Below are 57671 nucleotides of genomic sequence, written 5' to 3'. Positions count from 1 at the left end.
CTGCAGCAGCAATCACTTGTTCAGTACTCAAAACACCTTGTTCAATTAAACGGTTAGTGCTGGCAATAATCGCCTCGATAGATGCGGTCACGATGTTGTCATGCACACCTGCGCCGAATGCAGACTTACCTGTACCTTTCACTTGAAGCTCAATTAAAGCCAAGGCTTTAGCATGTGCGCCTGAACTGATGCTACGTTCTTCATAGTTCAAGACATCAATCGGTAACTGCAAGGCATTTAAGATAGCAGAGATTGGGCCGTTGCCTTCACCACGTAATTGCTGGATCTCACCGTTCACTTCGACATCAAGCTCAATGACTTGTTTGCCATTTTCATCATGTAAGCGGTAGTTTTTCGCCGCATAATGCGTGTCTTTGGCAGCCACATACGTGTCTTTAAATAAAGACCAGATTGCTTGCGCAGAAATCTCGGTACCGTCTTCATCTGTTTTTTGCTGTACGATTTGCGAGAACTCAATTTGAATACGACGAGGCAACACCACGTTGTAATTTGATTCTAACAAGTACGCAATACCGCCTTTACCAGACTGTGAGTTGACACGAATCACGGCATCATAGTCGCGGCCCAAGTCTTTCGGGTCGATTGGCAAATAAGGCATATCCCACATTTCTTCGTTCTTTTGGAACTCGAAACCTTTTTTAATGGCATCTTGGTGTGAGCCAGAGAACGCGGTGAAGACCAAATCACCAGCATACGGATGACGAGGGTGTACCGGCAAGCCTGTGCATTCTTCAATGATTGAAATGATTTCGTTAATGTTTGAGAAATCTAAGTTTGGCGCAACACCTTGGGTATACATGTTCAATGCAATCGCTGCAACGTCCACGTTACCTGTACGTTCACCGTTACCAAACACACAGCCTTCGACGCGGTCAGCACCAGCCATAATGGCCAACTCAGAAGCGGCAATACCACAGCCACGGTCGTTATGACAGTGCACAGAAATAATCACACCGTCACGGCGTTGAATGTTACGGTGCATCCATTCCACTTGGTCTGCATAGACGTTCGGACCTGAAACTTCAACCGTTGCAGGCAAGTTTAAAATCACTTTGTTCTCTGGAGATGCTTCCCAAATTTCAGTGACCGCATCACAGACATCTTTAGCAACTTCTAATTCTGTTGCAGTAAAACACTCTGGACTGTATTGGAATACAAATTCAGTTTCAGGCTGTTTTGCAGCGTATTCTTTGACTTTCGTTGCGGCATTAATCGCTAATTGTTTTGCACCAGCAACATCAACATTCAACACTTTATTGCGGAAAGTTGGAGAATTTGAGTTGTAGATATGCACGATTGCGCGTTTTGCGCCCTGCAATGATTCAAATGTGCGTTGAATCAGATGATCACGCGCTTGAACCAAAACTTCGATGTACACATCATCAGGAATATGGCCGCCTTCGATCAACAAACGAGTGAAATCGAAGTCGATTTGTGATGCAGAAGGGAAGCCGATTTCAATGTGTTTGAAACCAATTTTCACAAGCATTTGGAACATTTTGAACTTTTGTTCAATGTTCATTGGCTCGAAGATCGCTTGGTTACCGTCACGAAGGTCGGTACTCATCCAGATCGGCGCTTTATTGATTTCGTTATTTGGCCATTGACGGTCTGGTAAGTCTACACGTTGGTACATGCGACGGTATTTTTTGCTTGGATCTGCCAACATCATGTGAAAACTCCTTATAGCACCGTGGATAAATGTCGTGGATAAACGGCAAGGTACTACTTATATAGATTGTGTCTATTCTAGCAATTTACAAGTTTAATTTCGGAGTCTTTAGTCGAAAGTCGAAATAAATCTGTAAAGATTCACATGACTTAGCTTTACCGTAAGCTCGTAAATGTATAACTAAATATTAGTCCATATATTCCGGAAATAATTTCCTATTTTTGCGTCAAGATGCCATTACTGGAAAATATTTTTCTATAAAATTAGCTTTTTTGAAAAATATAATCTTTATTAATCTCATCGACGGTGGCTGTTCCCATCAATGCCATCGTAATCTCAAATTCTTCTTTCAGTATTTTGAGTACATGTGCAACGCCTAAAGCCCCCGCTGTAGCTAAACCATAAATGCAGGGACGGCCGACTAATACGGCAGATGCACCCAAGGCTATCGCTTTAAACACATCTGAACCACGACGAATACCACCATCATATAAAACTGGGAAATCCAGAGGCACAACTTTTTTAATCAGTTCTAAGGCGGTGAGAGGGGAAATGCAACCGTCCAGTACGCGCCCACCATGATTCGACACAATAATGCCTTGTACACCGTGTTGCAGGGCAAGTTCAGCATCATGTGGACTGACAATGCCCTTTAAAATAATCGGTAATGAGGTGTTTTGACTGAGCCAAAGGATATCCGCCCATGTCGGCGCGATTTTCATCAGACCTTGAAATAATGGGTGTTCATTTTGCTTGCTTTGAGGTTGTTGAATAAAATGATGAGGCTGCGGTTCATACTTAGGAAGTTCAAAAAACGCATGTCTCTCTCGGTCACGAATTCCTGAATGTGGAGAATCAACGGTCACCACAATCGCTTTAAAACCATGTGCTTCTGCCATTTTGACCAGTGATAATGACTTTTCGCGCTCACCTTGCCAATACAATTGGAACCATTTGAATGGATTGCCCTGCTTTAACTCACGCATATCTGTATTGGTAAACGTACTGAGGATCATATTGCTGCCAAGGACTTCGGCGGCGAGGGCTGTTGCAGCTTCAGCATCAGGATGAAATTGTTGTTGATGTCCGATCGGGGCAACAAAAATAGGGTGCGGGAAACGTTGCCCTAAGATTTCGATTTGGGTATGACCTTGGGTCAGATCTCTGAGCATACGTGGTAGAAGTTGTATCTGTTCAAACTGAGACAAATTGCCACGTACACTGTGTTCATCCATAGAACCACCTTGTAGGTATTGCCACACCATGTGTGACAGGTGCAGTTCAGCCTGTTTTTCGTAATCGGCAATGGTTTGTAAATGAGCAGGAATCTGAGTCAGTGGTTGCAATGGAGAATGTTGACTCATAGAACTGCCCATTGACGTAAAAGATTATGGTAGTGATTCGTCAGTTGTAATATTTCTTTGCTATCGCCTAAATTTTGTCGTAATTGCATAATGGTCTGATCTAAATTAAAAAGCATGCTTCTTTGCCAATCATCTTTGACCATGCTTTGTACCCAAGTACAAGCTGCTATACGGGAGCCTGAAGTCACAGGTTCAACACGATGTAGACTGGTCGCTGGATAAATAATTGCATCGCCAGCATCTAACTTAACTTCATGTTCACCATAAGTATCCTCAATGATCAGTTCACCACCTTCATATTCATCGGGTTCTGATAAAAAAATGGTCATTGAGACATCTGTACGCACAGTTATATTTTTTTCATGATAGTAATGGATTGCATTATCGACATGATTACCGTAGTGACCGGTATCTTGGTAGCAATTGAAAAGCGGAGGCAAGATTTCTTTAGGTAATGCAAAAGATTGAATGAGCAGACTTTCTTTAATTTGCGGTAATACTTGCTGACTTAACTGCTGATAGAGCTGACTGTTTGAATTGATTTGTAAATTTTTTTTGATGTTTTGAGCTTGTGCTCCGGCCGAACTTTTTCCTGAAACCCACTGATTATCTTGGTTCATCGCTTGTCTGATGCTTTGAACGTGTTGCTTTGAAAGGACATGAGGGACATGAAGAAGCATAATTTAACCTTAATCTAATTTTAATCAAATCTACATAAGATAAGCATAAATAAAAAAGCCTTAATACAAGATTAAGGCTTTTTTTAGAATATTTAATTTAGAACTTAAAATTAAATGTTAAGCGATAGTTACGTTCAGCACCTGCGATGTAACGTAATCCACCACGGTTGATGCTGTTAATGTAGTCTTCATCAAATAAATTGTTGATGTTGAATTGAATCCCTACATTTGGTGTTGCTTGGTAACTAACCATTGAGTCAAATACCCAGTAGTCAGGGATGACAGCAGGACCGACCTGATTGCCATCTTTGTTTTTAGTCATTTCACCATTGTAACGCGCGCCGCTACCAATGCTCCATTTATCCATATTGTAGGTCGTCCACAATGTGAATGCATCAGAAGGCGTAAATGGCATATTACTTGAACCATCTGCTGAAACTTGCTGGTTACTCGCAGCTTGGGTTACATTTTTAATGTCTGTTTTTTGATGTGTATAACCAGCAATAACTTGCCAATTGTCATTTAAGTTACCAATCACGCCAAGTTCAACACCTTTAACTGATTTTTCACCAGTTTGGTAGTATTCTTCACCATCTTTTTCCAACTCATTTGTGAGTTCAGTTTGGAAAAGTGCACCTGTTAAGAGTAAACGGTTGTCAAAAAATTCCCATTTAGCACCAACTTCAATGGTTTCAATTTCTTGAGGATCAAGATCTAAGTTATTGTTACTGCTTGCTGAACCAGATGGGGCAAATGCATTGGCATTACCAATACCGTCACCACCTGTAATAGTACCCGGTGCTTGTTGTTGGATGGCGTAGTTAGCATACAAGCTACCGTTTTCAGTTGGTTTATATAGTGCCCCAACTTTCCAGTTGAATAGGTTGCCGTCATCTTTAAAGCTTTGTGCAACATAATTTGCCGGTTGACCTGAAGCAGCCGTATTCACAAATGTATCGGCATCAAGTTTATAACGATCTAGACGAACGCCACCATTCACAGAAAATTGTGGTGAAATTTCAATAGTATCGAAGGCAAAAATAGAGTAGGTATCCATTTGAGCTTCAGAATCACCATTACCATTGGTATTTCTGACTAAAGCGGTATGTACAGTGCCTTGTGGGTTATACAATGAACTTGTACCGGTAACCGTAGCAGTCCAACCACGTGTTTTCATTTCTTCACGTGTAAATTCAACCCCTGTACTGACATCATGTTTTAAGCGACCTGTATTGAAACTTGTAACCAAGCTAGTTTGGTTAGTTATAATTTCATTTTCAGTATCACTATTATTTGCACTGCCTGAAACGCGCATCGCAGTAGGATCATTCAGGTCAGTTGACGTTGTAGTGAAGGCATTACCTGAGAATGTCGTTAAATATTGATGTTCTGTTTTGCCCCAACGAGAAGTATTTTTGATTTTCGTATTTTCTGATAAATCATACTCTAAACGAGCAGTTGCCATGTCCGCAGTGACATCATCAAAATCTTCAGGTGCACCATAATAATTTGAAGTATCAACTTTATGGCTATTTAGATATGGCGCAAGACTTTTAATACTTGCATTCGTACTTTTATTTGCATCAAACCCTGGTAAACCTACAGTTGGGATACCACCATCCAAGACATTGTCTTGTTCAATATGTAGATAGTCTAAGAAAAAGCGAAGATCTGTGCCTAAACCAAAGCCTGCTGAAAGTGCAGCAGCCCATTTTTCATTTTCAACACCGTCACGACCAATACCGTCTGAGTTTTCACCCATGGCATTAAAACGGATGGCAGTTGTATCGTTTATTGCTTTATTGATATCAGCAGTCGCTCGGTAATATTCATCTGAGCCGAAACCAAGAGTTGCATTGTTAGCGTCTTGAAGTTTTGCTTCTTTTGTTGATAAATTAATTGAACCTGAAGCGGCAGTACGGCCATTATCAGTACCAGCAGGGCCTTTAAACACTTCAATTTGTTCGTAATTGAACATGTCTCGAGTAACGTTACCTAAGTCACGTACTCCATCGATGAAGATACTATTTGCTGTATCAAATCCACGCATGGTAACAGCATCACCAGTATTCATTCGTCCGTTCTCACCTAGGGAGAATGTGCCTACACCAGGTACGTTTCGTAGTGCTTCTGTTAGGGTCGTAGCATTTTGTTCTTTTAATACTTTCTCAGGGATAATGGCCATGGTCTGAGTCGTATTTAGTTGAGATTGCGTAAACTTATCTGATGACGCTTTTTCTACTTTATAGTTCTCTTTGTTTACAGTTTGATTAATCGTCTCAAGTTGGACTGCTTTTTCTTCAGCCATTACATTGCCTGCAATGATTGAAAGTGATGAAGCTATCGCTGTAGAAACAATTTTCTTACGTGTTTTAATGAAGGCCATTTCGAACCCGATTCGGAATAGTGAGTTTGTATGCGAATAATAATGATTCTTATTTGTTCTTACATCTTTATGTAATTGTAAATGACGATAAATAATCGTATCGTGATAGCCCTATTTAATGTAATGATATAACAAGTATTAATTAAGACCATGTTTTTATTGGTTATTGATAAAATGTATTGTTTTTTTATGTTTAATTGAGATTATAAATATAGACATGATTGTGAATTAAATAAGAATAAATCGTAAAGTGTTGATGCAAAAAAACCTGCCGAAGCAGGTTTTTTAGTTTTGTCTTTTATAAGTACTAAAAGTTAGAAATCATAAGAAATGGATAACCAGTAGTTGCGACCAGCTAAGTAAGTTCCAGCCATTGAAGAACCTATAGTCATGTAGTCATAGTACGATGCCTCTACATTTTGGCTATTGATATAAGTTCCATTGCTTGTGAAGTCTTTATCTAATAAGTTATTTACAGAACCATTAATACGAATATTGTCGTTAAGATTATAACTTGTACCAAGGTTAAATAAATTATACCCCTTCAACTTATTGCCAGTTGCAGCATAAATGATGCCAGCATCACCAGCAGTTTGGACTGTACTATAACGTTTACGATCAGATTTATACTCATGCTGTAACCAAACATCGAGTGAAGGATTAATATGCCAAGTAGATGTCATATTAAAAGCATTTTTGGGTACGTTATTTAGGTACGAGCCTTTATTTTCACCTTTTGTGATCTCACTTTCCATATAGGTATATGCAGCTTTAATATCCCATTCAGGGATAATGCTGTATTTCAAGCTAACTTCAACGCCCTTAGTTTCTGCTTCATTGGCATTAATACTTTGTGAAAAACTATCTTGAGTGATATGTGAACCGTAGCTGACACAACCTGCTTGGTTTGGATTTGTTTCAGAGTAACAGTTCCAAAGGTCAGCTCCATCAGTTATCAGATCTTCAATTTTATTAAAGAATGCCGTTGTGGTTAAGTCAAAGCTACCTTTGTTATAATTAAAGCCTAATTCATAGTTGGTGGATTCTTCAGGTTTAAGATTAGGAGAGCCGACACCAAAAGTTGCACCTTGACCACTAACACTAATCACGCCATTGTGTAATGCTTTTGCAGAAGGTGCTTTGTAACCCGTACTTACACCACCTTTCAGTGTTAGATTTTCATTAGTATTCCAAACTAAATATGCTCGTGGGCTGAAGTGACCACCAAAACCTGAATGATCTTCATAACGTCCACCTAAAGTTAAAGCAACTGAATCTAAAAGGCGCCATTCATCTTCAGCGTAGAAAGATAATGAGTCTTTTTTGAATTTTGAACCCACGCCCGCAATATCGTCAGCAATTTCTGCTTCTTTATATTCGGCACCTACTGTGATTTTATGATCTGCAATAGGCATGACGATATGTGTATCAGCAACAAAGTCAGTGTTTTCTAATGTACGATCTGTACCTGCAAATGCATTTAATGGGAATGTGTTTCGTGGAATAGTACGGCCTACGGTTTCAGTAGTTGTATGGCTTACGTAAGATGACCATTTACCAAAATTATAGTTACCCTCATGTCCAGCAGAAATTTGATCACGGTTAAATTCTAGTTCGTCTTTATAACCATTAGCACGGCTCGGTGTGTCTTGAGTGCCCAGTCGATTATCATCATTTTTATAGTTTTGACTTGAATGGAAGCCATCTAACCAGAAACTATTTTTATCATCTAAGTTAAAGGATAATTTACCACCAAAATCAAAATTATCTGCTTCACTTGGGCGTGGGTCACGGCCAGATGTACCTGGAATACGTTCAGATTTTTGACGGTCTAAATAAGAACCGCGTAGCTGCATCCCTAATCGTTCGCTTATAAGAGGGCCATTTAAAACAAAACTGGTTTTTGCTGAGTCGGCTTCCCCATTATGTTCCATGAGGTTACCACTCACAGTAACATTACCAGTCCATGTATCAGACACTTTTTTAGTAATAATGTTGATTACACCACCCATTGCTTCTGAGCCATAGCGAGTAGCCATAGGACCACGAATGACCTCAATACGCTCAATTGCAGCAAGGGGTGGTAAGTAACCATTTGATGATTCACCGAAACCATTTGGAGTTACGTCAGAAGATGTTGTTTGGCGACGTCCATCAATTAAAACCAAACTATAGTCATTACCTAGACCACGCATTTTTACGTTTAAGCCGGATGTTTTACCAATACCGTCACGAATATCAATGCCCGGAATGTCAGCTAGTAAATCTGCAATGCTAGAAGCATTTTTCTTTTCTATGTCTGCTTTTGTAACAACACTGATTGAAGCAGGAGCATTCTTGATCTTTTGTTCAAAGCCCGCTGCAGAAACAACAATGGTTTCCATCTGTTGAGCTTGAGATTCAGTCGTTTCAGCATGTGCGAAACTCGTAGTAGTTACAATTGCCCCAAATAAAGCAGCGGAAAGAGGGTTGAGATTAAATTTACTCATAAAAGAATTCCAAATATGGACAAGATAAATATATGAAAATAAATTAAAAAAATATCATTAAGAATAATAGTGAGAAAGTTTCTCATTTTCAATGGTGAATTAAAAAATAATCAATATTTCTTCGAAAAAAGCTGAAAAATTCTAAAAATAAGAAGGGCATCCATGCCTGAATTTATAGTGTTATAATCCATTTTTGTATATCTTTAATTGTTGTCATATAATGTGGCACTTTTTTTTAAAACTGTTTTAACTAACAAATTATCGAGGAAGCCATGCAAGTAACTTCTGAAGCGGTTTCGGGCGTTGCCCGTCGTTTAAATGTATCTGTACCGACGAGCCGTATTAACGAGCAGTTTGAAGCTCGCTTGAAACGCACTGCCAAAACTGTGAAGATCAACGGCTTCCGTCCAGGTAAAGTACCTGTAAACGTTGTTCGTCGTGAATACGGTGCTGGTATCTATCAAGAAGTTGTAAACGACATCATTCGTGACACAGTATTCGAAGCGATCCAACAAGAAAAAATCAATGCTGTTGGTATGCCAAACATTGAAAAAACTGAAATGAAAGATGATGCTTTAGTTTATGAAGCAACTGTAGAAGTTTATCCAGAAGTTGAAGTTAAGTTCGAAGGCCTAGAAGTTGAACGTAAAGCAACTTCAGTTGACGACAAAGACGTTGAGAAGATGATTGAAAATCTTCAAAAACAACGTGCTTCATGGGCTGAAACTAAAGGCATGGCTAAAAAAGACATGCAAGTAACTTTCGACTTTGAAGGTACTGTTGATGGCGAGAAGTTTGAAGGCGGCGCTGCTGAAGACTTTAAACTCGTACTTGGTTCTGGTCGTATGATCCCTGGCTTCGAAGACGGCATCGTTGGGATGAAGAAAGGCGAAGAGAAAGTTATCGATGTAACTTTCCCTGAAGACTACCAAGCTGAAAACCTTGCTGGTAAAGCTGCTCAGTTCAAAATCACTGTTAAGCTTGTTGAAAAACAAAAACTTCCAGAAGTTGATGCTGAATTCTTAAAAATCTTCGGTCTAACTGAAGAAGAAGGCGTTGAAAAACTGAAAGCTGACGTTCGTAAAAACATGGAACGTGAAGTGAAAAACGGTCTTCGTAACCAAGTGAAAGGTGCAACTTTTGATGCACTTGTAGCTGCAAACGAAGTAGAACTTCCAGAAGCAATGGTTGCTCAAGAAATTGACCGTCAACGTCAACAAATGATCCAACAATTCACTCAACAGTTTGGTGCTCAAGGCGCTAAAGCGTTTGATTCAAGCATGCTTCCAGATGACCTATTCAAAGAGCAAGCTGAAAAATCAGTTAAACTTGGCGTATTGGTAAGCAAAGTATTGGCTGAAGCTAAACTTGAAGTTGATGCTGCACGTGTTGATGCTTACATCGAAGACATGGCTTCTTCTTACGAAGATCCTAAAGAAGTAATTGAATACTTCAACAACGATAAACAGCAACGTGCTCAAATCGAAGCTGTTATTCTAGAAGACCAAGTTGTAGATCACATCTTAGCTTCTGCTAAAGTAACTGATACAACTGTGAGCTATGAAGACTTATTGAAAGAGCAACAAGCTCGTCAACAAGGCTAATTTCTAGCTTTCAAAAAAAGGCGCATTAAGCGCCTTTTTTTATCGAAATTTGCCCCCAAATAAGTTGTCCTGATTTCACAATGCTTATGAAAAAAATATCTGTTATTTAATTGGGAATCTTTTGCAATTTCGACAAATATCCCTCATATTGTGAATTATGGGTTGAGTCAGAAAAATTTAGGAATAAATAACGTATGTATGTTCCAACAATTGAAAACGCACTAGTGCCAATGGTGGTAGAACAGTCATCTCGTGGCGAGCGTTCTTTTGATATTTATTCACGCCTTTTGCGTGAACGTGTGATTTTTTTAACCGGTGAAGTTGAAGACAACATGGCAAATTTGATTGTTGCCCAAATGTTGTTCTTAGAAGCAGAAAACCCAGATAAAGATATTCATTTATATATCAACTCACCAGGCGGTTCGGTTACTGCGGGTATGGCGATTTACGATACCATGCAATTTATTAAACCTGATGTTGTGACTTACTGCATGGGGCAAGCAGCATCGATGGGTGCATTCCTGCTTAACGCCGGTGCTAAAGGCAAACGTTACTGTCTTGAAAATGCCCGTGTCATGATTCACCAACCACTCGGTGGTTTCCGTGGTCAGGCATCTGACATTGAAATTCATGCACGTGAAATTCTATTCATCAAAGAACGTTTAAATCGTTTAATGGCAGAGCATAGTGGTCAAGACTACGAAACTGTTGCTCGAGATACTGACCGTGACAACTTTATGACAGCGCAAGCTGCGAAAGAATACGGTCTTGTGGACGAAGTTTTATCTAAACGCCCATAAGTTTTAAAGAATTAATTATTGGAGTGAATATGTCCGAACATCCTCAAGGACAAAAGCATTGTTCATTTTGCGGTAAAACGCAGTCTGAAGTCGGGAAACTGATTGCAGGTGAGGACGCGTACATCTGTAATGAGTGTGTGGACGTATGTCTTGACCTAGTTCAGACCAGTCAGCAAGTTGAATCAAATGACTGGGCAACTCGTCCTTTACCAAAACCGCATGAAATCCGTGCTGCGCTTGACCAATATGTGATTGGGCAAGATGTTGCGAAAAAGACCCTCTCTGTTGCGGTATACAACCATTATAAACGCCTAAAAGTTGGCACTAGTGGTAAAAAACCAGAAGACGGTGTAGAGATTTCGAAAAGTAACATTATGTTGGTTGGACCAACAGGTTCAGGTAAAACGCTGCTTGCTCAGACACTTGCGCGTCTTTTAGATGTGCCATTTGCGATGGCAGATGCAACGACTTTAACTGAAGCAGGTTATGTGGGTGAAGACGTTGAGAACATTGTTCAAAAACTCCTTCAAAAAGCCGATTACGATGTAGAAAAAGCGCAAAAGGGCATTATCTATATCGATGAAATCGACAAAATTACCCGTAAGTCTGAAAATCCATCAATCACTCGTGATGTATCGGGTGAGGGTGTTCAGCAAGCGTTATTGAAAATGATCGAAGGTACGGTTGCGTCGATTCCGCCTCAAGGTGGTCGTAAGCATCCGCAGCAAGAATTTATCCAAATTGATACTTCAAACATCCTGTTTATCTGTGGTGGCGCATTCTCAGGTCTAGAGAAAATCGTACAGCAGCGTCAGGAAAAAGGTGGTATTGGCTTTACGGCTGAAGTACGTAAGAAAGATGAAACTAAAAAATTATCTGACTTATTCCGCCAAGTTGAAGCGACAGATTTGGTTAAATTCGGTCTGATTCCTGAATTTATTGGTCGTTTGCCAGTCATTGCAACCTTGGAAGAACTCGACGAAGAAGCATTGATGCAGATTCTGACAGAACCAAAAAATGCATTGACACGTCAGTACCAATATTTATTTGAAATGGAAAATGTTGACCTTGTATTTGAAGACTCAGCATTACGTGCCGTGGCTAAAAAAGCCCTTGACCGTAATACGGGTGCGCGTGGTCTACGTTCGATTTTAGAAAATTCATTGCTTGAAACGATGTATGACCTACCAAGTCGTTCAGATGTGGGTACGGTTGTCGTCAATGAAGCGGTGATTAATGGTGAAGCGGAACCTGAATTTAAATCAGAACGTCAACCAAAGAAAACTGAAGAAGCTGCACCGAAGTCAGATTTAAAAGTTGTGAACTCTAAATCTGCTTAAGCGCTATTCGTCTGAAACGTGTGTAAATCCAAGATTTGCACACGTTTTTTATTTCCAAAAATAAAGGCAGAATGTTAATCTCAGCAGGATGGCGTGGATGCCTGAATGTAAAAAACTGAAAACAAAAGTGTAAAAATAAAAAAAGACGCAGTGAGGGATAATCATGCGTGGAGTTGCAATTCTACTTTTAAGCAGTGTAGCGCTGCTGGGTTGTCATGGAAAATCAGCCATTGAGCAAACGTCATTGGCTTCAACATTAAAGCCCGTGGATCCTGAAAGTAAACCGGGTCATATTGAGCAATATCGATTGGGTATGTTTACCATTGGTGGTTGGGTCAATCAGAAACAAGGTCGACATTTTCAAGAAGTGAAAGCTCAGCATGATCAAGCAGCGATTGTGTATTTATATCGTCCAGACAGTAAGTGGAATCGTCAAGAAATTGTGGCCAGCAGCTTATTTCTGAACAGTGAGCGTATTCCAAGTTTATTGAATAATCATTATTACTGGGTGGAGTTACCTGCGGGGAATTACCGCTTATCATCGAGTCGCCCTTTGGGGGTGAATCATTTTCAAAAACCTAAATATTTAGACTTTGATGTTGAAGCAGGTCAAACTTACTTCATTAAATATGATGAAGAGAATTTATCCAGTAAAAGAACGGTTTCAGGGCCATTGCTGCTCATGCCTGAAAAAATTGGTCGAAATGAAATCGCATTTACAGAGTTGAAATCCAACAGTTTTAACTTTGTGGCAGAAGATCAAAACACTGGAAAAGTGCGGAAAAGTGCGCAGAAGTTGAAAGCACCTCATTATGATCCTGCGGAAGATGTGCAGTTGACCAAGCCTTTTAAACTGTGGAATCCATTAACTTGGTAATGTAATTAGCTCGTGTTTTTGAGTGTGTGAAAGCATTAAATAGCGAATGTCATTCGACAGACAGTCTAAATATTGACAATAAAAAGCACCCGATGGGGTGCTTTTTTTTATCTTGAACGTGGCGAAATTAGTTCGCAGCAGCATCAACTACTGGGATTTTACCAATTTTTGCTTGCCAGATTTTTGGTGCAGTTGCGTGAACAGAAGTACCATTTACGTCAACAGCTACAGATACAGGCATGTCTTTTACAACAAATTTGTAGATCGCTTCCATACCTAAGTCAGCGAAAGCAACCACTTCAGCTTCACGAATCGCTTTCGATACTAAGTATGCAGCACCACCGACAGCCATGAGGTAAGTTGCTTTGTTGTCTTTGATTGCTTCAACAGCAGCAGGACCACGATCAGCTTTACCAATCATACCGAACATGCCAGTTGCTTCAAGCACTTGACGTGTGAACTTATCCATACGTGTTGCAGTTGTTGGGCCAGCAGGACCAACGACTTCGTCACCGACTGGATCAACAGGACCAACGTAGTAAATAAATTTACCTTTTAGGTCAACTGGAAGTTCTTCACCTTTGTTTAACATGTCAACCATACGTTTGTGCGCAGCGTCACGACCTGTATAGATTGTACCGTTAAGAAGTAGTGTGTCACCAGGTTGCCAAGAGTTCATTTCTTCTTGAGTGATGTTATCTAAGTCAACACGTTTAGACGTTGATGAATCCCAAGTTACCGCAGGGTAGTCTTCAAGGCTAGGCGCTTGAATATGCGCTACACCTGAACCGTCTAATTGGAAATGCGCATGACGAGTTGCAGCACAGTTAGGAATCATACCTACTGGTTTACCCGCAGCGTGACATGGGTAGTCTTTGATTTTGATATCAAGAACAGTCGTTAAACCGCCAAGACCTTGAGCACCAATACCTAAAGCATTTACTTTTTCGAAGATTTCGATACGAAGTTCTTCGATTTGGTTTTGTGGGCCACGACGAAGGAGTTCGTCCATGTTGATTTCTTCCATCAATGCTTCTTTTGCAAGCATCATGGCTTTTTCAGCAGTACCACCAATACCGATACCGAGCATACCAGGAGGACACCAACCTGCACCCATTGTTGGAACAGTTTTAAGTACCCAATCTACGATAGAGTCAGAAGGGTTAAGCATTGCAAGTTTAGATTTGTTTTCTGAACCACCACCTTTAGCAGCAACAGTAATATCAACTTTATTACCCGGAACGAGTTTGTAGTGAATTACAGCAGGGGTGTTGTCTTTGGTATTTTTACGACCAAAAGCAGGATCAGCTAATACTGATGCACGAAGAATGTTTGAGTTTTCAAGATAACCTTGACGTACACCTTCGTTAATTGCATCGTCTAGGCTCATGGTTAAATCAAATTTAACGTCTAAGCCCACTTCAAGAAATACGTTCACAATACCCGTATCTTGACAGATAGGACGATGGCCTTCTGCACACATACGAGAGTTAATTAAAATTTGTGCAATCGCGTCTTTTGCGGCTTTGTTTTCTTCACGGTCATACGCACGGCTCATCGCTTGGATGAAGTCCTGTGGGTGATAGTAAGAAATGAACTGAAGCGCATCTTTTACCGATGTGATCAAGTCATCTTGCTTGATAATAGTTGTCATACAAATATCTCTTGAGCGGGCTGATAGCTAGCGGGCTAAATTATAAGACAAAAATACAGTTGTGTGGGTATTTCGCTTAATCTTTGGCCGAAAGTTTAATAGGCTTAAACAGCGCCATGTTTCGCTGTCATCAATATCCTAAAAATGACGTTTTCACTGTCATATTTCATGAAATATTTGTCACATAACTAGAGGAGAAGATTTGTTTTTGTTTCTAAGATTATGAAATTAAATAATATTTATTATTTTTGGATATTTCATATTTGTCATATAACTGTCATAAAACTTTTACATAATGACGTCATCAAAGTTAGAGTGTGAATTATATGGTTACTCCAGTGTTGTCAGTTATTGGTTTTTCTCTATTTATCGCAGCAACTTGGTTCTACGGTCAACAAGAAGATCAAGCCTAAAGCTTTATCTTCTTTTTTTTTGCTTTAAATTTTATAAAAATAATATTCTTCTTCAAATCTTCAAATCTTCAAATCTTCAAATCTTCAAATCTTCAAATCTTCAAATCTTCAAATCTTCAAATCTTCAAATCTTCAAATCTTCAAATCTTCAAATCTTCAAATCTTCAAATCTTTAGTTTCAATGATCAATTTTGTGTAAAAGTGCTTTAAAATTGAGTCTAAACGCGACAACATTTGATTATTTAACATATTGCCAAACATCAGGATCTTCATAATTTTCATCGATATGGTAGCCTTGTACTATAACTTCTTTTTCATCAATTTCTCTTGATTTTTTATTTCTTATCAGCTCATTTGCAAATGCTTGTTCTAACTCTTTTGAGGTCATTTTGTAAGTATCAATATTATTCTCTGAATCATCCATTGAATTTCTTTCATCATAACGAATCGTATTGAAAGCATAACGAACCATATATTGTTCTTTACCATCTTCAGTTTTTTGAGTTTGTTTTATACTCAGATCCAAAAGGATACCATTGGCATATAATCGGTAGCCTATAGAGTTCCCTCCAACTGTATTTATTATCTTTTTCCATTCTTCATAATTAAAGATATAAGTCGGGTCAATGACATCACCTGATTTCATTAGATATCGAATATTATCATCCTTTGCTATTCGTGCAGAAAAACGATAGAAATAATTTTTCCATTCGGCCTGATTTATACGTTTCATTAAGTCAACATAAGCTTGGTGGGCTTGTTCAGGACGTACAAATTCCTCTTTGTTTAGCCCTGCATTAATATCAAGCCCTTGTATTCCATCCTCATTATTAAACGATGTTCCTAGAACTGAAAATACATGATCTATCACTAAGCTATTCTCACCATTTTCAACTTTAATCTGACCTAAGTTGGGCGGTGTAAAATCTAACTCTCTAAAACCTGCTCCAGATGGATGACTATCGGGATGCCCAAGATTATGTTGAGAAAAATCTTTAAATCCTTGTTGGCCTAAATGTAAACTAAAACGCTGTTGATTCATGACATTATTCTCTGTATTTTTTGCACTAGGTTGACAAGCTGAAAGGAGATAACCCACCATAAAAATAACAATGAAGTAATTAAATTTTTCCATCATTACTATCCTTTCCAACTGTAAAATTAGCTTTGCTATCGCCCCATTTCGCAATAATTTTTAGTTCTTCTCCTAAAAAGTATCTTCCTTTATCATTGAGCATTAAACGATGATATTTTTCTGCTGCTTTATTAATCCATTCCATACGGCTATCATAATTGGCGACTTTAGTGTTTGCTAATGGTTCGCTGTATACTGTTTCTGGTACCTTATCGAGTACACCTGCGTGTCGCCCCTGATATTCTCTTTCCATGCTTTTGATATTATAAGAACTCGGCAGAATACTTTTCGATTTTCTAACAGATTTAACACTTTCAACGAAGTAATCGCTCGACAGGACTAAGGTACTATCAGGTAAGCGAGTAAAGCTTTGCACCGTTGCTTGAGCTTGTACCTTCCAGTCTTTCCATACTAATTCTTGTAAAATATTTCTTTGCTCTTGTACTGCAACCACCATGAGGTGATCGAAAAGATTTTTACTAGACAACTTAAATCTATTTTGTCTTGATACATTCTTTTTTATAAATACTTTTTCAATTTTAGGTAGATATTCAAAAGCACTTTTAATTTCTGGAGTGCTTTTTAAGTGTTTAATTATGGGTAAACAACTTGACCAAGGAACGTTTATAACTTCTTCCTTAATATGAGTGAATTTGGAAACATCACGTTGAATTCGGCATTGATTGAAAGAGGTTGAAGACATGCTCCAAGCATAATGCCAAGGTGCAATATCCATAAATAACCATAAGTTACCTTTTGCAAAAGTATGTACAGGATCACGAATTACCCCTAGTGGAATCCATTTATACCCCCATGCAGTTAAACCATGTTTAAAAATGGCAGCTACGGTTTTTGAAGCAAATGCACCTAAGCCCATCCAATAGTAACGGCCAACCAAATCCTTGTTTCCATGTTTTTCTTTTTCTAGATAAATATTGGCATAAACTGAAGCAATACGTCTCGCCCTAGCTTCATATCCAGGCTCTAATTTATGTAAATTTTTTCTTTTATCTTTTAAATTAGATAGGCGTATCAGAGCTTCTTGTTGTTGTATTTCCCAAAAAGTTAAGCAATCACACTGTGCGGTTTTACAGCTGTTTTCTGTTGTATTTGTATTACCTTCCCAATCTAAACTTCCCACTATTCATCCCCATCATTCGGTTCAGCTTCTAGCTTCATCCAATTCAAATCCAGCTTTAAGCTTTCTTCTTGTAAGGAGTTCACTCGTTTAGAGCGCCCTTTATTATCAGCTATAGCTGTCAACTCATCAGACCCGTTTGAGATTTTATAATCAGCATTTTTCAAGGGCTCACCAGAGGGTAATAACATCTGAAATTTTTCGTTATAAGCTTCGTAAGCTGGTAACCCTTTAAGATTTACACCTACTTCAGCCCCACTTTTAAAGATGTGTTGCCCTGCTTTAGCCTCAAATTTTGCAGGTGTAATCAATGTAATCCCATTCTTATTTAGTATGATTTGAGAACCACCAACCATATATTACCTGTTTTTATTAAATTCAAAAATTAAGCTCGAAATTGACTTAATATATAAAACGAATATTTCAAAATTTTTTAATTTAGATATGACTTTCATCATTGCCCTTCAACTGAAGGATAGCATCGTTGTTACAGCAGATAAAAAAGTGGTTGTCATAAGTGAGGAAAAAATAGACAGCTTTAACGAATGTTATACATTAAAACTTCATACTTGGGATAATGGAATTATTATTGGAACAGGAGAGAGCTATGTAATACATCGGTCCATAGTTCTTTTCAAACAACTAGCGTATTCAAATATTCATAAACTACCTCAATGCTTAGAAATATCAAAACAAATCAGAGAATTAGAAATAGGGAAAAATCACTATCAGGTCGAGAATACCAAACTTCTTTGTAGTAGCTATAGTGAAAATGGAGCTCAACTTTATAAGATAGAGCGTTTTGATAGTGCACAACCTCTTACATTCACAGAGATTGAACCAATGGATATCACAGTATGGATGTTTGACCCCAATATTGAATTAATTTCCACAGATCTACAGAATCTATATACAGATTTAAAAGACTATGCAGCGTTTTCTAATCAAGCAGAATGGATCAATTACTATCTTAACCGTATCGCTCCGATTTACAAAAAGCAAAGCCAGCAAGATTCACTGATGAGTCAGAGCTTTGATTTCTTTTTTCAAGCGAAGAATGAATACATTATTGGTCATGTACCAAATACTCAAAATTCAGCCATAGAATTTAAAAGAAATTTCTACTAATTCTGAGTCTTTTCAACATAATGGCAGTTATACAAAACAAAAAACCACCCAGTCTTTCGAAAGGGTGGTTAAGAACTCGAAACTAAAATTAAGCTTCTTGTTGTTCGGATTGAATCGCCGTTAATGCAATGGTAAACACGATGTCATCGACCAATGCGCCACGAGACAAGTCATTTACAGGCTTGTTTAAACCTTGCAGCATTGGGCCAACACTGACTACATTTGCAGAACGTTGAACTGCTTTATAGGTTGTATTACCTGTATTTAAGTCTGGGAAAATAAATACATTGGCACGACCAGCCACTTTCGAGTCAGGTGCTTTAGAGCGTCCCACACTTTCCACCGATGCAGCATCGTATTGAAGCGGGCCATCAATGAGTAAATCTGGACGACGTTCTTTGGCAATACGTGTTGCTTCAGCCACTTTCTCGACATCTGCGCCTGCACCAGAAGTACCTGTTGAATATGAAATCATCGCAATACGTGGGTCAATACCAAAGGCTTTTGCTGAATCTGCAGATTGAATCGCAATCTCTGCAAGCTGTTCTGCATTTGGATCTGGATTAATTGCACAGTCACCATATACATAGACTTCATCCGGTAACAGCATAAAGAATACTGAAGAAACCAATGAATAATCAGGTGCGGTCTTAATCAATTGGAATGCAGGACGTACAGTATTCGCCGTAGTATGTACTGCGCCTGAGACTAAGCCATCCACCTGATCGAGTGCAAGCATCATGGTGCCTAAAACCACGGTGTCTTGTAGCTGTTCGCGTGCTTGTAGATCATTGAGTTTGCCTTTACGCAGCTCAACCATTTTAGGCACATAGTTTTCACGAATCAGATCTGGATCAATAATTTCCAAATCATGTGGAAGTTCGATATTACGTGCTTTTGCAACTTCAATCACGGCTTCAGGTTTTGCCAATAAAATACAGTGTGCAATGCCACGTGATTGACAAATGGCAGCCGCCTGAATGGTGCGTGGTTCATCACCTTCAGGTAGAACAATTCGTTTTTTCGCAGCAATAGATTTTTGTACCAATTCATGACGGAATGCAGAAGGGGACAAGCGTGGTTGATATGAACCATTTAATACTTCAGTAATCCATTCAGCATTGATGTGGCTTGAAACAAAGCGGGTCACTTGTTCTGCACGTTCTACGTCATCGACAGGAATTTCATTGCCTAAATTTGAAAGTTGTTGTGCCGTTTCAAAAGTGCTTAAAGGCGTATGTAAAATCGGTAAGCCTTGCTTAATCGCAGTTTGGCAGAAATCCAAAACTTGTGGGTTCGGTTGATGGTGTTCAGTCAAAACTAAACCGGCAAGTGGAATACCATTGCTACTTGCAAGGCTAGAAGCCAACAACACATCAATACGGTCAGAGGCGCTGATAATCAGTTCGCCTGCCACAAATTTGTGAAGTTCATGTTCAATATTCGATGCAACTAGGCTGCTATGTAGTACGCGGCGATGAGCGGCATCGCCTTGGTTGATCCATTCCGCTTGAATATGCGTCGCCAAGTCAGACATGCGCGGTACGCTGAGCGTATTACTAAATGGAACGAGGCCAATAACAGGTAGCTGTGTAGAACCAATTTGCGGATTACTTTGTTGTAATTCGAGTACAAATTTATTGGTGTCACTAATTAAACGCAGATTTGGATCAAGTGTGACAGGAATTTGCGCAGACTCTTCTGGCAAGCCACGTGTGCGCATAAACAAAACACCCGCAGTACGTTCAGATGCCGCACCACCAAATTGGCGTAGTGAACTGTCAATTTTCTCAGCCGTTTTCGTGGCATTTTGAATATCTGCTGTGCTGACAATAATCACTTTGGCATCGAGTGCTTTTGCTAAAGTCGCATTCAGTTCTGAGGCAAAGTTATCTCGGCTGTTTGGAACCAAGCCTTCAACAATAATTAGGTCATGCTTTTTTGCAATTTCACGGTGCAAACGAACCGCTTCTTCGAGCAGTTCATCACTTTCATCATGACTGAGTTGTTTCACGATGGTGGCATGGTGAATGGGTTCTACCGTTTCATTATTAAATAAATGACGATAAAGAGCCGTTGTACGGTCTACAGTATCTGCGACATTTTCCTGTGAAAATGGTTTCAGAAAACCTGCTTTGACCCCTTGGCATTCCAAAGCATAAATTAAACCTAAGCATGCAGATGTTAAACCTACACCTTCCCCAGTTGGCACGAGTAAAATTGTTTTCATACGGTGTCTAAATTAAAGCTAAAAATTAATATTGAAGGCGAAGGGGCTGATGCGATTGCTTATGCAATCGCAGCTTCAGCATCAGACTTTTTTGTAGCAGACGCTGTCACCTCGTCTACAACATGCTCAGTTTCTTTGGCAATACGGCCTTCTTCATCGGTTGGAACAACCCAAATTTGTGGGCCAGTACCGTGGTCAATACGACCTTCAGTACCGCGTTTTAAGTTGTCATTTAATTCTTTACTCAGGTTGAAACCAAAGTGCGGTAAGTATGAAACCGTTTTTTCACGAATGTAGGCAGAGTTTTCACCAATACCACCGGTAAAGAATAAACCGTCAATACGTGGTAGACCACAGCTGAGACCTGCTAAAGATTTTGCTAAACGGTAGCAGAATACTTCAATGGCAAGCGCGGCATCTTCGTTACCTTGTTCTGATGCTTCGATCAATGTACGCATGTCATTTGATAGATCAGACAAACCGAGTAGGCCTGATTGGCTGTTCAGCATTTTGTCGATTTTGTAGATATCCCAACCTAAGTTGCTCGCAAGGAAGCTGTGAATACTTGGGTCAACATCACCACTACGTGTGCCCATGACCACACCTTCAAGAGGTGTTAGACCCATTGACGTATCTACAGATTGACCATTCCAAATCGCACAAGTCGAGCTACCATTGCCTAAGTGAGCAGTTAACCAGCCACCTTGTTTAAAGCTGCCTGCCAACATTGAGCCACGCTCAGATACGTAGGCATGGCTTGTACCGTGGAAGCCATAACGACGCACGTTATGCTGTGTGTACAAGAATTTTGGTAAAGCATAGCGGTATGCATGAGACGGCATGGTTTGGTGGAATGCAGTGTCAAATACGGCTACTTGCGGAAGTTCAGGGAACAAACGCATGGTTGCTTCGATACCCACCAAGTGAGCCGGGTTATGCAATGGAGCAAGTGGAGTTGCTTCACGAATACGTTCAATAATTTCTGGTGTTAATAGCTCAGCTTTGGTTAATGTACCGCCGTGAACAACGCGGTGACCAATCGCTTGAGGATTATGGTGAGCCAAACGCTCTAAAATAGTTTCGAGGGCTTTTTCATGGTCAGCATATGGAATAGACAGCTCAAGCGCATCACCACCTGTAGTGACCCCTTTAATACGTGCATCAGCAGAACCTAGGTTCTCGGCTAGACCAAAAATACGATCTTCACGGCGCTCAGAAACTAACGCATATTTGATAGAAGAAGATCCGCAGTTAATTACTAATACTGATGTAGACACGTTTAAATACCCGAATTCTAATTGAAATACTTATCCATAATATTGATCTGATTGCAGTTGTATTGATTGATGCAATTTAGATCTGTGATGATGTTTTATCATGGGTTTTTTTATCGTCCTAGATAGACTTTAGGAGATTAGACTTAAGCACTATCGACCCTGAGCACAATAATAATTAAAATTTATCAGTTCATAGTTTTCATTTATTAATAAAATAATCCTCAAAATTTATACGATTTAAGGGATATACATAGAACATAACATGCGGTTGCTGCGCTGTAATCCTCAAATTGTTGCAAAAAGCAGGTAATTTGAACTTTTCTTATTCTTCTTAAGCATTTAATTGTCAAAAAATCTGTTTTCGATTCTATATCCTGTGTGTTTGCAGGCTTATATTTCAATATGTGAACCCTGGGTCTAGTTTTTTAAATCGCCATAAAAAAAGCTGTGCCTTTAATCAGAAAAGCACAGCTTTCATTGTCTTATTGGGTGTTATTGGCGAATTTGACCATCACCAAACACAATCCATTTTTGAGAAGTTAGACCTTCAAGACCGACTGGTCCGCGTGCATGGATTTTATCGGTTGAAATACCAATCTCAGCACCAAGACCATATTCAAACCCATCCGCAAAACGCGTTGAGGCATTGATCATCACTGAACTCGAATCTACACGCGCCAAGAACTGACGAGCCAGACTAAAGTTTTCGGTAATGATCGAGTCGGTATGGTGTGAGCCATATTTGTTGATGTGCTCGATCGCTTCATCTAGGCCAGTAACGACTTTCACTGCCAAAATCGGGCCTAAGTATTCGGTGTACCAATCTTCTTCAGTTGCAGGAACAATCGATTCACCCAAAATGCGCTGGGTTTCAGCACAGCCACGAAGTTCAACTTTTTTCTCAGCATAAAGTTCAGCAATGCGTGGTAAAAACTCTTCAGCGACATTTTCATCGACGAGCAAGGTTTCCATGGCATTACATACGCCATAACGGTGTGTTTTGGCATTAAGCGCAATAGGTAATGCTTTTTGCAAATCAGCCTGAGCTTCCACAAAAACATGGCAGTTACCATCAAGATGTTTGATAACAGGCACACGTGCTTCATTGGTGATACGTTCGATTAAGCCTTTGCCACCACGAGGTACGATCACATCGACATATTCAGGCATAGTAATTAATTGGCCAACCGCAGCACGGTCTGGGGTATTAAGCACTTGAACGGCATGCTCAGGTACACCTGCAGCAGTTAAGCCATGTTGAATCGCTGCTGCAATTGCTTGGTTAGATTCCAAAGCTTCAGAACCACCACGTAAAATAATCGCGTTACCTGATTTAAGCGCTAAAGATGCGGCTTCAAGGGTTACATTGGGGCGAGATTCGTAAATCATGCCGACAACACCTAGCGGCACGCGCATTTTGCCCAGCTGAATACCTGTCGGACGAAAGGCCATATCGGTAATTTCGCCAATCGGGTCAGTTAGTGCGATCACATCTTTTAGACCTTGGAGCATGCCTTTAAAGCGTGTGGGGGTAAGTTCTAAGCGATCAAGTAGAGCACTATCCAAGTTGTTGTTATGCGCTTTGGTCATATCCACTTGGTTAGCTGCCAAAATTGCAGTTTCACTGTTTTGTAAAGCAGTATAAATTGCTGATAAGGCATTATTTTTAGTCTGGGTAGAAGCCCCTGCGAGCACACGTGATGCTGTGCGTGCTTGCTGTCCTACCGTTTGCATGTATTGTTCAATAGACTCTTGCATAGCGGTTTGATCACTTAGAAATTTCAACTCGATATTAACAGCCTGTGACTGAACAATGAAGCACTTAAGTGCATATTCGACTGTACTTGCTGACCAGAATTAACATTTTGAAATTGTTTTTAGAACAAAAGTAGATAAGCGGCGGGGATATCAGTTGCTTGTAAAATGAACCTCTGTATAGAATGAAACAATAGCGACATTGAAGTCGTACAAATAACGATTAAAGAGCAGGACGCTAAGTCGAGCAGAGTCTCTAAATGAATTCCTGACAATAAAAATAAGGCAGGAATGGAGGAAAGGAATATGAATTCCATTATCCAAATGGATCCCACCGTACAGGAAAGTACGCATTACAGTTTTTTCGATCTGTATGACAAGCAAAGCTTTAAACAGCCTGCCAGAACGACATGGATTGATGGCTGGAAGGTCGAATATATGGCCATTGCACAACCTGAAACCATTCATCGCACCCCGATTGTTATTATTGGTGGGGCATTTCAAAACTTTAATTCCTACAAATATTGTGTCGAACAATTATTTGCGGCAGGCCCTATTATTTTAATTGATTTACCCTCCATGGGCTCAAACCAGCAAATTACCAATGTCGATACAGCCGTGTCAGCAGGGACTTTAGAGTTGGGTGATCTGGCGCAGATGTTGGGCGTTTGGTTGGATATCGTCGGGCTAGAAAAAGTATCCGTGATGGGGATGTCACTAGGTTCAGTGGTGGCAGCAGGTCTGGCCGATCAACGTCCTGAATTGATTGATCGCATGATTTTAATGGGCGTGATGCAAAAAACGCGCAAGAGCTGGCGCATGTTGCTTGAGGAATCCTTGCACTTAATGAAAGAACAGCGCATGGATGAATTTGGTCAAGCGGTGATTTTGTATTTGGTCAATCATGCCAAACTGGATGTGACGCGGATGTCACCGACAGCGAAGCGTTTGTTCTTTAGACAAATGGCTGAATTCACCAATACCGAACAAGAGCGTTATGACATTAACTGTAATCGTTTGCTGCGTTTGCAAGACGTGCCGATTCCACAGTGTGATGTATTGGTGTCATGCGGGCAGTACGACAGTTTTACTTTGCCACATGAAAATGCGGGCTTTGCATTGCAATGTCCGAATATGCAATTTGCTATGATTGCCAATGCGGATCATTTACCGCAGTTGCAACGCCGTAAGGAAACCATGAATTTGTTTGCAACTTATCTACGCGGTGAGTCTATTCAGCAGTTGGACGGGATCATTCCAATGAGCCGTGAGCAAATGCAAAATATTGAACGCCGTGGCGAAGCGCGTGTAAGTGTACAACAGCCATTCACGCATTTATCTCATCGCCATTCAGACCTTGTGGTTGATACTCAAATTATGGATTTAAATTATTTCGGCGTGTTGTTGAATGTGCAGGCTGAAATGTTGGACTCCATGCACGCATATCCACGAGATTTGGCTTTACATCTAGAAGACGAAGAAGGTGAGTTTAAAATTGAATGTCTCATCTTTGACGTTGTGGATACACAGGTTCGCGCTTTGTTTAAGCATGGTAGTTTTGAGTTGGCAGAGCGCTTATTACGCTTTGTACAACGCCAAAAAGAAGATGTATTGTTATTAAAAGCCGTCAGTTAAAACATGAACAACTAAAAAAAACAGCGCTTTAGCGCTGTTTTTTTGTTTTGGCATGGACCATCCAAACCAAATCGCCACAGTGCTGCTCTGCATCGTGGAAAGGAATCACTTGTTCATGTTGCTGTTGTGGAAAGTATAAGGCCGGCTGAACGACTTTTACTTCTTCAAATCCTGTATGGGTGAAAAACTGCTGTAATTCAGCAGGGGATTGAAAATGAAAAGTAAAAGCGCTGCGAGACATGACTTTGAGTAATTTACTACTGGCCCAAATAAAACGTGCTAAACGGTTTTTAACGGGTTCTGGATAGATGTCGGTCAGATAATGTAATTCCTGAAACGAGGCGCCATATTCGGTGATCCCTTGCAATAACTTATTCAGTAGGGTTTGATCAAAATAATTAATCAGACCTTCGCTAATCACCACCAAAGGACGTTCAGGGTCAAAGCTCTGAAAAATACGTTCAAAATCTTGAGTGAAAATGTCCCCAGTTAAGACCTCGGGGGCATGCGGGTCAATCTGTTTGAGTGCCTGTGTTTTGATTTTTGCCATATCTGGCAAGTCGAGTTCACGATAGTCAATTTCAGGATGCTTGGTGCGAAAATTCCAACCGCGCGGGGAGAGGCCACAGGCAATTTCAAGGACTTGTAGCTGTGGATATTGGGTAATGAGTTGATCTAAATGTTGATCGATCATGGCATGGCGCTGTTTAAGCGTCGAACGCATGCTACCGCCCACATTTTTTTCTGCCCAGCTTTCTAAAGGATGGACTAAACGTGCTAAAAATTTGCCTTTACGTGTGGCAAAAACGGGATGCGAAATCCCCATGCTGTACCAAATATAGCCAGTGTAATGTGCAGTAAAAGAAATATGTCGATGTTCCGATAAACTTTGTGTCATGTCGTCCTGACCTAATGTTGTTTTTATTGGCAATTTTTGTATAGCGCCGAAGCACTTATTTTGTCTTCATCATAAATCAAAAAGGAGCACCTTGTCGTGCTCCATTTTCTAGAATTTTGAAAGTCTTGGATTAGCAATATTGATTTTTAAAATCCACAATACGGTTACGCACGTTTTGCCAGTCCGCCCCGAGTTCAATGCTTTGTCCAATCTCAATCTGTGGGATTTTACCGCGCATACGTTCTAGGCGTTCTTGATTTGGGAGAGCCAAGTTTTGAATGCCATCCAGCGCAATGCATGCAGATTCACGGTTATTACACACGAGGCCCATATCACAACCTGCATTTAATGCTGCTTGGATACGAGCATCTGCGCCGCCAGCGACACAAGCGGCTTGCATGCTTAAATCATCGGAGAATAAAATGCCATCAAATTGGAGCTCTTGACGTAAGACTTTCTGAATCCAATACGGTGAAAATCCAGCAGGATTAGGATCAATATTTTCATAAATCACATGCGCAGGCATTAAGGCATCAAGCTGTGGTTGCAGTTGAATAAAGCTTTGCATGTCTTTTTGATAGATTTCTTCATAACTACGATGGTCAATAGCAGCAGCGACGTGTGAGTCTGCTTTCACTGAACCGTGGCCTGGGAAATGCTTACCTGTAGATGCCATTCCTGCACGTTTCATACCTTTTAAGAAAGCACTTGCCAGTGGAATGATATCTTGCATATTTTTGGCAAAACCACGGTCACCAATCACATCACTAACATCATTTAAATCCAGCACAGGTGCAAAACTGAAATCGATGCCGACCGCAAGGACTTCTGCTGCCATCAACCAACCACATTGTTCAGCCAGTTCAACTGCTTTTTCAGGTTTAGTTAAGTAAAGTTCACCAAACTTACCCATAGCTGGTAGGAGTGTGAAGCCTTGCTTTAAGCGTTGTACACGACCACCTTCCTGATCGACCGCAATTAAAATATCAGGACGAATTTGACGCATATGGTCGGTCAGGGCACGAACTTGTTCAGGAGATTCAATGTTACGACCAAATAAAATCATGCCGCCAACTTGTGGTGCTTGTAATAGTTCAATATCTTCTTGGGTAAGTTCTGTGCCAGCAATGTCGAGCATTAATGCGCCAATCATATTCGGTGTCCGTGTTGGAATTTTTAAGGAAAAACAATACCTGAATTCTGCAATGATTTGCTACACTTTGTCAGCAGAGAATATGATAAAACTACACGACATAAACATATTAAGTTGTTTAAGATTTTGAATCTATTCAATTCAGGTCGAAAACCAACACGGTAATATTGGTCTTAATACCAAGGAAGTACAAATTATTTATGAAACTTCAAACATTAGCTTGTGCCGTTGCGATTGCGACAGGTGGATTCTTTTTCACTCATGTGGTGAATGACGCAATTGCTGCCAATAATACAGAAGCAGTGAGCGCGGGTACCATTCAGCCCACACAAGAGCAAGCCTTGGTCTCACGTCAGCTTGCAACATTGGTAGACCGTCAACACTATTTAAATCAGCGTTTAGATGTTAATACATCTAACCGTATTTTAGATTTTTATATTGATAGTTTAGACGCTGAACATACGTTGTTCTTGGCATCGGATATTGAAAATTATAAAAAACGTTATGGCTCAACTTTTGGCGCAAATCTCAAAGCGGGCAATTTAACAGGGCCGTATGCCATTCATGCGCAATATCGTGAGCGCTTAAAACAGTTCTACACCTATATGTTGGAAGAGCTGAAAAAGCCACAGAATTTAAATCAACCGAATAACTACATCGAAACCGATCGTGAAAAAGCGCCATTCTTTAAATCGACAGAAGAACAGCGTGCGCATTGGAATAAAATGTTGGTCTCTCAGCTGATCAACTTAACCATCAGCAAAGAAGAAGAGAAAGCCAAACAAAAAGCGTTGAAAGATGACCCAACACTGGCAAATGGTCAAGACTTAACAGGTCCTGAAGACTTAACACCTGTACAGACTTTAACCAAGCGTTATACACGTCAGTTAGAGCGGATTAGTCGTTTAAAAAGCGATGATGTGCTTGATAAAACTCTGAATGCCATGATGCTGACGTATGATCCGCACAGTAACTATTTTCCGCCTGTAGATGCGATGGAATTGAACCGTCAAACCACGTTGCAATTGGAAGGGATTGGGGTGTCGATTCGTCCTGAACGTGGTAACGAAGACTACACCAAAATTGAAACGATCGTGGAAGGTGGTCCAGCCAGTAAGTCAGGGCAAGTCAAGTCGGGCGATCGCATCGTTGGTGTTGCTCAAGATGGCGACAAAATGGTGGACGTGATCGGCTGGCCGAGCAATGAAATTGTCGGACTGATTCGTGGTAAACGTGGCACCAAAGTGACTTTACGTTTATTGGGTGCTGGTGCGTCCATGAATCAAGCGCGAAATGTCACGATTGTACGTGATGTAATTCAAGAAGAAGATGCAGGCGTGCGTTCACGTACCGTTGAAATTGAACGTGATGGCAAAAAACATAAGTTTGGTGTGATTGAAATTCCATCGTTTTATTTAAATTATCGTGCACGTCGTGCGGGTACAGACTACCGTTCTGTGTCGGAAGATACCAATAAAGCCTTAAAAACATTAGATGCGCAAAATGTTGAAGGCATCATCATTGACTTGCGTAACAACCCAGGCGGCTCACTTGAAGAAGTGGCACGTATGCTTGGACAAGTGATTAAATCAGGTCCAGTGGTGCAAATCCGTGATGGTAATGGCAATGTCAGCGTGTTTGAAGATGATGATGGTGGCGCGCAAACTTATGCAGGCCCATTGGCGGTATTGATTAATTTGGCTTCGGCTTCTGCGAGTGAAATTTATTCTGCTGCGATTCAAGACTATGAGCGTGGTGTGGTGATTGGTAGTACCACAACGGGTAAAGGAACAGCGCAGGTACAACTTGACTCTTTAGCCTATGGTCAAGCAACCTTAACGCAACGTAAATTCTACCGCGTGACTGGCGGTAGTACCCAGAATAAAGGGGTCGTACCGGATATTAAGCTGGTCGATATTTACAATGAAGAGTTTGGTGAGCGTAAATCGAAAAATGCTTTACAGTGGGATACTATTCCAACCGCACCGTTTAAACGTGAAGGCTCGATCCAAGCCTATGTTCCCGATTTGATTAAGTCATCTCAGCAACGTGTCAGCATTGATCCGCAATTTAAATATTTAGAACAACGTACTGCGATTGCGAAAAAGACAGAAGAGCAAAAGCGTGTGGTGCTTGACTTAGCGAAGCGTAAAGCCGAGCTGTTGGCACTAGAGCAAAAGTCTTTGGATGCTGAAAATCAGCGTCGTAAAGTGGTGGGTCAAAAACCTTATGCCAACTGGGAAAGCTACCAAGCGTCTATGGATGCATTGGTGGAGGCACGTGCAAAAATGAAGGCAAACCAACGTCCAGCACTGCCTGAAGAAGAAGTCTTTGTGACGGAAGCAGCAAACGTGCTAATGGACTATGCCAAATTACAAGGCAAAACGCATACAACAACAGCCAAAAAGTAAGTAATTCATCCATAAATAACATTGAGATGATTGCTTGAGTTTTTGACAGAAAAGATGAATTTATCCATTGAGAAATAGCGAGCTACGGCTCGCTATTTTTTTGTGAGTAGGGCGGTGTTCGATTTAAATCTAGAAAGCAATCTATAAATGATTCTAACTTATTCATTTTATTATGATTAGAAACTGTTCTAAAATAATAAACACCTGATGCAATTTTTATCAAAAGTTTAAGTTTTAGTGAACTTCATCAAGCTTTATTTTTTTAAATTAATCAGTTGCTTAAAATCTTGAAAGAAAGACTTGACCATTATCGTAGACTAATAGATTCTAAGGGAAAATAAGTAAGTAATTGAAAACGTAACAAGTTAAAGGGAAGAGATAGATTGGGTAATTCGGTTAAAGAAAGTGCCACGATAACCTAAGCGGAACGCTTGATATGACTCATATTCATTATGATTACAGTCTGGTCGCTGGTTCAATCGTAGTTGCATTATTAAGTTGTTACTTTGCTGTTTCACTCGAACAAATGTTGTTTCGTGGAACACGACCAAGATATGAAAATGTCATTTTATTCTTCAGCGGTGCAATTTTAGGTGCTGCGATCTGGTGCATGCATTTTGTAGGCATGATGGCCAGCCATTTGCCTTCAAGCCATAGTTTCGATACCAGTCTGACCCTGATATCCTATTTTATTGCTTTCGTTGCTTCCACTTTTGCTGTGTGGTTAACCACACGACAGACATTACCTTTTCCGCGTTTAATTTTAGGTTCAGTGTTAATGGGCCTTGGCATTTCCGGCATGCATTATACCGGTATGCTGAGTTTAGCCGTTCAGGGCTATGAACAACGGTATGAACCTTTAATTGTTATCTGTTCAATTTTAGTTGCGATCTGTGGTTCGGGTTTGGCCTTTTGGATGACGTTTAAAAATAAATATTCGCCAAAACGGAATATTTTGAATGTCTTTGTCGCATTAATGCTGACTTTTAGCATTGTGGCTATGCATTATATTGGTATGGCGGCTGTTGATTTTGTACCGCTAAACTCGATGGATGTATTGGTTGCGGCTCAAATTAACCATAATTTATTGCTATTTATTGTCTTATTTGTCACCAGTTTATTGTTGATGGCGGCCTTTAGCGTTGCAGTACTTGAGCAACGTTTAGAACATCGCAGTTTGCAGTTGATGCGCGCAAATCGAGAACTAGCCAATCAAGCGGTACAGGACAATTTGACCCGTTTACCTAATCGACTATTTTTGGCTGAATATGCACATTTTCTATTTACAGAGCATCGCTTAAGACAAGATAAAATTGCTTTTATTTATATTGATATCGACCGTTTTAAAGCGGTCAATGATGTGTTTGGACACCATGTAGGTGATCAACTACTGATTCAAATTGCCACACGCATTCACCGTTTAATTAATGATCAAGCCAAATTGCTACGAATCGGTGGCGATGAGTTTCTGATTGTACTTGAGTCGGCAAGCAATGATTCTGCCACAGCAATGTCTGAAAAAATATTGGAATTGATGCAAGAAAGTTTCCTGATTGCAGGCAAGGAAATCAATATTTCAGGCAGTATTGGTATTGCGATGTACCCTGAACATGGTGCGAACTTGCAAGATCTGCTGATTAATGCAGACACTGCAATGCTGAGTTCGAAGTATCAGGGGCGTAATACCTATTCATTTTTTAATTATACTGCCGACCAATTTGAAGAAAAAAGTCAGACGAAACTGATCAATGATTTATATAAAGCGGTAGAAGAACAACAGTTTATCTTATTTTATCAGCCAAAATTTAATGCTGCTGATCGTGAAATTTGTGGAGTAGAGGCCTTAATTCGTTGGAATCATCCAACTCTAGGTATGTTGACGCCAAATAAGTTTATCAATGGTGCAGAAAAAACTGGACTGATTATTGCCATGGGCTATTGGGCGCTTGAAGAAGCCTGTAAGCAAATTCAGCACTGGGAAAAGCTGAATATGCCGTTGTATCCTATTGCGGTCAATTTATCAGCGATTCAGTTTGAACATAAACACTTATTTAGTACTTTAGAGTCACTTTTTGCACGGTATGAAATTAACCCGTCACATTTAATTATTGAAATTACCGAGTCAACTGCGATGCATCATATCGATGCCAGTATTGTAACTTTTGAACATTTGAGAAAGATGGGGATTAAAGTTGCGATTGATGACTTTGGAACGGGACATTCAAGTTTCTTGTATTTAAAAGAACTGCCTGTAGATGAGTTGAAAATTGACCGTGAGTTTATCCGCAATTTGAGCATCGGTTCTAAAGAAGAAATTATTTTAGAAAGTATTATTCACTTGGCAATTCGACTGGGTTTAACGGTCACTGCAGAAGGTGTAGAGACAGAACAACAAGCAGAAATTTTAAAACGTTTAGGTTGCCAACAGTTGCAGGGATATTTGTTAGGAATGCCGATGCCAGTGGTACAGCTTGAAGAAAGCATGAAAGCGAAAGTTGAATAAGGTCATTTGTGGTCTTATCGTATTGCCAATGAGTATAGAAGAAAAGACAGTGGAATACGTTATATCGTCGATAAAAACAGGTCGTCATCCAATGTAAAACATCAAGACACGCCACGCTAAGATTTTGACTCAACCCGATGTGGTTGATTATTTTTAATGGTCAATCTGATACAATATCGCCAATTTTCCATATTGATCAGATCTGATCTTTTGCACTGCGAGTTTTGCAGTAGGTGTCTTTCATGAGTTTTAAAGAAGAATTAGCGACACAGGTCGCTCAGCGACGTACTTTCGCTATTATTTCCCACCCCGATGCCGGTAAAACCACAATGACAGAAAAACTGTTGTTATGGGGACAGGCGATTCAGGTTGCAGGTATGGTAAAAAGCCGTAAATCTGATCGTGCGGCAACGTCTGACTGGATGGAAATGGAAAAAGAACGTGGGATTTCGATCACCACCTCTGTTATGCAGTTCCCGTTTAAAGACAAGATGATTAACTTGCTCGACACCCCAGGGCATGAAGACTTTTCTGAAGATACTTACCGTACATTAACCGCTGTTGACTCTGCGCTTATGGTGATTGATGGTGCAAAAGGTGTCGAAGACCGTACGATCAAATTGATGGAAGTGTGTCGTATGCGCGACACGCCGATTATTTCATTCGTCAACAAAATGGACCGTGAAATTCGTGAGCCATTAGAACTGCTAGATGAAATCGAAAACGTTTTAAAAATTAAATGTGTTCCGATTACTTGGCCACTGGGCACAGGTCGTGACTTTGCCGGTGTATTTAACCTACTCGAAGAAAAATTCTACGTTTATAAGGCAGGTTTCGGTTCAACAATTACGGATATTGAAGTCCGTGATGGCTATGACTATGCAGATTTGCGTGAAAAAGTCGGTGATCTCGCTTGGGCTGCATTTGAAGAATCATTGGAATTGGTTCAAATGGCCAATGAACCTTTAGACCGTGATGAATTTTTGGCAGGTCGTCAAACGCCAGTGTTGTTTGGTACGGCACTCGGTAACTTTGGTGTAGACCATGTTTTGGATGCATTTAGTCAATATGCGCCTGAACCTAAAGCACATCCAACTCAAGACCGTAAAGTTGAAGCGACTGAAGAAGGCTTCACTGGTTTCGTCTTTAAAATTCAAGCCAATATGGATCCAAAACACCGTGACCGTATTGCATTCATGCGTATCTGTTCAGGTAAGTATGAAAAAGGCTTAAAAATGAAACATGTGCGTCTAGGTAAAGATGTGCGTATTAGTGATGCTTTAACGTTCCTTGCTGGTGACCGTCAGCACCTTGAAGAAGCATGGCCGGGCGACATTATCGGTTTGCATAACCATGGTACGATTCAGATCGGCGATACCTTCACTTCGGGTGAAGATTTACACTTTACCGGTATTCCGCACTTCGCCCCTGAAATGTTCCGTCGCGTGCGTTTAAAAGATCCATTGAAGTCAAAACAGCTACAAAAAGGCTTAAAAGAACTTTCAGAAGAAGGGGCGACTCAGGTCTTTATGCCGCAAAACAGTAACGATTTAATCGTGGGTGCTGTGGGTGTACTTCAGTTTGAAGTTGTGGCTTATCGTCTGAAAGAAGAATACAAAGTTGATTGTATTTATGAGCCTGTAAGTATCAATACCGTACGTTGGGTATCGTGTGATGACGAGAAAAAATTCAACGAATTTAAGAAAAAAGCACACGACCAATTGTCTGTCGATGGCGGTGGTCATTTAACTTATCTTGCACCAAGTCGTGTGAATTTACAGTTAATGCAAGAACGTTATCCGGATATCGTGTTCAGCAATACACGTGAACACTAAGTTGTTCTTTTACAGAAATAAAACAGCTTCTTCGTGAAGCTGTTTTATTTTGTGGTAGAGTTTTTAAATCCATACATTACGCAATCATTTGGTCGTTTAGGACATCATGAAAATATTCAAGGATGCTACAGTTTTTGCACTTTTGGGGAGTGTTTTGCTGCTCAGTGCATGTGATTCAGGAAAAGAAAACAAAGCGACAAAGCCGGCCGATGATGGCGCTTCTGAAGCGGTCGTGATCAATCCAGATGTTTTGCCCTATTTAAATATCCAAGAGCAAGCAGCAAAAATTGCCAAACCGTTTTGTGAAAATAAAAGTTGTATTGATTTAGAGATACAAACCATTCAGACCGTAGATACGTGGTTGAATGGTTGGATTGAAAAAAATCAGGCCAGCGTCGTACAAGATCAGATTGCATTAAAGCAAAATATGAATCTCCAACAAGCCGTCGATGCGTATGTGAAAAAATCAGATGCTTGGCAGGCCGAGTTTAAAACCAATAAAGCCTATGAATTGGCGATGTACACACGAGTTCCATATCAACGGAATCAATATGTGCTGCTGCAAATCGGTGTCGATACCAAACAGGAAAATATCACGGTCAAAGAGCGCTATTATTTTTTTGTGGCAGACCGTCGTGCGAAAAAAAATCTCAAACCCTTAGATATTATTGATGCAAAGCAACAGCAAAATATGGATGCTATTGTGCAGCAAGCCTATAGCAAATGGTTAGATGAACAAGAGGTAGATGTCAAAAAATCGGCACCGAAAAAACTCTATTGGGGCCAAGCAGATTGGTTCTTTGATCAAGAAGGTGTCGGTTTGCATTACCGTACAGATGAAATTGTCAAAGATGGTAAACAACTGGATATTTATCTCAGCAAAGCACAAACACAACAAGTATTGAAAGCTGACGTTTATCAGCATATGTTCTAATCAACGAAAGTATTTAATTTGATAAGATATTTACCAAAATAAATATCAATTATTCGAAATGAAAGGTTGAAGCAATGGTGCAAAAAAATAAAATTTGGGCAAGCTCAATATTGGTAGTTTCTGTTGCATTCACGGCGTGTCAGCCACAACAAGCTGAACCTGAAAAAAAGCCGGATCAAGCCAAAACTGAACAGCCAGATTTGAGTGCAAAACTGATTGGTGATGCGGAAAAATTACAACTGAATTTACCTGAATGTGATGGCGGGGTCTGTCCTGAAATTTCAGTTGAACGCTTAAACAGTAATCAAGCCTTTATTGATGAATTTATTGATGCGGAAATTTTAAAACAGTTGGGAGAGATCCTGTCTGTTTCGCCTTTAGAAGATAAAACGCTGAGCAAAGACGCTCCCGCTGCAAGTGAAGTACCTGCAGCGTCTGAAGCAAAATCTGCTTTGGCAAAGGTTGAAACGCCCAAATTAAAATTGGAAAAAGCCACGCAGCCTTATATGCAAGCATTTTTAAATTTAGATAAAGAGTTGAAATCTTTAAGCGCCAATCAGCAAATCAGTTTGATGATTAAACCTAAAATATTGAATGCTGAAAAACCCTTGGCAACAGTGGTTTTAAATACCAGCTCATATTTAGGGGGGGCGCATGGTTCTTCTGCACAGCAATATTATAACTTCGATTTAAGCACTCAAAAATTGGTACAGCTCAATGACATATTGCTGCCCAATCAACGTACTAAACTTGAAAAGCTGGGCTATGAAGTCTTTAAAACTTGGGTGAAAGATGCCAAGTTGGCGGACAATGTTCAAGAATATGAACAGATTTGGAAATTTAAACTGTCTGATAACTTTTATCTAAGTCAGCAAGGTCTAATTTTGCAATATGCCGAATATGAAATTGGGCCATATGTGGCGGGTTTACCACGTTTGACCATTCCGTATGATCAATTGCAAAGTATCTTGAAAAAGCAATATCTACCAGTAGTTGAAGCTGCTGAAGCCTCAGCCGTAAAAGCAAATTAATTAGTTCAATGACTTACTCACTGTTTGATACGCATACGCATTTTGATGTTCCTGATTTTGACGTTGATCGGGAACAGTTGGCGCATGCTGCCAAACAGGTGGGTGTCGATGCTTTGGTATTGATTGGTTTTGTGCAGTCACGTTTTCACGATTTGCTGCAAACCCAAGAGTTTTTAGCTCGTTTATCCAATGCTCCCAAAAGCTATTTAGCCCCCGGCTTACATCCGTTTTATATTGAGCAACATCGTACAGAACATTTGTTCGATGTGGAACAGCTGCTAAAGCAGCATGATTGTATCGCTATCGGTGAAATAGGTTTAGATACCTTTTTGAAACAGCATAAACAGCCCGAACTTTTTCAAAAGCAGCAGCAGTATTTTTCCGCACAACTTGAATTAGCACAGCAGTTTGATAAACCCATTTTGCTGCATATTCGCAAATCCCATGCGGAGGTGCTTTCGATGTTGAAAAAGCATCAATTTAAGCTCGGTGGTATCGCACATGCATTTAGTGGTGGTGTTGAAGAAGCGAAGGCATTTACCAAGCTAGGTTTTAAAATTGGTGTAACGGGGCAAATCACCAATCCCAATGCAAAAAAATTACATCAAGTGGTTCAGACTTTAGGGGCGGCACATTTAGTCTTAGAAACCGACTGTCCCGATATGACCCCCTTATGTTGTCAGCATTCGACGGAAGGGCGTACTCGCAATACGCCGGTCAATTTGCCCTATGTCTTGCAGGGGCTAGCTCAGAGCTTAAACCGTACTGAATCTGAGATTGCACAGATCTTATGGACTAATTCATTACAAGCATTGCATCTGGACGCTTAAGCGGCAACAAATATTGACGCCGCTTGATTGAATCTGATTTTATTCGCATCGTGCATGCAATGATGGTTTTCTAAAAAAAGGCGCATTATGCAATTTCTAAAATGCTTTAGACTTGGCATTATGCTGTTAAATTATTTTGAGTGAGTTTCACATGGCACAAGGACTATTGGCTGGCAAACGCTTTTTAATCGCGGGTATTGCAAGTAAGTTATCAATCGCATTTGGTATTGCGCAAGCTTTACATCGCGAAGGTGCAGAACTGGCTTTTACTTATCCAAACGAAAAATTAAAAAAACGTGTAGATGATTTTGCTGAACAATTTGGTTCAACTTTAGTTTTCCCATGTGATGTAGCAGTGGACGCTGAAATTGATACCGCTTTTGCTGAACTTGCTAAACATTGGGATGGTCTAGATGGTGTTGTGCATTCAATTGGTTTTGCACCGGCACATACTTTAGATGGCGATTTCACTGATATTACCGACCGTGAAGGTTTTAAAATTGCTCACGACATCAGCGCATATAGTTTTATTGCGATGGCTCGTGCGGCAAAACCTTTATTGGCTGCACGTCAAGGTTGCTTATTGACGCTGACTTACCAAGGTTCTGAACGCGTAATGCCAAACTATAACGTTATGGGTATGGCAAAAGCGTCACTAGAAGCAGGCGTACGTTATTTGGCAACAAGTCTTGGCGCTGAAGGTATTCGTGTAAATGCGATTTCAGCAGGTCCGATTCGTACCTTAGCGGCTTCAGGGATTAAATCTTTCCGTAAAATGTTAGACCTAAATGAAAAAGTCGCACCACTTAAACGCAATGTCACCATTGAAGATGTCGGTAATGCAGCATTGTTCCTTTGCTCGCCTTGGGCAAATGGTATTACAGGTGAAATTTTGTATGTTGATGCTGGCTTTAATACTGTAGGTATGAGCGCTGATCTAATGGCAGATGCTGAGTAATTCTCTTTAAGTTCCCTCTCCCTTTGGGAGAGGGCTAGGGTGAGGGAATAAAAACCTCTCCCCTTGGAAACAGTGTTTCTCATCTCCTGGAAGGAGAGGGAATAAATAAAGCATAAAAAAGACCGCAAAAGCGGTCTTTTTTAGATTTGAAGATAAGCGGTTAAGCTTGGCCTTCAGCAGCAGTTTGCGCACGTTGCAAATTCGCTTCGAATTCAGCATCGAAGTTAATTGGTGTAAGCAATAATTGTGGGAAGCTGCCTTTAGTAACCATATCGTTCACAGCTTCACGTAGGAATGGGAACAAGATATTTGGGCAGTAAGCACCAAGAATGTAAGGAAGACGTTCTTCTTCAACGCTATCGATCAGGAAGATACCTGCTTGAGTAACGTCAACGATAAATGCAGTGTCACCCGCATTGTTCGCTTGAACGACAACTTTCAGTGAAACTTCGAAGTGTGTTGGATCAACTTTTTCTGCAGAAGAAGAAAGGTTGATATTTAGTTCAGGCTGCCATTCTTTAGTAAATACTTGAGCCCCAGGTACTTCGAAAGAAATATCTTTAGTATAAATACGCTCTAATGCCAATTGTGGTTGAGCTTGTTGTTCTTCACTCATTGTTTATTCCTTAATATGAGGTGACGATTTATGTTTAAAATTAAGATAGCATGCCGTCGAGTTTGCCTTCACGCTCTAAAGCATAAAGTTGGTCAAAACCGCCAATAAACTGATCATTAATAAAAATTTGAGGAACGGTACGGTGGTTGGTGCGTTGCATCAATTCAACACGTACTTCAGGCGCTTCATTTGATAAATTAATTTCTTTATAAGCCACGCCTTTACGCTCTAGGAGCTGTTTTGCACGAATGCAGTAAGGACATACAGTTGTTGAATAAATCGTAACTTCAGCCATGTTAATCTCCTAAGAAGCGCTTATTTGCTTTTAACTAGAGGTAAGCCTTGAGCTTTCCAGTTGCTAATGCCGCCGTCTAAACGGTATGCATCTGCATGACCGACTTGTTGCAATGCAGAACCTGCCACTTGACCAAGGTTACATACAAAAACCAACGGGCGATCAGAAGTTTTTAACTCTTCAATGTGTTTTGTAATTTGGCTATATGGAATATTACGGCTACCGCTAATATGACCTTCGCGGAAGTCTTTCGCATCACGTAAGTCAATCAATTGAGCATTTTTAGCTTTTACTAAAATCCCTAAAGATTGAGGTGAAATTTTGCGACCATTACGCTGGCCTTCAAGAATAAAGAACAGCACGACCAATACAGCCAGCGCTCCAAATAAGAAGGGGTGATTCCCCATAAATTCGAACCAACGTTCCACAATTCACCTAACTACAATTTTAAATTGCCAAGAGTATAGCCCATAAATATGGTGATCAAAATCACCCCTTCAAGGGCATGAACAGAATAAAAATTAATTTTTTTGCTGCGCTTCCGTGATTTCGTCGATCAGACGTAAATAACTGTCTAATCGGCGCGGCAAAATTTCGCCATTTTGAGCCGCCATTCTAAGCGCACATTGCTTTTCATGTTTATGCGTACAGTTACGGAACTGACAATAACCCAAATGTGACTCGATCTCAGGGAAACCTTGCTGAACTTTTTCCAATTCTAGGTGCCATAAACCAAATTCACGGATTCCAGGTGAATCAATCAATGCAGAACCTTCACCAAACGCAATTAAGCGCGTAGAGGTGGTGGTGTGCTGACCGAGCGCGGAGTTTTCCGAAATAATATTGGTTTTTTGCGCAGCATCCGGAACAATGGCATTAATTAAAGTACTTTTACCAACCCCAGACTGACCTACAAATGCGACAGTTTCACCAGAAAGTCGAGCAGAAAGTGCGCTTAAGTCACCATCGGATTGGGTTTGCATGACCTCATAGCCCAAGTCACGATATTCTTGTAATAGCGTTAAGATCGGATCGTTGTCTTTAAGTAAGTCTGATTTATTTAAGACCAATAAGGCTGGAATATCAGCATCTGCACAGGCCACCAAATAGCGGTCAATCAGGCCAGGTGCTGGCTCAGGAAGCGGTGCAAATACAATCACAATCAGGCTGACATTGGCTGCGACAGGTTTCACTTTGTGATAACGGTCAGGGCGTGTCAGTAAAGATTGGCGTGGATGAATCGCGGTAATAATCCCTAAACCTGTGATCGGGTCAGCTTGCCATTTGACACGGTCACCCGTCACCAATAATTCGAGATTGGTACGGGTATGGCAGCGCCAAACACTGCCTAATTCGATGGGTTTCCAATGGGGTTCAGGTTCACCTGCTTGCACAATTGGTTTTTCAGGATGTTGGTCGGGTGTAGACAGCGCTTGAACTTCAAGTTGACGACCATAATGTTGGACGACCAAGCCTTCCAAATCTGCAGAAGTATCGATTTCTTCCTGACGAGATTTATGTTGCTTCTGAATGCGACGTTGCTGCTGTTCAGTCAGTCGGCGCTTACGAATTAAAGCCATTCATATCCTAAAAAACCATGAAAACTAGATGGCAAAAATAGCATGAAAGCAGGGTCTATTTACAGCGCAAGCCCAATAAATTTGCTACTATGTTCATTTTTACAGCCTAATAAGATTGCACATTTATGAGCAGCACACCTGATACACGCCTGATTTGGATTGACCTTGAAATGACAGGTCTAGATACAGATAACGACCAGATTATTGAAGTTGCAACAATTGTGACGGATGATAATTTAAATATTCTGGCGGAAGGGCCTGTGCTTGCGGTACATCAGTCTGACCGTGTGCTCAATGCAATGGATGAATGGAATACTCGTCAACATGGTCAATCAGGTCTGATCGAACGTGTACGTCGTAGTAAATTGACAGCACAAGATGCTGAACAGCAAACTTTAGAATTTTTGAAAAAATGGGTAAATCCAAAATCATCACCAATGTGTGGTAACTCAATTTGCCAAGATCGTCGTTTCTTGCATCGTTTAATGCCTGAAATGGAACAATACTTCCACTACCGTAATCTCGATGTATCATCAGTGAAAGAATTGGCGAAACGCTGGCGCCCAGAGATCATGGGGGGCTTGAAGAAAAATGCCTCGCATTTAGCAATGGATGATATCCGTGACTCGATTGCAGAGCTTAAATACTACCGTGAATATTTCTTTATTATGAATAAAGACTAAGGTTGTAAGATCGAAAAAGAGGCGAAAGCCTCTTTTTTTTATCCGAGATATTTTCTCTATCGTTGATAGATGTTGGCTTGATGAATCTCGAGAAAACTTGCAGGCTGAGCCAAATCAGTGAAGCCAAATTGACGATATAAACCATGTGCATCCGCCGTTGCAAGCAACATGCGTCTTAGATCTGCGGAGCCACATTTTTCAAATAAAGTACTCACAATTAATTTTGAATAGCCTTTGCCTCGATGCTCATCGGCGACATAAATATCGGCTAAATAAGCAAAAGTTGCATAATCCGTAATGGCACGACCAAAACCGATGATTTCATCATCGAGAAGTAAGGCCACGGCCAAAGAGTTTTCAATCGCTTTTTTCACCACATGTTTTGGAATATCTTTTGACCAATAGGTATGGCTTAAAAAGCGATGCACGGTGTCTAAATCCATTTCATTTTTGTCATCGGTAATTTTTAAATTATTTGGCAGAGGATGGATGTCCATGGCAATACACACTTGATTTTTTGATCTATGGTTATATTTTTAAAGCAGATCTCCGTTCGCTGTAAATGTTTATTTTGATGGATTTAGACCTGATGCGAATGCCGCTCTGTTGCGCTGACTGCTGAATTGCGTTTTATCAAAGAAAAAAAGCAGTGAATTTGCTAAAATGGCGGCTGATTTAACACTGCCTCCAAACCTATGACTGAACTGCTCCAAGATGATGAATATGACCGCCGTTTTGCTGGCGTAGCCAAAATATATAGTGATGAAAGTTTTCATCATTATGAAAAAAGTCATGTCATGGTGATAGGGATTGGTGGTGTAGGCTCATGGGCGGTCGAAGCTTTAGCGCGTACTGGTATTGGTGAGCTGACCTTGGTCGATATGGATGTGGTTGCTGCATCGAATATTAATCGACAATTGCCTGCCATGAGCACGACATTGGGACATGAAAAAATTGAAGTGATGGCAGAGCGATGCCGTGCGATCAATCCCCGAATCAAAATAAATTTGATTGATGATTATCTCACACCCGAAAATGTCAAAGAAATTTTGGCAGGTGCTCCTGACCTAATTTTAGATTGCATAGATGATGTGAAGGCCAAATTTGCCTTAATGCTACATTGCCGTTTTAATAAAATTCCGTTGATCGTTTCCGGTGGAGCAGGGGGTAAACTTGATCCGCTGAAAATCCGAGTCGCAGATTTATCAAGAACAGAGCAAGACCCGATGTTAGCTAAATTGCGCACACAATTACGCTGCAAAGGCATTTGTAAAAAGCCGAAAGAAAAGTTTGGGATTACCTGTGTTTATTCGATTGATAATCCATTTTCCAGTGCTGATGTTTGTCCAAGTGCGGGCTTACGTTGTGGTGGATATGGTTCAGCAGTAGTGGTGACGTCCAGCTTTGCGATGGTGGCTGTGTCAGAGGTGCTCAAAAAACTTGATGCAAAACGAGCAAAAGCATGACAGTTATCTCATTTTGAAAAAAATAAAGCACCGAATTCGGTGCTTTTTTTGTATATAGAATTAAAATCAGACACAATGTTGGAATAATTAAAATATTGATTTTTTTGGGGCGAGTATGTGGTTTTTACTGATACTAATTTTGGGGATGGGAGTACTTGCGTTTTGGATGTGGAAAAGACCCGATCCAGTGAAACGCGATCAGGCTAAAGCGGTTGGGCATGACTTGTGGATAGACCAATTAGATGCGCAGCTGAAATTCGCAGAACGTTTAATGCTTGATGCACCAACCGACTATGCGCGTGCCTATGAATTGTATCAAAATTTGGCCAAACAGCATGAAATTCCGCAGGCCTATGTCGCTATGGGGCAGATGCATTTACAAGGCTTAGGCCGAGAAGTCAGTGTGGAAAATGCGCTGGCTTTATTGGAAAAAGCCAATAGTTTAGGCAGTGATGATGCTGCATATGTGTTGGGGCAAGTTGAAGAAGGTATCTATGGCGGAGTGCCCAATATTGAGAAAGCACAATATTGGTATCGACATGCGATTTCACGCGGTCATTTGGATGCACAATATCGACTCGCCGAATTAAACCCAGAAGATCAAACACATGCCGAGCGGCAACATTTAGATTTGTTGCAAAAAAATGCGGACAATGGACATGCCAATTCACAGTATCAATTGGCACAGTTCTATTTAAAACAAGCCACGCCAAATATTGCTCTAGGATTGGAATATTTACTGAAAGCTGCTCAACAAGACCATATGGCGGCTATTCAGCAATTGCAGCAATTCTATGCACAAGGAAAGTATCTTGCGCAAAATGATGAAAAGTCATTGCAATATTTAAAGCGAGGATTGCTACTCGGGCACCAGCAGCAGTTGTATGAATATTATCAAGCAGTATTGATGGGTAAAATCGACGTCGATCAGCGTCAGCGGGTTTATCATGATCTTTTGCAGCAGGCCAAAGAGCACAAAGTTGCAGCAGCCAGCCGATTATTAGGCATTGCACATTTTCATGGTTGGTACTTGGAGAAGCAGGAAACTTTAGGTTTTCGCTTTCTGACCGAAGCTGCTCAACTTAAAGATGCTGATGCAATTAGTCTTATTGCCGCACTGTATTTTGAAAAGTATTTGGTTAGTGATGATCCGCAAAAAGCATTTGAGTTATATCAAACAGCGTATCAATTCAAACCATTATTCATTAACCAAGTTGGTTTGGCCCTATGCTATCTACACGGCGTCGGTGTTGAGCGAAATATCAAGCAAGCGCAGCAACTTTTAGTTGAAGCGGCAAGACACTTAAATGATATGTCCATTACTTGTGTCGCCGATCAGAATTATGTGATTGGACGTTTTTATGCATTGCCAGAATATCCTTTACCACATCGTGATCAGTGTCTGAGTTATCTGGAAAAAGCCGCAGAACAAGGTTCGCAGGATGCTGCTTGGTATCTCTACCGTTTAGCCGTGGACAATATCTTGCCTGATCTACAGTTTGATGAAGCTCAAACCCAGCGAGCATTGTTGAAGGCGGCGAAATTAGGCCATCCTGATGCACTTACGCAACTAGGTCTAGTTAATTTAAAAGGACAATGGGGAACACAAGATTTCCAACAAGCGTTGCAGTATTTCTCGCAAGCGGCGGGATTAGGAAATGTGACTGCCTTGTACCAGCTTGGTGAAATGTCAGAACATGGTTTAGGTGTACAGCAAGATTTAACCCAAGCGCATAGCTATTATGCACAAGCGGCTCAGGGGATGAATGCTGCGGCATTAACGCGATTGGGCTATTTATATATTCATGGCATTGGCGTAGAGCGTGATCTTAAAATTGCACAGCAATATTTGGAAAAAGCGGCCTTGCAAGGCTATGTCGAAGCACAAGAACAATTGGAGAATATTCACGCATTTTTAAATGCCAATTAATCGTGATGCAAGGTAGTAAGGTGGTATGAAGAGACCTGAAGTTTAGTTTGATGGTCTCTACATTTTTTAATACAGAAATAAATAGAGTAAAAATAACATAAAGAATTAATGTGGAAATTTGAATTTTTACTTACATAAAACCCAACAAAGCAGGCAGTTTATGCCTAGAAAAATATGAGTTTTTTTGATTAAATACCCCGCATATTTTATAAAAATCTGATTTTAGATAATAACGATGCTGAACAATATATATTCTGCAATTGAAAAATTGGGCATTAGTCCACAAAAACGTGCCTTGCATATTCAATTTTCCAATACCACGCTGAATGAACAAGTATTCTTGCAACGTATTGATGGGGAACATGCCTTAAGTGAAGGTTTGAATGTTCAGCTCATCTGTCTCTCAACTTCTGCCACCTTAGAACTCAAACAATTTATTGGTACACAAGTCGCAATCGATCAGGTAACCGATGCGGGTCAACTTTTTCGTATTACCGGGATCATTACAGAAGCATTTCAAGGCCAAAGTGATGGTGCATTAACGCTATATAAGTTGACCTTAGAAGATCCAACAGCATTGTGGCATAAGCGTCGTAATAGCCGCGTGTTTATGAATAAATCGGTCAAAGATGTGGTCGAGATTATTTTTAAGGAATGGCAAAAAAAGAGCCCACTTTTTGCAGCGAGCTTAAGTTTGGACTTAAGCGGCTTAAAGAAAGAGTATGACGTTCGACCATTCATGATGCAAAGTAATGAAACCGACTATGATTTTATTACTCGCTTACTACGCAGTGAAGGCATTCATTGGTTAATTGATGAAGCGCAGCATTTTGTCTCTTCCTCTTCAGCGCCACTCCAAGCCCAAAAGCTGCGTTTAATTGATGAAAATAGTCAATATCAGCCTCTAGATCGTCGCAATATCCGTTTTCATCGCAGCAGCGCTACAGAAAAGCAAGACAGCATGACCAGTTTTATCGGTCAGCGCAGTCTGCAACCGACGTCGGTACATGTACAACGATGGCAAGCGGATGTGCTTGAACAGGACGAGGGTGGTGGTGCAGTACAAAGCAAGCACCTACATAGTCAAAATCAAGATAATGCGAGCTTAAGCTTAGAGCAGGCATGGCATGTGAGCCCTGCATGGATGCAAGATCTGAATGGTGAAGATGCTGCAACTGCCTCTAATAGTGCTCAAGTTGAACGTCTCAATCAAAATTTTAGTGATTATTATGCAGCTCAAGCCAAACAATTTATTGCTAAAAGTACCGTGCGTGATACACAAGTTGGTTATTGGTTCAAATTGGATGAGCATCCAGAGATTGACCAGCATCGAGGTGCCGATCAAGAGTTTTTGATTTTATCCAAGTCTTTTTATAACCAAAATAATTTACCCAAAGACTTAACCGATCAAGTTACACAACTGATCCATCAAAGTCAGTGGCAAGTCAAACAAAGCGATGCTGATGAACGCCAAGCCAATACCTTGGCTTTGCAACGTCGAAATATTACCACCGTCCCTGAATTTAATCCGCTTACACATCGACCAGTAACACATCCGCAGCGTGCTAAAGTTGTGGGTCCTGCCGGTGAAGAAATCCATGTTGATGAATGGGGGCGGATAAAAGTCCGTTTTCTGTTTACCCGTTCAGATGATCATGGTCATGATGGCGGTGCAGGTGCGAACAATAATGACACAGACTCGGCTTGGGTCGATGTACTGACCCCTTGGGCCGGCGAAGGCTATGGAGCGCGCTTCTTACCTCGAGTTGGTGAAATAGTTGTCGTTGATTTCTTTGATGGCAACATTGACCGACCTTTTGTCGTGGGTCGTATTCATGAAGCGCAGCGTAGTCCCACTAAATTTGACAATAAAGGACAATTACCAGATACCAAAAAACTTGCGGGAATTCGTTCCAAAGAAGTGGCGGGAGAGGGTTTTGGTCAATTACGCTTTGATGACACCACGGGGCAAATTAGTACCCAGCTGCAAAGTAGTCATGGTGCGAGCCAACTGAACCTCGGTAAGCTCAGTCATCCAAAAGATAAAGCAGAAAGTGAAGATCGGGGTGAAGGTTTTGAGCTGCGGACCGATCAATGGGGGGCGCTACGAGCTGGACAAGGTTTATTGGTGTCGACTTATAAACAGGAAAAGGCCAATGGTGAACATTTAGATGCAGAGATTGCAAGAACACAGCTGGAGACGAGTCATAGTAATAGTAAGTCTTTAAGTGATATTGCAAAACAACAAAAAACAGATGAAATTGAATCTGTTGAACAGCTCAAAGCTTTTGCCAGTGAAATAGAAAAAGATATCGCTAAATTTAAAAAAGCCATTCTTTTACTTAACTCAGTGGATGGTATTGCACTGAGTACACCAGAGGATATTCATTTATCTGCAACAGGCATGATCAACCAAATTGCCGGTGATAGCATTAACCTGAGTACGCAAAAAAATATTGTGGGACAAGCTTTAGGTAAGGTTAGCTTATTTGCAGCTCAAGGTGGTATTAAAGCAATAGCAGCGCAAAGTAAAGTCGAAATTCATGCACAGTCTGATGCTTTGGATATTTTGGCAAAAAAAGGAATTACGATTTCTTCTACTGAAGACAAAATAGAGATTAGCAGTCCTAAAGAGATTGTGATCACAGGAGCTTCTTCCCAAATTACTTTAAATGGCTCGGGAATTCTTGCTAAGACAGGCGGTAAATTTGAAGTAAATGCAGGGCAGCATCTATTTAAACCTGCATCGAGTGCAAGCAAGTCTACACAACTTCCTGCTTCAAACCCTTTGAAAGGTGCCTTAGAACTTCTTAAAAGTTATGGGGGGCAAGATTTCTTTAGTGGCACCGGTTTTAAAGTGATTGATGCTTTAGGTAAACAAGTTTCAGGGAAACTCGATGGCAATGGCTTTGCACAAGTTACAGGCATTGCACCGGGACCCGCGAAAGTGGAGTTTGATAAAGATCCACGCAGTGCGTGGGATCAGTCTAGTCACTTTAATCGCAACTATGATTGGGCGGAAAAAGTGGTACCAGGCGCTTCGGACTTTTTACAAAATACATTGGGTTCGTTGGGGCAAAATTTAACATCACAGTTAAAAGATAATCTCTTTAATTTAAATGCCGATTCTTTAAAAAATATCGGAAAAAATGCATTAAAAGATCTAGGTGGACAGGCATTAAATCAATTTAAAGACCAAGTCACCAACTCTGCACTATCTGCAATTTCATCGAAACTCAACTTGGGACTTTCTGCTTCACAAATGGCAAGTTTGGGTCAGGGTGCACAAGGCTTATCCAGCGTATTAGGTGGAAGTGGAATGAGTAACGGCATCGTTTCTGGGTCAACTGCTGCCGCAGTTCAGAACTCACAAGCAACCATTGATAAGGATATAGTGGGCCGTAAAATTTCTTATTCCACACGCGCATTGACTTATACGGAAACCATTCGAGAAGGCTCTGCAACGCCTACGAATGTGACAGCTGCACCAGTCGCAGTGCCTAAAGTGCCTGAAATAAAAGTAGCAGAAGCGGCACCAGCACAAGCGATACCTGTCCTTGCTAGTGATGATGATTGGGTGGACCGGAAACAATATTCAAGTCCTTACCTCACTTACAGTGAAACCACACGACCGAAAAAGAACAATGGTTAGTACTTCATAAGAGCGACAGCAAAACACAATTTTAAATATTTAGAATTTGAGTAATAGGTTTTTACATGACAACTGAGCAAAATGTTCAACAAGAACAACAGACAACAACTAAGCCAGCAGTTGAACTGGCGATTTTTAACTTAGAGAGTGTGACGCATACAGAAGATCATAAGTTTATTGCACATCAAATTGAAAACTATTTAAAGCAATGTGGTAATACCAACTTAGGGCAGTTGAAAAGTCTTGCTAATGTACCAACGGTTGCCAATATTTTTGCACTTTCAGGTTCAGTCTTAGATTTACTATTGTTTTGTACTGAGCAAAAACAAGGTGAGTCAGGAGTACAGCAAGGCGCTTTACTTTGTATGAACTTGATTGGTTTATACTTAGAACCCAAAGCCGAAGCTCATGTACGAATGGCTTTACGTCCTTTATTGGGACTCATGGCTGAATGTTTATATCCGCAAAATGGTACAGTCAAAGAAGCCGATATCCGTCGCATGTCTTTGCATTTAAATGCGCAAATGGCAGGGGATATAGAAAAATTCCTGACTGAAACACAAGCTAAATTACCTACCTTGCTTTCAGGTGCAAGCACATTGGGTATATCCATACTCTCAGCCTTTGCAACTGAAACGAAATCAGGACTGGTATCACCAACCATTAATTTTGGCGCAACTGCCGAAAAACGAGATCCAGCGGAACAATTTAGTAACTGGACGAAACCGCTGATTGATCTGACACAAACCAGTGCACTTGCTAGTTTGATACCGAAACTTAAAAAGCCAACAGGGGTCACATCTTTACAGTTGGAAGCACAACAAGCACAATCGCTTTTACCGAATCTAATTCAGCAACAAGCAAATACAGGTACAAAATATAGTATTGCTTGGTTGATACAAGAAACCTTAAAAGCCATCAAAAAACAAGGCAATAAAGCCAGTGCCAGCGTTCCTTTAAATCAAACTGGTGAGCATGAGCAGCATACAACAGGTGATACTTTAGAGTTTTTAACTTTACAGGCCGATGCACTGAATAATCCGCCTTGCCAAGGAGCTGACTCACAATCTAAGCACAGTATCAGCTATTCCATTGGCGCAGAACGAGTCAATCATACTGATTTCTACTTACCCAAAGTGGGCTTTAGCTTCAGCCGTCAATATAATTCGCAAATGCATGAGTTTGATGGCAGCATGATGGGCGCGCGTTGGATGATGCCTTTTTCGAATGTCATTAGCCAAAATAAAAATGGCTACTTATTTATAGACAGTAATGGGCGCAAGCATCAGTTGCCTGAGTCAATCCTGTATGAAGCATACACGGTCCCTTATGAAGGCTTTACGGTAGAACCTTTAGAAAATGAAGATTTGCTACTAAACTTTGGTTCAGCGTGGAGTTTCCATTTTCATAGTTTCAATGGCGGAAAACACTATCAGTTGATTCAGCAATTCAATGAAGAAACAGATGAAAAAGTTGCTTTAAGTTATTTACTATTTGAACAGCAGGCTTATCTGCAACGTATTGATTTTCAATTGAAGAAAGCTAAACACCAGCTCAAGTTTGCCTTTAATGATCAAGTAAAACTCATCGCTGCTTTTGTGGATGAACAGGCAGAGCCAGTGTCACGTTATGAATATGATACGCAAGGCAATTTAATTAAGGCTGTAGATCAAAATGGCCATGTACGCAGCTATGAATATAATGATGCGCATCAACTGACTCGCTATACCGACCGTACTGGTCGTGGGCAAAATATCCGTTATGAATCAAAAGAGGCGAATGCCAAAGCCATCGCAGAATGGGCAGATGATGGTAGTTTTAAAACACGTTTGGAGTGGCACCCGAGACTGCGCCAAGTTGCTGTATATGATGCTTATGATGTGCCAACCTATTACTACTTTGATTTAGATGGTTTTACCTATCGCACACGCTTAGCCGATGGCCGTGAAAAATGGCTATCGCGTGACAGTCAAAAACGTATTACCCGTCAAATTGATTTTGCAGGCCTAGAAACCGAACAAGTTTATAACGAGCAAGATCAGCTGATTAAAATTGTACAGCCGAATGGAGGCATCATCCGTTTTGCCTATGATGAAGCAGGAAATTTGACGGAAACTAAAGATCCAGAAGGTCATATTTGGAAAAAAGAATACGATGCAGACGGTAATGTAACGAAGGAAATTAATCCTTTAGGTTATAGCACGCAATATAAATACAACAACGATAATCAAGTTGTAGAAATCATTGATGCCAAAGGCGGCGCTAAAAAAATTCAATACAATGATTTGGGGCAAATGACCGCATATAGCGATTGTTCAGGTAAAGAGAGCGCATGGGAATACGATGAAGAAAGCGCACTGACGGCCCAGCAGTCTGCTGATGCACAGCAAGTCAAATATATCTACAGCACAGATGGCAAAGACAAAGGCCAGCTTAAAGCAATTGTCTACCCTGATGGTTTAAAAGAACAATTTGAGCATGATGAAGAAGGGCGCTTGCTCAAGCATACGGATACCAAAGGTTTAAGCACGCAGTACCGTTATAACGCTGCGGGTTTGCTCGAACAGCGTATAGATGCGAACCGTCATCAAATTGGCTACCAATGGGATCAGCAAGGCCGTATTCAAAAGCTGATCAATCAAAACCATGCAGAATATTTATTTGAATATAACCGTTATGGTCAATTGGCACGTGAACAGGCCTTCGACGGCGAAGAAAAATATTATAGCTACAATGAAAACGGCCAGCTGTTCCAAATCCGTCAGCCGAATGTGTTTACTCAATTTGCATATTTTGCTGATGGTGCAATCGCTTCAAAAACTTATACCCATGCACAAACTCGTGTAAGTCAAACAGAAGAATTTGAATACAACCTGAATCATCAGTTGAGTAAGGCGACGAATAAAGACAGTCAAATCGATTTTTATCGCAACCCGCTTGGCCAATTGGTCCGTGAGCATCAGCATTATAAAGTGCCGCATTTAACTCCGCTGACGGCTGTGCTGCGTTATGAATATGATGTGCTGGGAAATTTAACTCAAACGATTCGTCCTGATGGACAGGTTCAAAGCAATTTGAGTTATGGTTCAGGGCATATTTATGGCATTGCGTTAAATAAAAAAGACATGGTGGCATTCCAGCGTGATGACTTGCACCGTGAAACAGCGCGGATGCTCGCTAATGGATTGGTTCAAAGCAAAAATTATAATGATGTAGGTTTACTCAGTTCGCAGCTGATTCAGCCAGAGCAAGAGACTTTAGGGCGAGTACAGCATCATGCGGAACGGCAGTATCATTATGATCAAAATTATCTACTCACGCAGGTGGACGACAGCCGTTTAGGCAAGCTGAATTATCAATATGATGCGGTTGGCCGTTTGATACAGAGTCAAAGTGTGCATAAAACGGAAAGCTTTACTTTTGACCCTGCGGGGAATTTAATTGACCCGATTGCCACGCAGGCGTCTCAAGTGAAAAGTAATTTGATCGCTCAATATCAGGGTAAAAACTATAAATACGATGCGCAAGGCAATGTGATTGAAAGCAGCCATGCAGGGAAAACATTAAAACTGACATGGGATAACCTGAACCGTTTGATCCAAAGTGAGCTTAATGGTCAGGTGACTGAATATGGTTATGATGTATTTGGAAGGCGTTTATATAAGAAAAATCAAAATGCGCAAACCCTGACCTTATTCGGCTGGGACGGTGACTTGATGATTTGGGAGTCACAACAATCTAAAGACTTTGAAGGAAACTACACCAAGCATTATGTCTATGAACCGCAGAGCTTTGTACCGCTGCTGCAAACGGGCTATACAGGTTTTATCAAGCTTTTAGAAACTCCAGATTACACTCAATTTCAGCATGAAGATTATTCGGTTTATAAAGATCCGCTATGGAAAACTGAAACACGAAAAAATAAAGCTGAATTGGAGCGGGTGCTTTTTTATCACTGTGACCAAGTTGGTACACCGCAAACATTGAGCAATGAGCTAGGTGAATGCATATGGGAAATTAAGCAGGATGTATGGGGTGACGCTTTAGAAATAAAGGCTTCTCATAATTTACTTGAGCAAACCAATATTCGTTTCCAAGGGCAATATTACGATAGTGAAACTGGATTACATTATAACCGTTTCCGTTATTATGAGCCGTTTAGTGCAAGGTATGTGAGTAAGGATCCGATTGGATTGTTTGGCGGGTTGAATAACTCTTCGTATGTGAGTGATCCGAATCAGTGGGTTGATCCATTAGGATTACAGTTCCAAGAAGCAAACAATAAGTATGCTCATTCTAATGGCGCAAATGCGGCGCTGAGAGAGTATGAGAAAAGGAATAATGACAATAGTAAGAATGGTACTTCACCAAATCTTCTAATTAATTTAGCAGAAAAAGCAGCTACTGGTAAAGGTGGTTGCGCAAGTGCTACTGGAGGAGTAGGTGGAGCTTTATGCATAAATTATAATGGAAATGGGTATGTTGAAAGTAGTATTGAGCGCTCTATAGGTGTCTATGGGGAGGTCGCTATTTTGAATAAAAGAAAACCGTATTGGGGGGAAAGAAAAGATGGAAATTATTATGAAGGTTGTGCTGCTTCTGGCAAGAAAAAATATTGTACTGGTGTAAATGGAGATGATTCAACTTATGCATACTCGCAAAAGGCGATTGTTGGAAAAATGACAGGCCTTAAGATATCAGAGGGACAACAAACTACCAAAGATATGAAAGAGCCAATACCGAATAGGTTAGCTGAAGTACCGAGTAAAATGGGCTACCATGTATTAGATTTAGGTGCTCAAGGATTATTTTAATTGGAGGCAATATTATGAGATATTTAATTTTTGTATTTTTAATGAGTGTTTTTATTCTTACATCTGCTTGCCATGAAGGGAAAAACATAGCTAATAATGTAAATAACAATGAACTGATTAAGAGAAATGCAGAAAATGGTGATGTAATATCACAGTATAATCTTGGGGTAATGTACCTTCAAGGTTTAAATGGTAATAAATCTGATCTAAAAGAAGCAATATATTGGCTTACAAAAGCTGCTGAGAGTGATGAGCCAGATGCGCAATTTAATCTCGGTTATATCTATAGTTCAGAAGAATTTGGTTTAAAAAATTATAATAAAGCAATACAGTGGTATGAGCGATCTATAAAAAATGGTAATTCTGGAGCAATGAATAATTTAGCAAACTTTTATAGGGATGGTACAGGGCTTTCTAAAAATTTAGACAAAGCCGTTGATTTATATACTCAATCTTCCGATAAAGGTTATATGCCAGCTAAAGTAAATTTGGGTAATTTGTATTTAAATGGTTATGGTGTTAAAAAAGACATAAAAATTGCCTTTGATTATTATGAGGTTGCGGCACAGCAAGGTGATGCTGATGGACAATATTTGCTTGGTAGTATGTATATTGAAGGACTAGGAGTGGAGGAAAACTTTGAAAAGGGTTTATTTTGGATAAAGAGATCTGCTGAGCAAGGTAATGATGTCGCAAGGAATAGAATTTTAAAAATTCAAGAAGGCCGAATATAAGTTTCTGTATTTTTATAGCTTTGTTGCACAAATCTATCCATAAAGGCTTGTTTAGTAATATAGTTTCCAAATGAATAAGCCTACACCTAAAATTTATCGTACAACCCATTGGTCTACATACAACCGAGCACTCATTAATCGTGGAAATATTGCCATTTGGTTTGATCCAAACAATCAGTTATATGCGCAACCATAAGGCAAGTAAGGTCGAAATCAAACTTATTCCGATACTGCTATACAATGCAGTTTAATGATTAAATCTTTATTCAGACTCTCTTTACGCATGGTCACAGGTTTTGTTCAAAGTCTAATTAAACTATGTGGATTAAGTTGGGCTGCGCCAGATTACAGTACGCTTTGTCGAAGACAAAAACATATTGATATTGCGATTAGCTATCAAAAAAAGTGATGGGTTATATCTACTTGTAGACTCAACTGGCTTGAAGTTTCTAGGTGAAGGTGAGTGGAAACGTAAGAAAAATGGGCCTGAATACCGTCGCCAATGGCGTAAGCTGCATATTGGTATCGATGCTGAAACCCTGCAAATACGTGCAGTACAGCTTAGGTGCTTACGATACGAAGCACTGCAGACAAGTTATTTTAGATCGAGATGCACATGCGATCATTCCACCAAGGAAAAATGCAAAGCCATGGAAAGATCAGAAATTGAGATCTTTAGAGCGGAATGAATTACTAAAAACAGTGAAACGTTTAGGAAGAGCGCTTTGGAAAAAATGGTCTGGTTATCATCGTCGAAGTTTGGTCGAAACTAAGATGCATTGCATCAAATTATTGGGGGATAAACTCAGTGCAAGAAAATTTGATAGCCAAGTCAATGAGATCCATGCACGTATAGCCGTGTTAAATAAATTTACCGAGTTAGGTCAACCACATACCCAAGTTATGCCTTAAATTTGAGTAGATATGGGCAATCTTAATTTTTACATCTTTGTGCAACAAAGCCGATGAAAGATGAAGAAAAGAAAAAAAACAAATGAAAGGTTAATTGGTATGAATTTATTTAAGTTGATTTTTATTATTTTAATTATTCCATTATTTTCTTGTGCTAAAGGTGAAAATAATATCTTGGATGAGGAGGCTGGAATGTATAATTTTAAAAAAAATGAATCAATTGTATATGAAATAAATGATTTATTTCATGCAAAAAAAACCAAAGAGGCTTTTTATTTGATTTCTAGTTATTCACATAAGTTTAATGTAGATGAAAAAGTTGGAGTGGGAGCAATATTATATTCAAATGGATATTATAAGTTGTCAAAATCGTATTTTGAGGATGCATCTTTCGCTGGGAATCCCGAGGCTTTTTATCGGCTTGGTTATTTTTATAATTATAATGAAGACGAAAAAGATGTTGAACTGGCAATAAAATATTTCAATTTATCAATTGAAGCTGGATATTTGAGTTCTTATATTAATCTAGGGGAAATATATTTATTTGAAGATGGTTTTGTGAGTTTATCAACTGCTAGATTTAACTTTAAAAAGGCTGTGAGCTTGGGGTTTATGAATGGTTATTATGGGTTGGGAGAAATTAATTTACGTGAAGGTAATTTTTATGAAGCTAAGAATGATTTTGAAAAATTAAAGAAATATGGTTATTTGTTAGAGTATTATGATGGATGTGTAAATTTATATTCAAAATATGAAGATTCAGAATTTTACGATATAGATTTGGCAAAAAAATATATTGATCTTATAATTCTTCTTATAGATGATCCGAGAAAATATGAAATTATAGCCGATTTTTACAAAGGTGATCATAAGTATCGAGATCTGAATAAAAGTAATTACTATTCAGAACTAGAAAAATATTAAAATTATGAATGGGAGGAGTTAGGATGGCTTAAGTATCCTTATTCTTCCCGTTGAAAAATCAAAACCAACCTTATTATTAGTTCAAGACATAGCTATGGCATCGCCTTTAACCAACAAGATATGGTGGCATTCCAACGTGATGATTTGCATCGTGAAACAGCTCGTATGTTGGCCAATGGCTTAATTCAAAGCAAAAATTATAATGATGTCGGTCTGCTGAGTTCACAAATTATTCGACCAGAACAAGAAACTACAGGTCGTGTACAGCATCAAGCAGAACGTCATTATCAATACGATAAAAACTACTTACTGACCCAAGTTGAGGACAGTCGCTTAGGTCAACTCAACTATCAATACGATGTAATTGGACGATTGATCAAAAGCCAAGGTCCGCAACTTACAGAAAGCTTTGCCTTTGACCCAGCGGGTAACTTGATTGACCCGATTGCGACACAATCATCACAAGTGAAAAATAACCTGATTACGCAATATCAAGGCAAACACTATAAATACGATGCGCAAGGCAATGTGATTGAAACGACCCAAGCAGGCAAAACGCTAAAACTAACGTGGGATAACCTAAATCGTCTGATTCAAAGTGATAACAATGGCCAAGTCACGACTTATGGCTATGATGTCTTTGGTCGACGCTTATATAAACATAGCCCAATAGAAAAAAACTTAACGTTATTTGGCTGGGATAGTGACTTAATGATTTGGGAGTCACAACAATCCAGTAATGAACAAGCGCAATATACCAAGCATTATGTTTATGAGCCGAATAGCTTTGTACCCTTGCTACAAACAGGCTATGCCGGATTTATTAAATTAATTGAAACACCAGACTACTCAAAGTTCCAAACAGAACCTTACTCAGTTTATAAAGACTCAGTATGGAAAACTGAAACACGGAAGAATAAGGCTGCATTAGAAAAAGTTACATTTTACCACTGTGACCAAGTAGGTACACCGCAAACCTTAAGTAATGAGTTGGGTGAATGTGTTTGGGAAATTAAGCAGAATACATGGGGTATTGCTTTAGAAATTAAGGCTAGTGAAAACCTACTTGAACAAACAAATATTCGTTTCCAAGGCCAATATTACGACAAGGAGACAGGTTTACATTATAACCGCTACAGATATTATGAGCCGCATAGTGCAAGGTATGTGAGTAAAGATCCGATTGGGTTGTTTGGTGGGTTAAATAATTCAATTTATGTGAGCGATCCGAATCAATGGGTCGATTCGATGGGGTTGATGGCACAAGGGGAAAGGGAAAAAGTTGCTGCGAATAATGCGTTAGTTGAAAAGCATGCAGCTGAAAGATTCGCTCAACAAAAAGCTGCTTGGCAAGTTTCAAAAATAAAAGATGCAAGATCCAAACAACAAAATAGACCAAGTACTGGAATATTGGGTGCATTATTGCCAGGAACTATGTCAAGTGTTGCGAAAAATAAGCAAGATGCAAATGTTTTAAGAAATCAGCAAGGAATGAGAAATGTAGGTACAGTTGGAGCTGCCGCCGCTACTTTACCATATGGAGTTACAGTAATTAGTGGCGGTTTTGGAGCAGGTGCAAAGGCACCAATAATGGGTGCTGTTGGTTCTGCTGCAGTAGACGGTGGTTTTCAAACATTTGATAGTGTTAGATGTAAATGCAATGCCTATAATTATAAGCGAACTCTTGGTGTAGCTGGTGTGGGAGCATTAGCAGGAGGAGTTGGCGCAAATCTTGCAAAAGCAAATGGAGTAGAATATGTTACAGCTATGAATTTCTATAAAAATACTCTCTGTACACGACAAAAATAGATAACTCATTGAAATAATGTCACAATAATTGTTTTCTAACGACGAATACTATGACACATCTCAATGAGTTATATCTTATCTTAAACAAATCTCTAAAATGGAACA

At 40.1% G+C, this 57671-nt stretch carries 39 protein-coding genes and 2 pseudogenes (1 of these 41 running past the window's edge); 22 read left to right on the top strand and 19 right to left on the bottom strand.

From position 1 onward, the window contains the following. The 5 genes from leuA to FTU79_RS12810 all read right to left on the bottom strand — a co-directional run. On the bottom strand, nt 1-1693 hold the 5' portion of the coding sequence (gene leuA, locus FTU79_RS12830) for a 2-isopropylmalate synthase (RefSeq protein WP_111884051.1). It extends 5 nt beyond the left edge of the window; only the first 1693 of its 1698 coding nucleotides appear in the window; it begins with the start codon at nt 1691-1693; its stop codon lies beyond the left edge, outside the window. 263 nt (nt 1694-1956) lie between these two features. Continuing rightward, a complete protein-coding gene (locus FTU79_RS12825) occupies nt 1957-3057 on the bottom strand; it encodes an alpha-hydroxy acid oxidase (protein WP_180007180.1) in 1101 nt (366 codons plus the stop codon). Beyond that, a complete protein-coding gene (locus FTU79_RS12820) occupies nt 3054-3737 on the bottom strand; it encodes a Fe2+-dependent dioxygenase (RefSeq protein ID WP_180007181.1) in 684 nt (227 codons plus the stop codon). The genes FTU79_RS12825 and FTU79_RS12820 overlap by 4 nt, the downstream gene beginning before the upstream one ends. 97 nt (nt 3738-3834) lie before the next feature. Continuing rightward, complete coding sequence (locus tag FTU79_RS12815; protein WP_180050499.1) at nt 3835-6123, bottom strand: catecholate siderophore receptor Fiu; 2289 nt, start codon at nt 6121-6123, stop codon at nt 3835-3837. 314 nt (nt 6124-6437) lie between these two features. Beyond that, on the bottom strand, nt 6438-8612 hold the full coding sequence (locus tag FTU79_RS12810) for a TonB-dependent receptor domain-containing protein (protein WP_180004551.1): 2175 nt from the start codon (nt 8610-8612) through the stop codon (nt 6438-6440). Nucleotides 8613-8884: 272 nt separating this feature from the next. Between FTU79_RS12810 and tig the strand changes: the two genes are divergently transcribed. From tig to FTU79_RS12790, 4 genes are all read left to right on the top strand, one after another. After that, the gene (gene tig / locus FTU79_RS12805) at nt 8885-10216 is read left to right on the top strand and encodes a trigger factor (RefSeq protein ID WP_180050484.1); all 1332 of its coding nucleotides are present in this window, start codon (nt 8885-8887) and stop codon (nt 10214-10216) included. Between the two features lie 194 nt (nt 10217-10410). Continuing rightward, on the top strand, nt 10411-11016 hold the full coding sequence (gene clpP, locus FTU79_RS12800) for an ATP-dependent Clp endopeptidase proteolytic subunit ClpP (RefSeq protein ID WP_078192707.1): 606 nt from the start codon (nt 10411-10413) through the stop codon (nt 11014-11016). Between the two features lie 29 nt (nt 11017-11045). Further along, entirely contained in the window at nt 11046-12356 is a 1311-nt protein-coding gene (clpX, locus tag FTU79_RS12795; RefSeq protein WP_078189661.1) for an ATP-dependent protease ATP-binding subunit ClpX, read from the top strand. Nucleotides 12357-12519: 163 nt separating this feature from the next. Next, nucleotides 12520-13233 (top strand): DUF2846 domain-containing protein, encoded by a 714-nt coding sequence (locus FTU79_RS12790; protein ID WP_180026011.1) that lies wholly within the window; start codon nt 12520-12522, stop codon nt 13231-13233. Nucleotides 13234-13360: 127 nt separating this feature from the next. Here FTU79_RS12790 and FTU79_RS12785 read toward each other — a convergent pair whose 3' ends face one another. The 4 genes from FTU79_RS12785 to FTU79_RS12770 form a co-directional block, all read right to left on the bottom strand. Next, nucleotides 13361-14887, bottom strand: a complete 1527-nt coding sequence (locus tag FTU79_RS12785) for a fumarate hydratase (protein ID WP_078189659.1) — start codon at nt 14885-14887, stop codon at nt 13361-13363. Between the two features lie 651 nt (nt 14888-15538). Further along, nucleotides 15539-16438, bottom strand: coding sequence for a hypothetical protein (locus FTU79_RS12780; protein WP_180007186.1), 900 nt, complete (start codon nt 16436-16438; stop codon nt 15539-15541). After that, a complete protein-coding gene (locus FTU79_RS12775) occupies nt 16422-17579 on the bottom strand; it encodes a DUF2515 family protein (RefSeq protein ID WP_180050521.1) in 1158 nt (385 codons plus the stop codon). The genes FTU79_RS12780 and FTU79_RS12775 overlap by 17 nt, the downstream gene beginning before the upstream one ends. Then, complete coding sequence (locus FTU79_RS12770) at nt 17576-17929, bottom strand: hypothetical protein (protein WP_180050481.1); 354 nt, start codon at nt 17927-17929, stop codon at nt 17576-17578. The genes FTU79_RS12775 and FTU79_RS12770 overlap by 4 nt, the downstream gene beginning before the upstream one ends. An 88-nt stretch (nt 17930-18017) precedes the next feature. On the opposite strand from FTU79_RS12770, the gene FTU79_RS12765 reads away from it, so the two are divergent. Beyond that, nucleotides 18018-18701: a hypothetical protein gene (locus tag FTU79_RS12765; RefSeq protein WP_180050478.1), complete on the top strand. Its 684-nt coding sequence runs from the start codon at nt 18018-18020 to the stop codon at nt 18699-18701. Between the two features lie 88 nt (nt 18702-18789). Here the strand turns inward: FTU79_RS12765 and pta are convergent, their stop codons facing one another. The 3 genes from pta to FTU79_RS12750 all read right to left on the bottom strand — a co-directional run bounded on the left by pta (nt 18790) and on the right by FTU79_RS12750 (nt 23966). Further along, complete coding sequence (gene pta / locus FTU79_RS12760; RefSeq protein ID WP_180004548.1) at nt 18790-20931, bottom strand: phosphate acetyltransferase; 2142 nt, start codon at nt 20929-20931, stop codon at nt 18790-18792. Nucleotides 20932-20990: 59 nt separating this feature from the next. Next, a complete protein-coding gene (locus FTU79_RS12755) occupies nt 20991-22208 on the bottom strand; it encodes an acetate kinase (RefSeq protein ID WP_180024433.1) in 1218 nt (405 codons plus the stop codon). A gap of 492 nt (nt 22209-22700) precedes the next feature. After that, on the bottom strand, nt 22701-23966 hold the full coding sequence (locus FTU79_RS12750) for a glutamate-5-semialdehyde dehydrogenase (protein WP_078189652.1): 1266 nt from the start codon (nt 23964-23966) through the stop codon (nt 22701-22703). A gap of 303 nt (nt 23967-24269) precedes the next feature. Here FTU79_RS12750 and FTU79_RS12745 point away from each other — a divergent pair, with 303 nt between their 5' ends. After that, complete coding sequence (locus FTU79_RS12745) at nt 24270-25598, top strand: alpha/beta fold hydrolase (RefSeq protein WP_180050475.1); 1329 nt, start codon at nt 24270-24272, stop codon at nt 25596-25598. A gap of 28 nt (nt 25599-25626) precedes the next feature. Here the strand turns inward: FTU79_RS12745 and FTU79_RS12740 are convergent, their stop codons facing one another. Together FTU79_RS12740 and nagZ are read right to left on the bottom strand one after the other, a co-directional pair. Then, complete coding sequence (locus tag FTU79_RS12740; RefSeq protein ID WP_168378408.1) at nt 25627-26496, bottom strand: class I SAM-dependent methyltransferase; 870 nt, start codon at nt 26494-26496, stop codon at nt 25627-25629. A 130-nt stretch (nt 26497-26626) separates the two neighbouring features. Beyond that, the gene (gene nagZ / locus FTU79_RS12735; RefSeq protein ID WP_180050472.1) at nt 26627-27649 is read right to left on the bottom strand and encodes a beta-N-acetylhexosaminidase; all 1023 of its coding nucleotides are present in this window, start codon (nt 27647-27649) and stop codon (nt 26627-26629) included. A 200-nt stretch (nt 27650-27849) separates the two neighbouring features. On the opposite strand from nagZ, the gene FTU79_RS12730 reads away from it, so the two are divergent. The 7 genes from FTU79_RS12730 (at nt 27850) to FTU79_RS12700 (ending at nt 38151) form a co-directional block, all read left to right on the top strand. Continuing rightward, on the top strand, nt 27850-30060 hold the full coding sequence (locus FTU79_RS12730; protein WP_180050469.1) for a carboxy terminal-processing peptidase: 2211 nt from the start codon (nt 27850-27852) through the stop codon (nt 30058-30060). Nucleotides 30061-30496: 436 nt separating this feature from the next. Beyond that, a complete protein-coding gene (locus FTU79_RS12725) occupies nt 30497-32563 on the top strand; it encodes an EAL domain-containing protein (RefSeq protein ID WP_180050466.1) in 2067 nt (688 codons plus the stop codon). 242 nt (nt 32564-32805) lie between these two features. Continuing rightward, nucleotides 32806-34398, top strand: coding sequence for a peptide chain release factor 3 (locus tag FTU79_RS12720; RefSeq protein ID WP_078192693.1), 1593 nt, complete (start codon nt 32806-32808; stop codon nt 34396-34398). A gap of 106 nt (nt 34399-34504) precedes the next feature. After that, nucleotides 34505-35332 carry a hypothetical protein gene (locus FTU79_RS12715; RefSeq protein WP_180050464.1) on the top strand — a complete coding sequence of 276 codons (828 nt, stop codon included), beginning with the start codon at nt 34505-34507 and terminating at the stop codon, nt 35330-35332. Between the two features lie 74 nt (nt 35333-35406). Next, nucleotides 35407-36363, top strand: a complete 957-nt coding sequence (locus FTU79_RS12710; protein WP_180050461.1) for an RsiV family protein — start codon at nt 35407-35409, stop codon at nt 36361-36363. A gap of 8 nt (nt 36364-36371) precedes the next feature. Continuing rightward, nucleotides 36372-37193, top strand: a complete 822-nt coding sequence (locus tag FTU79_RS12705; protein ID WP_180050458.1) for a TatD family hydrolase — start codon at nt 36372-36374, stop codon at nt 37191-37193. 151 nt (nt 37194-37344) lie between these two features. Beyond that, on the top strand, nt 37345-38151 hold the full coding sequence (locus FTU79_RS12700) for an enoyl-ACP reductase (RefSeq protein WP_078189642.1): 807 nt from the start codon (nt 37345-37347) through the stop codon (nt 38149-38151). Nucleotides 38152-38311: 160 nt separating this feature from the next. Here FTU79_RS12700 and secB read toward each other — a convergent pair whose 3' ends face one another. From secB to rsgA, 4 genes are all read right to left on the bottom strand, one after another. Further along, nucleotides 38312-38767, bottom strand: a complete 456-nt coding sequence (gene secB, locus FTU79_RS12695) for a protein-export chaperone SecB (RefSeq protein ID WP_078189641.1) — start codon at nt 38765-38767, stop codon at nt 38312-38314. Between the two features lie 40 nt (nt 38768-38807). Beyond that, nucleotides 38808-39062 carry a glutaredoxin 3 gene (grxC, locus tag FTU79_RS12690; RefSeq protein ID WP_078189640.1) on the bottom strand — a complete coding sequence of 85 codons (255 nt, stop codon included), beginning with the start codon at nt 39060-39062 and terminating at the stop codon, nt 38808-38810. 20 nt (nt 39063-39082) lie between these two features. Continuing rightward, entirely contained in the window at nt 39083-39490 is a 408-nt protein-coding gene (locus FTU79_RS12685) for a rhodanese-like domain-containing protein (RefSeq protein ID WP_180050455.1), read from the bottom strand. 93 nt (nt 39491-39583) lie between these two features. After that, a complete protein-coding gene (gene rsgA, locus FTU79_RS12680) occupies nt 39584-40642 on the bottom strand; it encodes a ribosome small subunit-dependent GTPase A (protein WP_180004539.1) in 1059 nt (352 codons plus the stop codon). Nucleotides 40643-40767: 125 nt separating this feature from the next. Between rsgA and orn the strand changes: the two genes are divergently transcribed. Further along, nucleotides 40768-41325, top strand: a complete 558-nt coding sequence (gene orn, locus FTU79_RS12675; protein WP_067763591.1) for an oligoribonuclease — start codon at nt 40768-40770, stop codon at nt 41323-41325. A gap of 56 nt (nt 41326-41381) precedes the next feature. Here orn and FTU79_RS12670 read toward each other — a convergent pair whose 3' ends face one another. Next, on the bottom strand, nt 41382-41822 hold the full coding sequence (locus tag FTU79_RS12670; RefSeq protein WP_180050452.1) for a GNAT family N-acetyltransferase: 441 nt from the start codon (nt 41820-41822) through the stop codon (nt 41382-41384). A gap of 198 nt (nt 41823-42020) precedes the next feature. Between FTU79_RS12670 and FTU79_RS12665 the strand changes: the two genes are divergently transcribed. From FTU79_RS12665 to FTU79_RS12630, 8 genes and pseudogenes are all read left to right on the top strand, one after another. Beyond that, nucleotides 42021-42791, top strand: coding sequence for a ThiF family adenylyltransferase (locus FTU79_RS12665; RefSeq protein WP_180050449.1), 771 nt, complete (start codon nt 42021-42023; stop codon nt 42789-42791). Nucleotides 42792-42906: 115 nt separating this feature from the next. Beyond that, nucleotides 42907-44721, top strand: a complete 1815-nt coding sequence (locus tag FTU79_RS12660; protein WP_180050446.1) for a tetratricopeptide repeat protein — start codon at nt 42907-42909, stop codon at nt 44719-44721. A gap of 235 nt (nt 44722-44956) precedes the next feature. Then, nucleotides 44957-48373 (top strand): type VI secretion system Vgr family protein, encoded by a 3417-nt coding sequence (locus tag FTU79_RS12655; RefSeq protein ID WP_180050443.1) that lies wholly within the window; start codon nt 44957-44959, stop codon nt 48371-48373. Between the two features lie 65 nt (nt 48374-48438). Then, nucleotides 48439-53187 (top strand): RHS repeat-associated core domain-containing protein, encoded by a 4749-nt coding sequence (locus FTU79_RS12650; RefSeq protein ID WP_180050440.1) that lies wholly within the window; start codon nt 48439-48441, stop codon nt 53185-53187. A gap of 14 nt (nt 53188-53201) precedes the next feature. Beyond that, entirely contained in the window at nt 53202-53921 is a 720-nt protein-coding gene (locus FTU79_RS12645; protein ID WP_180050437.1) for a tetratricopeptide repeat protein, read from the top strand. Nucleotides 53922-53991: 70 nt separating this feature from the next. Next, nucleotides 53992-54833 (top strand): annotated as a pseudogene (locus tag FTU79_RS12640) (IS5 family transposase). 60 nt (nt 54834-54893) lie between these two features. Beyond that, nucleotides 54894-55757 (top strand): tetratricopeptide repeat protein, encoded by an 864-nt coding sequence (locus tag FTU79_RS12635; RefSeq protein WP_180042368.1) that lies wholly within the window; start codon nt 54894-54896, stop codon nt 55755-55757. 60 nt (nt 55758-55817) lie between these two features. Beyond that, nucleotides 55818-57566: pseudogene (locus FTU79_RS12630) on the top strand (RHS repeat-associated core domain-containing protein); the annotation flags it as partial. Between the last annotated feature and the right edge of the window lie 105 nt (nt 57567-57671).

This window comes from Acinetobacter sp. YH12144, from assembly GCF_013418345.1.
Classification (GTDB): domain Bacteria; phylum Pseudomonadota; class Gammaproteobacteria; order Pseudomonadales; family Moraxellaceae; genus Acinetobacter; species Acinetobacter amyesii.
The sequence above is the reverse complement of the archived record's forward strand: the minus strand, read 5'-3'. Positions and strand labels throughout refer to the sequence as shown.

Excerpts from the sequence above, each read along its gene's own strand:
- FTU79_RS12825 (WP_180007180.1), bottom strand. The coding sequence starts at position 3,057 with ATGAGTCAACATTCTCCATTGCAACCACTGACTCAGATTCCTGCTCAT.
- FTU79_RS12820 (WP_180007181.1), bottom strand. The coding sequence starts at position 3,737 with ATGCTTCTTCATGTCCCTCATGTCCTTTCAAAGCAACACGTTCAAAGC.
- FTU79_RS12815 (WP_180050499.1), bottom strand. The coding sequence starts at position 6,123 with ATGGCCTTCATTAAAACACGTAAGAAAATTGTTTCTACAGCGATAGCT.
- FTU79_RS12810 (WP_180004551.1), bottom strand. The coding sequence starts at position 8,612 with ATGAGTAAATTTAATCTCAACCCTCTTTCCGCTGCTTTATTTGGGGCA.
- tig (WP_180050484.1), top strand. The coding sequence starts at position 8,885 with ATGCAAGTAACTTCTGAAGCGGTTTCGGGCGTTGCCCGTCGTTTAAAT.
- clpP (WP_078192707.1), top strand. The coding sequence starts at position 10,411 with ATGTATGTTCCAACAATTGAAAACGCACTAGTGCCAATGGTGGTAGAA.
- clpX (WP_078189661.1), top strand. The coding sequence starts at position 11,046 with ATGTCCGAACATCCTCAAGGACAAAAGCATTGTTCATTTTGCGGTAAA.
- FTU79_RS12790 (WP_180026011.1), top strand. The coding sequence starts at position 12,520 with ATGCGTGGAGTTGCAATTCTACTTTTAAGCAGTGTAGCGCTGCTGGGT.
- FTU79_RS12785 (WP_078189659.1), bottom strand. The coding sequence starts at position 14,887 with ATGACAACTATTATCAAGCAAGATGACTTGATCACATCGGTAAAAGAT.
- FTU79_RS12780 (WP_180007186.1), bottom strand. The coding sequence starts at position 16,438 with ATGATGGAAAAATTTAATTACTTCATTGTTATTTTTATGGTGGGTTAT.
- FTU79_RS12770 (WP_180050481.1), bottom strand. The coding sequence starts at position 17,929 with ATGGTTGGTGGTTCTCAAATCATACTAAATAAGAATGGGATTACATTG.
- FTU79_RS12765 (WP_180050478.1), top strand. The coding sequence starts at position 18,018 with ATGACTTTCATCATTGCCCTTCAACTGAAGGATAGCATCGTTGTTACA.
- pta (WP_180004548.1), bottom strand. The coding sequence starts at position 20,931 with ATGAAAACAATTTTACTCGTGCCAACTGGGGAAGGTGTAGGTTTAACA.
- FTU79_RS12750 (WP_078189652.1), bottom strand. The coding sequence starts at position 23,966 with ATGCAAGAGTCTATTGAACAATACATGCAAACGGTAGGACAGCAAGCA.
- FTU79_RS12745 (WP_180050475.1), top strand. The coding sequence starts at position 24,270 with ATGAATTCCATTATCCAAATGGATCCCACCGTACAGGAAAGTACGCAT.
- FTU79_RS12740 (WP_168378408.1), bottom strand. The coding sequence starts at position 26,496 with ATGACACAAAGTTTATCGGAACATCGACATATTTCTTTTACTGCACAT.
- nagZ (WP_180050472.1), bottom strand. The coding sequence starts at position 27,649 with ATGATTGGCGCATTAATGCTCGACATTGCTGGCACAGAACTTACCCAA.
- FTU79_RS12730 (WP_180050469.1), top strand. The coding sequence starts at position 27,850 with ATGAAACTTCAAACATTAGCTTGTGCCGTTGCGATTGCGACAGGTGGA.
- FTU79_RS12725 (WP_180050466.1), top strand. The coding sequence starts at position 30,497 with ATGACTCATATTCATTATGATTACAGTCTGGTCGCTGGTTCAATCGTA.
- FTU79_RS12720 (WP_078192693.1), top strand. The coding sequence starts at position 32,806 with ATGAGTTTTAAAGAAGAATTAGCGACACAGGTCGCTCAGCGACGTACT.
- FTU79_RS12715 (WP_180050464.1), top strand. The coding sequence starts at position 34,505 with ATGAAAATATTCAAGGATGCTACAGTTTTTGCACTTTTGGGGAGTGTT.
- FTU79_RS12710 (WP_180050461.1), top strand. The coding sequence starts at position 35,407 with ATGGTGCAAAAAAATAAAATTTGGGCAAGCTCAATATTGGTAGTTTCT.
- FTU79_RS12705 (WP_180050458.1), top strand. The coding sequence starts at position 36,372 with ATGACTTACTCACTGTTTGATACGCATACGCATTTTGATGTTCCTGAT.
- FTU79_RS12700 (WP_078189642.1), top strand. The coding sequence starts at position 37,345 with ATGGCACAAGGACTATTGGCTGGCAAACGCTTTTTAATCGCGGGTATT.
- secB (WP_078189641.1), bottom strand. The coding sequence starts at position 38,767 with ATGAGTGAAGAACAACAAGCTCAACCACAATTGGCATTAGAGCGTATT.
- grxC (WP_078189640.1), bottom strand. The coding sequence starts at position 39,062 with ATGGCTGAAGTTACGATTTATTCAACAACTGTATGTCCTTACTGCATT.
- rsgA (WP_180004539.1), bottom strand. The coding sequence starts at position 40,642 with ATGGCTTTAATTCGTAAGCGCCGACTGACTGAACAGCAGCAACGTCGC.
- orn (WP_067763591.1), top strand. The coding sequence starts at position 40,768 with ATGAGCAGCACACCTGATACACGCCTGATTTGGATTGACCTTGAAATG.
- FTU79_RS12670 (WP_180050452.1), bottom strand. The coding sequence starts at position 41,822 with ATGGACATCCATCCTCTGCCAAATAATTTAAAAATTACCGATGACAAA.
- FTU79_RS12665 (WP_180050449.1), top strand. The coding sequence starts at position 42,021 with ATGACTGAACTGCTCCAAGATGATGAATATGACCGCCGTTTTGCTGGC.
- FTU79_RS12660 (WP_180050446.1), top strand. The coding sequence starts at position 42,907 with ATGTGGTTTTTACTGATACTAATTTTGGGGATGGGAGTACTTGCGTTT.
- FTU79_RS12655 (WP_180050443.1), top strand. The coding sequence starts at position 44,957 with ATGCTGAACAATATATATTCTGCAATTGAAAAATTGGGCATTAGTCCA.
- FTU79_RS12650 (WP_180050440.1), top strand. The coding sequence starts at position 48,439 with ATGACAACTGAGCAAAATGTTCAACAAGAACAACAGACAACAACTAAG.
- FTU79_RS12645 (WP_180050437.1), top strand. The coding sequence starts at position 53,202 with ATGAGATATTTAATTTTTGTATTTTTAATGAGTGTTTTTATTCTTACA.
- FTU79_RS12635 (WP_180042368.1), top strand. The coding sequence starts at position 54,894 with ATGAAGAAAAGAAAAAAAACAAATGAAAGGTTAATTGGTATGAATTTA.